Source organism: Acinetobacter sp. 809848, assembly GCF_000581275.1.
Taxonomy (GTDB): domain Bacteria; phylum Pseudomonadota; class Gammaproteobacteria; order Pseudomonadales; family Moraxellaceae; genus Acinetobacter; species Acinetobacter pittii.
In genome coordinates this window covers 1-41,352 of record NZ_JEXG01000035.1, presented here as the reverse complement: position 1 = coordinate 41,352, position 41,352 = coordinate 1, and the positions used below count along the sequence as shown (strand labels likewise).

39 protein-coding genes are annotated in these 41,352 nt (G+C 40.0%); 7 read left to right on the top strand and 32 right to left on the bottom strand.

Annotated elements, in window-relative coordinates; genetic code table 11:
* Positions 1-903, top strand: a 903-nt coding sequence (locus J536_RS20000; RefSeq protein WP_032063727.1) for an acetyl-CoA C-acyltransferase, incomplete at its 5' end; no start/stop codon positions are given.
* Between the two features lie 10 nt (positions 904-913).
* Positions 914-1,693: a 3-oxoadipate enol-lactonase gene (pcaD, locus tag J536_RS19995; RefSeq protein ID WP_002120942.1), complete on the top strand. Its 780-nt coding sequence runs from the start codon at positions 914-916 to the stop codon at positions 1,691-1,693.
* A gap of 57 nt (positions 1,694-1,750) precedes the next feature.
* Here the strand turns inward: pcaD (J536_RS19995) and J536_RS19990 are convergent, their stop codons facing one another.
* From J536_RS19990 to J536_RS19930, 13 genes are all read right to left on the bottom strand, one after another.
* Positions 1,751-3,238 carry an NAD-dependent phenylacetaldehyde dehydrogenase gene (locus tag J536_RS19990; protein ID WP_002121058.1) on the bottom strand — a complete coding sequence of 496 codons (1,488 nt, stop codon included), beginning with the start codon at positions 3,236-3,238 and terminating at the stop codon, positions 1,751-1,753.
* A gap of 33 nt (positions 3,239-3,271) precedes the next feature.
* A complete protein-coding gene (locus J536_RS19985) occupies positions 3,272-4,489 on the bottom strand; it encodes a hypothetical protein (protein ID WP_081318615.1) in 1,218 nt (405 codons plus the stop codon).
* Between the two features lie 144 nt (positions 4,490-4,633).
* The gene (gene tynA / locus J536_RS19980; RefSeq protein ID WP_081404174.1) at positions 4,634-6,949 is read right to left on the bottom strand and encodes a primary-amine oxidase; all 2,316 of its coding nucleotides are present in this window, start codon (positions 6,947-6,949) and stop codon (positions 4,634-4,636) included.
* Between the two features lie 208 nt (positions 6,950-7,157).
* Positions 7,158-8,072, bottom strand: coding sequence for a transcriptional regulator FeaR (gene feaR / locus J536_RS19975; RefSeq protein ID WP_032063724.1), 915 nt, complete (start codon positions 8,070-8,072; stop codon positions 7,158-7,160).
* Positions 8,073-8,270: 198 nt separating this feature from the next.
* Positions 8,271-9,227 (bottom strand): p-hydroxyphenylacetate 3-hydroxylase reductase component, encoded by a 957-nt coding sequence (locus J536_RS19970; RefSeq protein ID WP_080777148.1) that lies wholly within the window; start codon positions 9,225-9,227, stop codon positions 8,271-8,273.
* Positions 9,228-9,272: 45 nt separating this feature from the next.
* On the bottom strand, positions 9,273-10,226 hold the full coding sequence (locus J536_RS19965; protein ID WP_032056020.1) for a PDR/VanB family oxidoreductase: 954 nt from the start codon (positions 10,224-10,226) through the stop codon (positions 9,273-9,275).
* A 34-nt stretch (positions 10,227-10,260) separates the two neighbouring features.
* Positions 10,261-10,998: an SDR family NAD(P)-dependent oxidoreductase gene (locus tag J536_RS19960; protein WP_032056019.1), complete on the bottom strand. Its 738-nt coding sequence runs from the start codon at positions 10,996-10,998 to the stop codon at positions 10,261-10,263.
* Positions 10,999-11,008: 10 nt separating this feature from the next.
* Positions 11,009-11,494, bottom strand: coding sequence for an aromatic-ring-hydroxylating dioxygenase subunit beta (locus tag J536_RS19955; protein WP_004701406.1), 486 nt, complete (start codon positions 11,492-11,494; stop codon positions 11,009-11,011).
* Between the two features lie 10 nt (positions 11,495-11,504).
* Complete coding sequence (locus tag J536_RS19950) at positions 11,505-12,782, bottom strand: aromatic ring-hydroxylating oxygenase subunit alpha (protein WP_032056018.1); 1,278 nt, start codon at positions 12,780-12,782, stop codon at positions 11,505-11,507.
* A 29-nt stretch (positions 12,783-12,811) separates the two neighbouring features.
* Positions 12,812-13,345, bottom strand: a complete 534-nt coding sequence (locus tag J536_RS19945; RefSeq protein WP_080777145.1) for a nuclear transport factor 2 family protein — start codon at positions 13,343-13,345, stop codon at positions 12,812-12,814.
* Between the two features lie 4 nt (positions 13,346-13,349).
* Positions 13,350-13,709 carry a hypothetical protein gene (locus J536_RS19940; protein WP_000387554.1) on the bottom strand — a complete coding sequence of 120 codons (360 nt, stop codon included), beginning with the start codon at positions 13,707-13,709 and terminating at the stop codon, positions 13,350-13,352.
* A gap of 25 nt (positions 13,710-13,734) precedes the next feature.
* Entirely contained in the window at positions 13,735-14,883 is a 1,149-nt protein-coding gene (locus J536_RS19935) for an acyl-CoA dehydrogenase family protein (RefSeq protein WP_081038559.1), read from the bottom strand.
* Between the two features lie 36 nt (positions 14,884-14,919).
* Complete coding sequence (locus J536_RS19930) at positions 14,920-16,029, bottom strand: amidase (RefSeq protein ID WP_032063722.1); 1,110 nt, start codon at positions 16,027-16,029, stop codon at positions 14,920-14,922.
* Positions 16,030-16,178: 149 nt separating this feature from the next.
* Here J536_RS19930 and J536_RS19925 point away from each other — a divergent pair, with 149 nt between their 5' ends.
* The 3 genes from J536_RS19925 (at position 16,179) to J536_RS19915 (ending at position 19,762) form a co-directional block, all read left to right on the top strand.
* Positions 16,179-16,646: a MarR family winged helix-turn-helix transcriptional regulator gene (locus tag J536_RS19925; RefSeq protein ID WP_002121038.1), complete on the top strand. Its 468-nt coding sequence runs from the start codon at positions 16,179-16,181 to the stop codon at positions 16,644-16,646.
* Positions 16,647-17,046: 400 nt separating this feature from the next.
* A complete protein-coding gene (locus J536_RS19920; protein WP_017399597.1) occupies positions 17,047-18,396 on the top strand; it encodes a spinster family MFS transporter in 1,350 nt (449 codons plus the stop codon).
* A 109-nt stretch (positions 18,397-18,505) separates the two neighbouring features.
* A complete protein-coding gene (locus J536_RS19915) occupies positions 18,506-19,762 on the top strand; it encodes an OprD family outer membrane porin (RefSeq protein WP_032056015.1) in 1,257 nt (418 codons plus the stop codon).
* A 35-nt stretch (positions 19,763-19,797) separates the two neighbouring features.
* On the opposite strand, the gene J536_RS19910 is transcribed toward J536_RS19915, so the two are convergent.
* The 4 genes from J536_RS19910 to J536_RS19895 are packed head-to-tail and all read right to left on the bottom strand — an operon-like array spanning position 19,798 to position 23,633.
* Positions 19,798-20,541, bottom strand: a complete 744-nt coding sequence (locus J536_RS19910) for an SDR family oxidoreductase (protein WP_032046800.1) — start codon at positions 20,539-20,541, stop codon at positions 19,798-19,800.
* 16 nt (positions 20,542-20,557) lie between these two features.
* Complete coding sequence (locus J536_RS19905) at positions 20,558-21,256, bottom strand: histidine phosphatase family protein (protein ID WP_013197682.1); 699 nt, start codon at positions 21,254-21,256, stop codon at positions 20,558-20,560.
* Positions 21,253-22,374, bottom strand: coding sequence for a phosphotransferase family protein (locus tag J536_RS19900; RefSeq protein ID WP_032056014.1), 1,122 nt, complete (start codon positions 22,372-22,374; stop codon positions 21,253-21,255). Before J536_RS19900 ends, J536_RS19905 begins: the two co-directional genes overlap by 4 nt.
* Before the next feature lie 17 nt (positions 22,375-22,391).
* Complete coding sequence (locus tag J536_RS19895) at positions 22,392-23,633, bottom strand: acyl-CoA dehydrogenase family protein (protein ID WP_032056013.1); 1,242 nt, start codon at positions 23,631-23,633, stop codon at positions 22,392-22,394.
* Positions 23,634-23,722: 89 nt separating this feature from the next.
* Between J536_RS19895 and J536_RS19890 the strand changes: the two genes are divergently transcribed.
* Together J536_RS19890 and pcaU are read left to right on the top strand one after the other, a co-directional pair.
* Positions 23,723-24,643 carry a LysR family transcriptional regulator gene (locus J536_RS19890; RefSeq protein WP_032063721.1) on the top strand — a complete coding sequence of 307 codons (921 nt, stop codon included), beginning with the start codon at positions 23,723-23,725 and terminating at the stop codon, positions 24,641-24,643.
* Between the two features lie 42 nt (positions 24,644-24,685).
* The gene (pcaU, locus tag J536_RS19885; protein ID WP_002120879.1) at positions 24,686-25,498 is read left to right on the top strand and encodes an IclR family transcriptional regulator PcaU; all 813 of its coding nucleotides are present in this window, start codon (positions 24,686-24,688) and stop codon (positions 25,496-25,498) included.
* A 93-nt stretch (positions 25,499-25,591) separates the two neighbouring features.
* On the opposite strand, the gene J536_RS19880 is transcribed toward pcaU, so the two are convergent.
* The 15 genes from J536_RS19880 to pcaF form a co-directional block, all read right to left on the bottom strand.
* Entirely contained in the window at positions 25,592-26,458 is an 867-nt protein-coding gene (locus J536_RS19880; protein WP_032063719.1) for an MBL fold metallo-hydrolase, read from the bottom strand.
* Between the two features lie 4 nt (positions 26,459-26,462).
* A complete protein-coding gene (locus J536_RS19875; protein WP_017481010.1) occupies positions 26,463-26,876 on the bottom strand; it encodes a DUF6691 family protein in 414 nt (137 codons plus the stop codon).
* 4 nt (positions 26,877-26,880) lie between these two features.
* Positions 26,881-27,294, bottom strand: coding sequence for a YeeE/YedE family protein (locus tag J536_RS19870; RefSeq protein WP_032063717.1), 414 nt, complete (start codon positions 27,292-27,294; stop codon positions 26,881-26,883).
* Positions 27,295-27,429: 135 nt separating this feature from the next.
* Entirely contained in the window at positions 27,430-27,888 is a 459-nt protein-coding gene (locus J536_RS19865) for a DUF6438 domain-containing protein (protein ID WP_014206923.1), read from the bottom strand.
* Between the two features lie 646 nt (positions 27,889-28,534).
* On the bottom strand, positions 28,535-30,964 hold the full coding sequence (locus J536_RS19860) for a glucose/quinate/shikimate family membrane-bound PQQ-dependent dehydrogenase (protein WP_032063716.1): 2,430 nt from the start codon (positions 30,962-30,964) through the stop codon (positions 28,535-28,537).
* 82 nt (positions 30,965-31,046) lie between these two features.
* Positions 31,047-32,366, bottom strand: coding sequence for a carbohydrate porin (locus J536_RS19855; RefSeq protein ID WP_032063715.1), 1,320 nt, complete (start codon positions 32,364-32,366; stop codon positions 31,047-31,049).
* A 65-nt stretch (positions 32,367-32,431) separates the two neighbouring features.
* Entirely contained in the window at positions 32,432-33,883 is a 1,452-nt protein-coding gene (locus J536_RS19850; RefSeq protein ID WP_032063714.1) for a right-handed parallel beta-helix repeat-containing protein, read from the bottom strand.
* 19 nt (positions 33,884-33,902) lie between these two features.
* Positions 33,903-34,730 carry a type I 3-dehydroquinate dehydratase gene (gene aroD, locus J536_RS19845; protein WP_081318610.1) on the bottom strand — a complete coding sequence of 276 codons (828 nt, stop codon included), beginning with the start codon at positions 34,728-34,730 and terminating at the stop codon, positions 33,903-33,905.
* A 69-nt stretch (positions 34,731-34,799) separates the two neighbouring features.
* The gene (gene pcaG, locus J536_RS19840; RefSeq protein WP_001067208.1) at positions 34,800-35,429 is read right to left on the bottom strand and encodes a protocatechuate 3,4-dioxygenase subunit alpha; all 630 of its coding nucleotides are present in this window, start codon (positions 35,427-35,429) and stop codon (positions 34,800-34,802) included.
* A gap of 14 nt (positions 35,430-35,443) precedes the next feature.
* Positions 35,444-36,169: a protocatechuate 3,4-dioxygenase subunit beta gene (gene pcaH / locus J536_RS19835; RefSeq protein ID WP_000077913.1), complete on the bottom strand. Its 726-nt coding sequence runs from the start codon at positions 36,167-36,169 to the stop codon at positions 35,444-35,446.
* Positions 36,170-36,179: 10 nt separating this feature from the next.
* Complete coding sequence (gene pcaC / locus J536_RS19830; protein ID WP_000997505.1) at positions 36,180-36,593, bottom strand: 4-carboxymuconolactone decarboxylase; 414 nt, start codon at positions 36,591-36,593, stop codon at positions 36,180-36,182.
* Between the two features lie 15 nt (positions 36,594-36,608).
* On the bottom strand, positions 36,609-37,964 hold the full coding sequence (locus tag J536_RS19825; protein WP_032006318.1) for an MFS transporter: 1,356 nt from the start codon (positions 37,962-37,964) through the stop codon (positions 36,609-36,611).
* A 42-nt stretch (positions 37,965-38,006) separates the two neighbouring features.
* Positions 38,007-38,792, bottom strand: a complete 786-nt coding sequence (gene pcaD, locus J536_RS19820) for a 3-oxoadipate enol-lactonase (RefSeq protein ID WP_032056001.1) — start codon at positions 38,790-38,792, stop codon at positions 38,007-38,009.
* Positions 38,789-40,147: a 3-carboxy-cis,cis-muconate cycloisomerase gene (gene pcaB / locus J536_RS19815; protein ID WP_032056000.1), complete on the bottom strand. Its 1,359-nt coding sequence runs from the start codon at positions 40,145-40,147 to the stop codon at positions 38,789-38,791. Before pcaB ends, pcaD (J536_RS19820) begins: the two co-directional genes overlap by 4 nt.
* Positions 40,148-40,149: 2 nt before the next feature.
* Positions 40,150-41,352, bottom strand: a 1,203-nt coding sequence (gene pcaF / locus J536_RS19810; protein ID WP_068791394.1) for a 3-oxoadipyl-CoA thiolase, incomplete at its 5' end; no start/stop codon positions are given.

The window sequence follows — 41,352 nt, the reverse complement described above, 5'->3', positions numbered from 1 at the left end:
AAGGCTGGTGAAGCGAATTTGGTGATTGCAGGTGGTGTGGAAAGTATGAGCCGTGCACCCTATGTGATGGGTAAGTCAGACAGTGCCTTTGGCCGTAGCCAGAAGATTGAAGATACCACCATGGGCTGGCGTTTCATTAACCCTAAACTTAAAGAATTGTATGGTGTAGATACCATGCCCCAGACTGCCGAAAACGTCGCTGAACAGTTTAACGTTAATCGTGCAGATCAGGACCAGTTTGCCTTGGTGAGCCAACAACGCACCGCAAGCGCGCAAGCCAAAGGCTTTTTTTCTAAAGAAATCGTGGCAGTTGAAATCCCTCAGCGTAAGGGTGATGCTGTGGTGATTGATATCGATGAGCATCCACGTGCATCAACCACGCTTGAAGGTTTAAGCAAACTTAAACCTGTGGTTAAAGCAGATGGCACAGTAACAGCAGGAAATGCTTCAGGCATTAATGATGGTGCAGCAGCTCTACTGATTGCTTCTGATGAGGCAGTTCAAGCTTACAATCTAAAACCACGTGCCAAGATCATTGCTTCAACAGCAGTGGGTGTAGAACCCCGCATTATGGGTTTTGCTCCGGCACCAGCCATTAAAAAATTACTTAAACAAGCCAACCTGACTTTAGAGCAGATGGATGTAATTGAGCTCAATGAAGCCTTTGCTGCACAGGCTTTGGCCGTGACCCGTGATTTAGGTTTGCCAGATGATTCTGACAAGGTAAATCCAAACGGTGGTGCCATTGCTTTAGGTCATCCACTTGGTGCATCAGGTGCACGCTTAGTCACTACAGCCTTAAACCAGCTTGAACAAACAGGTGGCCGTTATGCCTTGTGTTCAATGTGTATTGGTGTGGGACAAGGCATTGCTTTGATTATTGAATGTGTTGAAGCACTTTAAGGAGAAACAAATGCCATCTTTTCAATCTGCCGATGCACAAATTAACTATCAAACTTTTGGCGAGCCATCTTTCCCTGCTCTGGTATTTTCCAATTCTTTGGGCACCAACTATGGCATGTGGCAAAAACAGTTTAATGAGTTAAAAGATCAATTTTTTGTGATCTGCTATGACACACGTGGTCACGGTTCATCATCTACGCCTGACGGTCCATATACTGTAGAGCAATTAGGTGAAGATGTTGTCCGTTTACTGGATCATCTAAATATTAGCAAAGCTGCTTTTTGTGGAATTTCTATGGGTGGTTTAACCGGTCAATGGCTGGCAATTCACTACCCTGACCGGTTTAGTCATGTGGTTGTGGCAAATACTGCCGCTAAAATTGGACAAGAACAAGCATGGCTTGACCGTGCAAAATTAGTACGTGAGCAAGGTTTACAACCGATCGCAGCTACAGCAGCCTCGCGATGGTTTACAGATCCCTTTATCCAAAGTCATGCTTCAATCGTCAACAACCTATGTAACGACTTAAGTGCTGGCAGCGCAATGGGTTATGCCAATTGTTGTGAGGCTTTGGCTAAAGCGGATGTCCGTGAGCAGTTAAAAGACATTAAAATTTCTGTATTGGTGATCGCTGGAACTCAAGACCCTGTAACGACTGTTGCAGATGGTGAGTTTATTCAGCAACGCATTCCACAATCAAAACTTGCAGAAATAGATGCCTCTCATATTTCCAATGTAGAGCAACCAGAAGCTTTTAATAAAATCCTAAAGGATTTTTTATTAGGTTAATTTAATGATTCAAAAAAAATGGCCTATAAAGGCCATTTTTTTATATCTCGTAGAAACTTAATACCGAATCATCACCGATTTTAATTCGGTGTAATCTTCAATAAATGCATCTGAAAACTCTCTGCCAATTCCTGAAGCTTTCACGCCGCCAAATGGAACTGAAGGATCTAAGAAAGTATGCATATTGACCCACAAGGTGCCTGCTTCAATTTTAGGAATTAATCGCAAAGCTTTAGACAAATCATTTGTCCAGATACTTGCGGTTAAACCAAAGCGTGACTGGTTCATCAGTTGAACGAGTTCTTCATCAGTTTCGAATGGCATTATCCCGACCACCGGACCAAAAGTTTCCTCTGAAAATAAAGGATCATCCGTATTTTTGAAGGAAATCAAAGTCGGCTGTACAAAATATCCTGATCGATCTAGAGTCTCACCACCGGCAATAATCTGGTTTTTGGCTTTAGCCATATCTAAATAATGTTTCACTTTATGAAAATGTGGCTGATTAGAAAGTGGACCAAACATACTTCCTTCATCCATAGCCGATCCAATTTTGAAACTAGAAAGTGCTTTCGAGAGTTTCTCGACCAGTTCATCATATTTTGCACGGTGTACAAAAAAACGCTCTGGGGATGCGCAAACTTGACCTTGATGTACAAAAGTTGCTTGCAACAAAGTCGGTAAAATCTCATCAATATTTGCATCGGCCAAAACAGCTATGGCATTTTTACCACCCAGCTCCAGACTTACACGGGTTAAATCACTGCTCATCGCAAGTTTACCAATCGCAATACCTGTTGGTACTGAACCTGTAAACGAGACTTTCTTAACGAGCGGCGACTCAATTAAATATTGTCCTGTCTCCCCCTTACCCGTAACCACATTAATTACACCCACTGGAATACCTGCCTCAATGGCAAGTTCAGCTAAGCGTAATAAAGATAAGCTGGCAAACTCACTTGGTTTAAGCACAATCGTACAACCAGTGGTTAAAGCTGAACCAATTTTCCAAACACCAATCATCAGTGAAAAATTCCAAGGCACAATCCCTGCAACCACGCCAATAGGCTGTCTTAAAGTAAAGGCTGTATATTTTTCACCTTGCATAGAAGGAATAGACGGTTGCATGGTTTGACCATTAATTTTAGTTGCCCAACCCGCAAAATATCTCAAGAAAATAACGGATTGTGCGACCTCAAGATGACGGGAAATATTGATAAGTTTTCCGGTAGACAAAGTTTCAAGCTGTGCAAGTTCTTCACCATATTGCTCAATTAAGTCTGCTAGCTTGTTCAGTTTAACGCCACGTTCATACGGCGTTGTTTCAGCCCAAGCATTTTGAAAAGCATGTTCAGCACTTTTTACCGCACTATCTACATCTTGTTGACTACCAATACTAATTTGAGCAACCACTTCTTCAGTCGATGGATTCACAATATCCACTTTATCTAAAAGCTCGGCAGCAACTAATTTTCCATCAATAAAATGTCCATGTTGACGCGCCATAAATTGCTGTACGCTTTCTAAAATCTGAACTTCACTCATTTTTATTTCTCTCAATTCATTTAAAAGGATTTATTAATAGATGTATTGCAAAATTAACTGCGCATACACATTGGTCTTATCATCGTAGTTTTGAGTACCACCACTATGGATATCGTGTTTCGGTTTATAGAGCCCAACTAAAGGAATAACATTGAATTTTTTATTGACCGACCAGACTGAAAAGACATCTAACTCATGTCCATCTACATTAGTTAAAGATTTATTTACTGTTTTGAACTTATAGGCCAAAGCACCCAACATAAAATTTTCTTTCAAATTCATCATGTAAGAAACTTGATGAATATCGGCATTTTTATTGAATGGACCAGCATAATTTCCGGCAACTTCGCCCTGAAACCATGTACCAAAGCCGACTGTATTTCCATAAAACATAGTGTCATATTGGTCTGAAAAATGGCTAAAACGGTAGCCTAATGAGGGTGTATATTTTGAAGATAAAAAGTTATAGTTCAGCGCTAAGTAGCCAGCATTTTCGTGGCTATCTTTTTTATCTTGAACTACAAACTCAGTCTTAACTTGCAGCTCTGGCAAAGGTTGATAATTTAAACGTAAAGCATAATTTTTAAGATCTTCGCGCCCTGAAACGTGTTCAGCATCTTCAAGATCCAATACATTTAAATAGGTAAACCCAACGCCCTTATTTTTAAGCTGATACATCAGATCAGTCACAAAGAGTTCTGGGGAAAATTGTGCTTTATTGTCCGATTTTAAATAAGCCAGCTTTAGCGTTGTATTCTCTTGCGGTTTGTATTGAAGCAAACTTGTAAAATCAAAGCTTCGACGAGCTGCCAGATAATATGCTCCGCCCCGATCTAGTGTGCCGTCCGCAGGCACTTTTCCTAGGTTTAACGCATCACCCGCAATAAAGAACCCATCACCAATCATGATATTTTGTCGACCAATACTTAAATCATAAGTCATCAACTCATCTTTATTGGTACCGTCTTTAAAACCAATGATCCATTCATTCACATCTGTTTTACGTTCTTTGCCATTACTATTTTGGCCTGCGTCACCATCACCAAATGTTGCCGAGCTAATACCGCTCAAGCTTGCATAGAGCTGATTGTTTTTAAAGGTGTAGTTTCCCTTCGCACCATATTTAAGATGACCTTCTTGCCAATTGACTATTTCATCATCTAGGTTTTCGCCGTTATAGCTTTTACCGCTACTAAAAGCCCCAAAAGTTGCTTCAAAAGTTGGCTTAATTTCAAGCTCACCAGCATGCACAGTTGAAAAAAATGAGACAAAGAGAGTCCCTCTCACAACCTGAGAAAATAAATTTTTCATTGAGAAATTCCTTTTTTGCGAACGGCCTAACCGTGCTCAAGTGTGGGTAATCGATTCGTTACCCACTCTAGATCATGCACCCGTTTAGTGATGGTCGTGCTGAGTGTTTTGCTCTTCTTCACCCAAGTTTAAAGTCGGGGTGCTGTCAAAGAAGTTCCAAGGTTTGATGAGTGTATTCACCCATTCTGTTGGCATGATTGGCCACTCTTCAGCACGTGCCACATGGGTTGTGCCTGTTGTCATCCACACCACAAGGTCTTTATTTTCAATATTCTCATTGTTGCCAATGAACTGTCCTAACCCTGTATCATGAGTTGAACGGTTTGAATATTTCCCTTCAGGATAGCGTTCGTCTGGATTGTACTGAGTCACCCAAATTTGCTTATCCATAAAGTTCAAACGTTTAAATAACCATTCATCTTTAGAGAAATTGGCTCCTTTTGCTACAGGGTGTGTTCCACCTGCAAAAGGAATGAGTTGATAAGAAACCGGATTACCTAGTTTATTTTCTTTGTTGAAATTCGTGAGTAAGCGAATAGTGGATGGATCAAATTTTTCAGCTGCATTTTGCTCATTCGTAATGACTTTACTGTCAATTTGCATTGAGCTTGTACGGACACCACTTTTGTCATTGGCTTTCACCACAGGGTCCATATGCATAAAGCTGTTGTTTTCCCCATCTACATCCATGTCTAAGCGGAAGTTATAGATGTGCTGATGCGTTGTACCCACAATATTATGGTCAATTAAAGTTCCATATTTAGTGTCTTCTTTTGCGGTACTGTCATGCATGGTGCGTGATTTAACACCTTTAACAGCTTCAATACCTGTTGCACCCGCATTAATCCCAATTACACCATTTTGGGCAAATACCCAGTCAAACATGTAATCGTAGTTCCCCACTGTACTAATCCAGCGCACAACAAGTTCACGGCGGGCTTCACTCGCATCTTGGTTGCCAAAAATTTCGTGATGTTTATATTCAGGCCCAGCATAACGTTCAAATACAGCAATCGCATTTGGAATTACTTGTGGTTGGCCTTTATAGTCTGCAATCACAGCATCAAGTAAAACAGCGTTGTCTGGTGCATCTGTTCCCGGAAGAATAGATGAGGTAAGTGTTCCCATACCATATTCGCCAGAATCTAAATAGGATTTGAAGTACCAACCGATATCCGGGTCGCCATATGGAACCACCATTCCACCCAAGTTCCCTTCATACATGACTTTACGCTTAACGCCTTTATCTTTATAGGTCACGGTTGAAAGCTGTAAGCCAACACGAGAGTCTAAGGCCACATGCAAACACCAGTTGCCCCAATGTATGGTTTGACCTGTAATGCTAAAGTTCTTACCCTCAGGTTCAGTAATATTGAGTGGTTTTAGCTTACTTGGTACTGGCTTATTCGACATATAAGGTCGATTTGCCATTGGTACAGGAATGATTGAACCTTCTTCAATCTTAATAATTTTTTCTTTATCTAAATCGACTACGGCAACTAAATTTTCAATCGGATGCGCCCAGTAGTTACCATCACCGACATCAAGGTAAGCAACAACTTTTAATATATTGAGTTGTTTGTCCAAACCATCTTTACCGCCAAAATATCCAACAGTTAGCGGTGTAGCAATCACTTTCTTCACATCGGTAATGCCGCGTTTCCGTAAAGCTTCCTGATATTCTTTACTTGTCTCAATTACACGCTGTACGGCTTCAAAATTATCGAGCAGCACCATTCCATGAGTGTCTTTAAGTGCATTCCATTTGGTGACTTGTTGAGTGTTAAGATTAACTTCACCTTCAATCGCTTGACTCCCCTTTAACAAAATAAAAGAGGCAATACGATCTTCTTTAAATTCTTTGTGATTAATAAAGTAATCCCAAACTTTTGCTTTTTCAGGCTCTTTAAGCTTTAACTCGGCAAAACGCATATTTTTATAGGCATATTTCGAGCGGTTAATCACATCAAATGTCTTTTTAATTTCTTCGGAATTTAAGCTATTGAGTGGATGAAACGTATTTTCAATTTTAAAAGTTTGATCTAACCCAGACTGGAATACTTCATTAAAAAAATCTTTTCCAATAACAGGTTTACCATCTTTAATTAATAAAGGCACGCTGAGCTTGAAAGGTTTGCCATTTATCAAAACCTGATCTGAATTAGGTTTAGCTCGAACTACCATAGAGCCTTTGGTAATCATATAAGTATTAGTAAAATCGTCTTTGACAACTTTAGCACCTTGCTCACTCATGTTTTGATAAAGTGAGACCATTTCGGCCTTGCCACCATGCGCAAACGCTTGAGTATTGAGTCCCCAAAAGCTTGCAGCGATTGATAAGTTAAGTGCCAGTATTTTTTGTATGTCATTCAATAATCGTTGTTTACGCATTGGTTTCATCCTTTTCATCTATCCCTGAACTATCTGAATCAGACAGTTAAAATGCACTTCCTGTGAGTGAAATTCATTAGACTAACTTAATAGTTTTATGGTTATTAAGCTTATCTAACCTGCTCTAATGAATTTAATTTCAACACAGTTACATAGGGCTAGCTTGTTCAAGAATGACGTCGAATTTGTCTAAAAATGACATTGAGAGATGAAAGATTTAAACCGGCATACCCTCTCTAAATTCTTTAGGAGAGATACCATAGGTCTTTTTAAAGATCTTTGAAAAATGAGCGCCGTCCCAGAAACCCCACTTCAAGGCAATTTGGGTAATCGAGCTTTGTTTATTTCTTTTATCAAGCAAATCTGCTTTGACTTTTTCGAGGCGTTTGAGCTGTATATATTTGTTAATAGATAAATTTTCTTGAAGAAATAAACGGTAGAGATGACGTAGCGACACCCCAATGTGCTCTGCAATTAATTTAGGTGTTAAATCGGGTTTTGCTAAGTTTTCTATAATATAGCGCTCGGCTTTTTCCATCAGATTATTGGAGCTATTAATATTCTTATAATTGATTGTAGGTTTAATTAGGGCAATTAACGCATCTTCAAAAGCATTACCATCTTCCGTTGCATACCAAAGCTTAATGTTTTCAGCAGACATATTTTTCAAAATATTTTTAAGTAAAAAGCCGCTCATATTTTGTGTAATCAGTTTCCCAAAATATTCGGTACTAATATTTTCTTTAAGTAATTTTTCACGCGACAGGTGCACTGAAATCTGACTTACCAAACCTTGCGGATACATCGAAATCGTTTCGACTGGGTCGACCAACACAATATCGCCTTCATTTAGGCTTAAAGTTTCATTTTTATATTCGAGCAGCATTCTTCCCGAATACTGCAAAATCAAAAAACAAAAACGATTATTCACTCGATCAATTTCATCGGCTTTTCGGACAATTTTATTGGCATTGTTTTTAATAAAAGCAATTTCAGTATCGCCCAATAAAAAGCACTGAACTTCACCAATGAATAAATTACGGGTTCCGTCAAAATCGGTTTCAAAATTGCCGCACACACTTTTAATGTGGTGCGTCCATGTGAGTAATGCATCGCTTACATATTGGTTCATCCCTTACCTCTCTATACATGTACCACCGCTCAAAATTTTGCGTTTGTGGTGGTGCACTGTCTTGGCTTATTTGCAATCTTGTTTTATTGATAAACAAATTGTGTGCCAAAAATTCCTTATCCTTGGAATTGTTTTGCTGATAGTCAGCTAGATGTAAAGAAGCTGATAAATCAATTTAATTTATCAGCTTAATGGGACTTATGCTACTCCTGCAAAATCTCGCAGCATGGTAATAAAAATATCCTTTTGCTCCTCAGAATACTTTTTAAACACCTCATTTTGGTGGCTGTCGGCAATATCAAATAAATACTGCGCTGTTTGTTTACCCTTTTCCGTCAGTGCGTATAAATTATCATGATCAACCAATAAGCCTTCAAATTTTAGAATTTCAGCCGATCTTTCAACTTCTTGCATTGGCATAGCAATATCACGCGGTAAATCTTCCTTACTTGAAGCAGTACCACTTGCCAAAACGAGCAAAAGACGTGATTCACTGGTACGGAAACCCGAAGCCATTTGCTTTGGAATATAGTCGGTTTGATAAGCTTTAAAAGCACGGCTCATCAAGTAGCAGACATTATTATATAAGTGCCCATAATGTGTTTGGTCTACGCCGTTCTCTTCAGTTTGCTTAACTTGAAGGCTTGGATGCGGCATGACACAAGAATATGCGCCTTGGTGGTAGACCAATGGGCTTCGACCTTGGTCATGGAAACGAACCACTTTACCAACAATAATCCAGTGGTCACCACCTTCAATCACTTGATAGCGTTCGCACTCAAATACCGCAGAACAATTTTCTAAAATAGGTGCACGTCCTGCACCAAGTTGAAAATTGGTCTCTGCAAATTTATCAATATTTCGTCTCGAAAACTTATTAGATAGCTCAATTTGCGTGCCTGATAAAATATTGACTGCAAAATGTGTTGCTTCTTCAAATACTGAAAAACTTGAAGACTTTTTATCAATGCTCCACAAAATAAGCGGTGGGTCTAGTGACACCGAGTTAAAACTATTTGCAGTTACACCGACTTTCTCACCTTGTGCATTTTGTGCAGTAACAATGGTAACGCCTGTTGCAAAATTTCCTAATGCTCGTCGGAACTGTAGTGGATCGACCGTAAACTCATCTATTTGTTGTAATACATTCATCATCTTTCTCCTAAACCTTCTCTTACATCCATATAAATCGCGAGAGCATTAGATATCTAAAACTAGTCTCGGTGTTTTAGAACGCGAACAGCACACTAATATTTGCTCATTGCTGGCTTTTTCTTCGTCAGTAAAATAAACATCTCGATGATCAGGTTCGCCTTCAATTACATCGCACATACAGGTTCCACATACGCCTTGCTCGCAAGACATTTCAATGTCGATGCCTTCTTTAGCCAAAGCCTGCAAAATGGTTTCACCAGCTTCAACCATAATGATTTTTCCGCTACGCTCAGCCACCACCTCGAATGAATCTCCAGAGATGTCTGTTTCAACTTGGAAATATTCTTTGTGGATTTGCTGCTCAGGAAAATCGTGAGTCGTGGCAAGGTTAATTACCCAGTCCATAAAACCGACTGGACCACAGGTATAAATATGACTTTCAGGATCAATATCTTTAATGGCAGATTCAAAAAATGCTCTGTGGCTTGCACCTTCGGATTTAAAATGGAAAGTTGTGTATTGTGCTAACTCACCATTTTTAATTTCATCAACAAAAGCACAGTTTTCTGGGCTAGCGCCGCAGTAGTGAAGCTCAAATGATTCGCCTTCATGTGCAAGTTGATATGCCATCGTGATTAACGGCGTAATCCCGATTCCACCGCCAATCAAGACACTGTGTTTGGCTTTTAAAAGTGGAAATAAATTTTTTGGCTCACTGACCTGAATTTGCATACCATCTTTAATTTCATCAAATGCAGAAATCGAGCCACCACGTGATTCAGGGTCACGTAAGATTCCAAGGCGAAACTTTCCTTCGTCATTTGGATTTTGGCAAAGCGAATACTGGCGCACCATACCATTCGGTAAGTGCACATCAATATGTGCACCGGGTTCAACCTTTGGTAATGCAGCAGAAGTTGCAGATTCAAACTCCATAACTGCAATATTTCCACCTTCCACATGGCGATTTTTAACGACAACATCATAAAGTGTAGTCATGATTTAACTCCCTTTTCATACCTAAGCTTGTGGCTTAGCGCATGAATAAACCACCGTTAATATCCCATGTTGCACCAGTCACAAAACTCGCATTTGGACTCGCAAGCAACCCACAAGTTTCAGCAATAAAATGCATACTTCCTAAGGCTTTAACCGGAATATTCTGGATGAACTGTTCCATTTTTTCGTCTGGCACCACACTATGAACGATCGGTGACTCCATCGGTCCCGGTGCAATCGCATTGACCGTAACACCTTTTGCCGCAAACTCTTTGGCAAAAATTTTGGTTAACGTCACAATGGCCCCTTTGGTTGCCGCGTAGTGTGCACCCGTTGCAGTACCGCCGTTTTGTCCCGCTAAAGACGCCATATTGATGATGCGTCCATAGCCTTTTTTAGCCATATATTGGCCAATAATTTGACAAGCCTGAAAGGTGCCGCGTTGGTTGACTTGGGTCACCCAATCAAAATCAGCTGCGGTAATTTCAAGTACTGGCGTTGCTTTAGTGACGGTAGCATTGTTAATCAACACATCAAGTTTAGAAAATTTCTCTTCAATCCATTGCACGGCAGCATGAAAATCTGCTTCGACAGAAATATCTAATTTCAAGGGAAACATATTTTGTGCATATTGACTTTGTGCCTTAGCGTTTTCAGCTTTTTCAAGCGTACTCGCTGACAAAATCACTTGATGACCGTGGCTCGCAAAATATTCAGCAATGACATTACCGAGTCCAGAAGCAGCACCTGTCACTAAAACAACTTGTTTCATGTTACCGCTCCTAAAGAATGTAGCTAATACCAGCTAAGGTATCGGTTGAGTTAACCAAATTAATGATTTTACGGTTAATCTTAAAACCTGTAGCCGCATCACGAGTTAGATGGTAGGTAATATCAGCTGTGTAATGCTTGAGGTTTTCTTTACGGAATTCACGTAAGTTTTGAGCACAACGTAAAACGATTTCATCATCTTGATCTTGAATCACTCGTACACGAGAAATGCTACGCACAGTATTTGCTTTAGGCGCTGTAGAAATCGCCTCACCATTTTCCAGACGCTCTACACGCAAAGTACGCATATGATTATCGTCATAGGCATAATTTAAGTTGTTTTCGTAGTCAGTGAGGTTCGGGTCAATTGGAATGATATAGACACCCTTTTCATTCCATAAATTAAGCCATTCACGGTACTCACTGTGGTCTAACATATCTGCTTCAGCCCAGATGAAAGCAGTGACTTCATTTAATAATTGCAGATTCATATTCATTGCTCTCTCCTTAAGCTTTCATCATCTTTTTCCACTGCTGATAGGCTGCACGCATACCTGTTTCAGCACTGACATCACTTTTTAAGCCATCTTCGGTTTTGACTTCGCCCGGTAAACCGCGGTTGAGCATGATCCATAAATCATTACCCGCATTTGCACCGTGTTGTACGCGCTCCCAAGCTTCCGAGTCATCTGGCGTACCAAAACCAAATGGACCTTGGAAATGTTCATGCAAACGTAAGCGATATTGGTTGGCAATTTGCGGACCACCGTCCATCGTAATCACCGAGTGATGAATTTCTGTTTCAGCCACTGAAATTGGCTGTAACACACGGAAGAACGCCATTGAACATGCAATATTTGGGAATAAATTTAAGTTAAAGCCAGAACCACCAACTGCTCGAACAATACGGCGTACTTCTAACTCTTCATGGCCTTCGTCGCGCAAAGCTTGAGCCAAGTCTTCAAAGCGCTCTTGAATTGGTCGCTCCATAAGCTCTTCGTCTAGATCAACCAGTTCAGGAATCATCACCATAACACTGTGACCATTACCTAATTCTTCAACAAAGCCCGGCTGATTTTCGAAGTTAAAGAGTTCTTCTGTTTTTTCATCTACAGAACTTAAGAATGACTTATGTACCAACGGGAAGTGATATGCATCAGTGGTATTTTCAAGCTGGATTTTCCAGTTACCCGGAAAACGGAAACGGTGTTCACCCAACACTTTAATTGGATAACCCGCGCCTTGTTTCATAAACAGGTCAATCCATTTTTTTGCAGGTCCAAGGAACTCTTCAAGAGGCTGAATATCTTCTTTAAATGAAGCGAAGATCATGCCGTTATATTCTTCTACACGTAGACTCACCAACGGTAATTCTGACTTATCTAAACAATCGCCGTAACTTTCTGGAGATGGCACACCACGTAAACTGCCATCAAGTGCATAACTCCAACCGTGGTACGGGCATACAAAACTATTGGTTTTTCCTTTTTTATGTTCGCATACGGTTGCTGCACGGTGACGGCAACGGTTTAAAAGTACATGGACTTTCTTTTTACGGTCACGCACCACAACCACAGGTTGTTTACCGATATTAATGGTTTTATAGCTTCCGCCTTCCGGAATTTCGCTGGCATGTGCAACCCACACCCAAGTGCTATAAAAGATTTTTTCCATTTCTTCATCAAAAATGCGTTCATCTTTATAAAGAGAAGTATGCGCACGGTCACTTTGAACCAAAGCATCGTAATCAATACCAATGTTATGCGTTGGGATAATACTGTTCATATTAATAGTCCTTTTAAATATGTCCTGGGTCATTCCTGGGAAGGTACCGGCAACTCGGCTTCACTGTGCCAATGCGATACGGGACGACTGAAAATATTCTGTGTTTGGAAATGTTTAATTTTCCATGTTCCATCTGCTTGCTTATGAAACTTCACGTTGAGCTTTGCTGCATTTGAGTGACTACGGCCATCTTTAAACGTTGAAGTCTGCAACATGAGCCAAGAAGCATTTGCATCATTTTGATTTACATAAATTTGTTCTGAATTTACAAAGTGTGCATTCATAACAAAGTGAGATTCTTTTTGGGTATAGCTTTTAAACATGTCGTAAATCGACTGCCAAGAATCATAACGGCCAAAGGATTTGGCATATTTCTCACCAATACCTTCCCAAATACAGTCTTGATCAAAAAGATTCATCAGCTCATCAAGATCTGTATTTGCATTGAGCTCATCGCAGATTTCCATATAACGGTTCAGACAATTACGAATGGCGTTATGCGCTTCTAACTCTTCTAGTCGCTCTAAGATTTCTACAATATTCACTTTGTCATTCATTGCCATCGCCTTAACGTTGGATAATTAATTCACGCCCAACACGCGCTTCAACTTTGCAATATTTCCAAAGTTTGTATGGCCCTTCACCCACTACGGTCGTTCTAAACAAGTTACAAGCGGCATGTACGGTTTCAATATCCGGAACATCAGCAAGCAAGTAGGTTGTCCAAGGCCAACCAGCACTTGGACCAACCATGCTTTGGTCATCATCAAGATTTCCAAAAACATGTACGCCCGGTAAGTCATGAATGCCATTCCACATTTCACCAAACGCGGCCCAAACTGCTTTTGCTTCAGCAGGTTCCGCGTCAAAAAAGTTTTGGTTAATACCCATGCAGAACAAAACGCGTAATGATTTTTTAGCTTCCATTTCAATATCCTTTTAAAAATTAAACTTATAAATAACCTGGAGTTGGTTTTAACCCGAAACTGATTGAGCCTGCATTTTGTAAAGTCGCATCGCCCATAAAGGCATGCTGAGTCACCACGTTGGTGTCATTCACAAAACGGCTAAATGGATTGTTGGTATAGATCGCCGTCATGCCCGCGAGCATTTGCATTTTTCGGGTGACTTTGGCGCAAACTCGCGCTGCATGTGTACATGCCAAACGCATATCGCTAATTTGTTCAGCAGTTGCTTCACGACCAGCAATAATTTCATTCCAGACAATATCCATGGTTTGATAAAACCAAGATTTTGCAGCCTGAAATTCTGCATCTGCCTGAGCAAACTCATATTGAGTCACTGGGCGGTTGGCAATTTCTGAACCGCCTGTAATGGATGCTTTACCCGGCGCCAGTTTTTCAAATTCTTCTAATGCGGCAGCTGCAACCCCAATACCCACCACGGTTAATACTTGAGTCGCTAAAGAAAGCGACGGATATTTAAAAAATGGTTCGCTTAGTTTTGAAGGTTCACCACGTACAAAGGTCCATTTCTTTTCGACCAATACATCTTCAACGACTAAATCATGACTTCCCGTACCTTTTAGGCCAACTGTGTCCCAAGTCATTTCAATTTTGGCTTTTTTCGCAGGCATCACTGCCATGCGAGGTAAGCCTTGCATTTCATTATTTTTAAGCGGTGAAATCCCCACGCCAACAATGTCAGCTCCCATACAACCGCTGGAAAATTTCCATCTTCCACGCACCACCACACCTTCATCGGTAATTTCGGCAGGTTGGGGTGGAAAAATACCTCCGGCAAACACCACATCTGGCCCGTTTTGGTATAACTCTTTAAGCGTTTCTTCTGGCAAACTTCCTAAATACGCAGGGCTCATACCGAAACTTGCCACCCAACCCACTGAACCATCAGCTTTAGATAAAGTCTCGATCAACTCACAAAATTGCCGAGGAGACCATTCTTCACCGCCAAAACGTTTAGGCACCAAGGCACGATAAACACCAATCTGTTTAAGTTTTTCGATAATGTCTTGGCTCACGTAGGCCTGATTATCAAACTCACCTGCACAGGCACGCTCACGAATTTCTTGGCACAAAGCATCTAAGTCAACTGCTTTGTCTTGAGAAGCAAACTCCATTTTAGACAACTTATTCATCATCTAACTCCTTGTAATTTATTGCATTGCATCAACACAAAATTTAGCTATAGCGCATAATTGCTCATCTTTTTGATGCTTCGATACGATCTGTAAACCCACTGGTAAACCTTCACTGGTTTCAAGTGGCACTGAAATGGCTGGATGACCTGATAAATTAAATGGTCGAACTAAAGCTGTAAGATTCAAAAAAGCAACCGTGTTTTCAGCTTCAGAAACTTTCGGTGGAATTTGCGGAAGTGTCGGTAGAACCAATGCATCATATTTTTCTAATAAAGCATCGAGTTCTTGGGTCAACTGTGCTCTCACAACTTCTGCTTGTTTCACTTGCTCTAAAGTTGTTGCGGCAGCTTTTAATAAACGACCATTTACATCAGAACCAATTAAGCCCGTTTGAGTTAATTCACCAAAAGCTTGCCAATTTTCATAATTAATAATCTGCATGCCTGCGTCATAAGCCGCTTCAAAGTATTCAACTTTTTTTAAAACGGTCTCTAAATTCGCTTTTTGAAATGCTTGATAAATACAATTCCAAACAACGTCATCTGCGCTTACATCCAAAACAGCAAGTTTTGGTGCGCTAGTACATGCAGAAGGCTTGAAAGTTGGATCAATAATTTGCATGGCCTTTTCAATCATCTCGACTGAATTTGCAAAAGGACCAACGCAATCCAGAGAACTTGACGGCGGATATACGCCTTTTCTGCTAACACGGCCAAAAGTCGGTTTTAAACCAAAAACTCCGCAGCATGCGGCAGGCATACGAATAGAGCCACCCGTGTCTGTGCCTAGAGTAAAGTCAGCTTGTTTAGCAGCAACTGCCGCAGCCGAACCACTTGAAGATCCGCCTGGGATAAGTTCAGGATATTTAGGATTGATGGGTGTACCAAAAGCGTGATTAATGCCTGTAATACCAAAAGCCAATTCGTGCAAATTTGTTTTCGCAATAATTTCACAATCTGCTTTTAGAATGTTTTTAACTACTTCAGCATCATCTTGAGCAGGTTCAACATTTAATAAAGCTCGACTGCCAGCAATGGTTTTTAGACCTTGAATATCAATTGTGTCTTTCACCATGACCTTGAGCTTGCCACTTCCTTTGTGCACGCTTTGGCTAACAATATTCATTCACTTTTCCATGTATTTTTATTCATTAATTAAAATATCGGAAAATTTAATGGAATTGTCAAGTATTTTTTATAATTTGTTCTCAAGGAAATATGCAAAATTTTGTTTATAATAGGATTACCCTTTTTTCACTAAGTTATTGCTTAGCTATGCTTGATCATTTAGAACAATTTCTTCCTAATAAAGAACCGTCGAGTATTCAAAATTTTCCTTTTTTTTGGGTTTCCCAAGTGAATGGAAAGTATTCACAACTGATTGAAAAATCAATAAAAAAGCTAGGTATTGATAATACACGCCGTAAAATTATTTTAAGTACTAATGCCCTTGGGGAAGCCAGTATTACCGACATTGCCAATCTTTCTACTTTAAAGTTAACGACGGCCACAAAAGCTGTATATCGCTTGGTAGAAGATGGAATTGTCGAGGTCTACTCTTCTACTTCTGATGAACGGATCTCGATGGTGAAATTAACGGCCAAAGGTATTGAGCTGGTTGAACAGATTAATCAAATTAGTGTGGTCACCTTGGCAGGCATCCTGAATGCTTTTTCAGAAGACGAGCTACATAATTTAAATACCCAGTTAAAGAAATTATTTGACCTGATGCCATCCAGCTAAATATTTCTCATTATGATAAATTAGCTCTCTTAGAGCAGTTAAAAATTTCTTTTTCTTTAGCTGCTCTTTCGTTAAAACAATAAAAATTAATAAAATCAAATTCTTATATCATAAATTTATCTGTATATAATTACTTAACATACTTTTTAGGTATTCTAACATACTCAATAAGTAATGGAATTTTACATATAAAAAGAAAATAATAATTCCATGATCTTAAAAATCCCATTAACTCCTAATTGGGTTTAGACGCACTCTTCCGGTCTGTACGAGACCAAATTACTCATTTCTAGCCTATTTATTATTCTTATCTAAAAGGGGGAAATATCGAAAACTTTAGAGGAATAATAAAAGTTAGATATCAATTTCTTTAAGCGTTTTATACATAAGGATTAAGTGTATGAACCAAAGTAATATCGCTGTTGAAAGGACACAGAAGAAAAGCAATGCATATGCATGGTATGTGGTCATACTTTGTATGTTGGCATATATATTTTCATTTATTGACCGCCAAATTCTGGCGCTGATGATTGAACCCATCAAAGCAGATCTCCAGCTTTCAGATACACAATTTAGCTTGTTACATGGCCTCGCCTTCTCACTGTTTTATGCGGTTATGGGTTTACCACTCGCCTACATTGCCGATCGTTTTTCACGACCAAAACTAATTTCAATCGGGATTATTGTTTGGAGTCTGGCAACAGCAACTTGCGGTTTAAGTAAAAACTTTATTCAACTGTTCTTAAGCCGTATGGCGGTAGGTGTCGGTGAAGCGGCTTTATCTCCAGCGGCTTATTCAATGTTTAGCGACATGTTTAGTAAAGACAAACTAGGGCGTGCTGTCGGGATCTATTCAATTGGCGCTTTTTTAGGTGGAGGTATTGCCTTCTTAGTTGGCGGTTATGTCATTAACCTGCTTAAAGGTGTGACACTCATTGAGGTTCCTTTATTGGGTGCGCTTAAAGCATGGCAAATTGCCTTTTTAGTGGTGGGTTTACCCGGCATCATTATTGGTTTGCTATTTATTCTGACCGTTAAAGACCCTGCACGTAAAGGCCAACAACTCAACCAAAATGGACAAGTTGACCAAGTTAAATTCACACAATGTCTTCAGTTTATTAAAAAACATTCGAAAACATTTGCTTGTCATTATTTAGGTTTTACCTTTTATGCAATGGCACTCTATAGCCTAACTAGCTGGACACCTGCATTTTATATTCGTAAGTTTCAACTCGCGCCGACTGAAACAGGCTATATGCTTGGTACCATTCTGTTAGTCGCAAATACATTAGGCGTATTTTGTGCAGGCTGGCTAAATGACTGGTTTATCAAAAAAGGCCGTCAAGATGCGCCGATGTTCACGGGTGTAATTGGTATTGTTGGCCTGATTATTCCAATTGCATTTTTTACCCAAACAGATCAGCTTTGGCTTTCAGTTAGCTTACTGATTCCTGCAATGTTCTTTGCATCTTTCCCTCTAGTGATTTCAGCAACTGCTTTGCAAATGTTAGCCCCAAACCAGTTTAGAGCACGCCTTTCTGCCCTCTTCCTTTTAGTCAGTAACTTAATTGGACTCGGTATTGGCACAACACTGGTAGCCATTATTACAGATAAAGTTTTTGGTAGCCCATTAATGGTGGGTTCTTCTTTATCTATTGTGGGTGGTTTGTCTTGTGTACTGGCTTTAATTCTACTTTTTAAAGGCTGCAAATTCTTTAGTGAAAGCATGAAGCTTGAAAAATTAAATTAATAGGTCTCACCAATTGCAAAAATGTACTCTCTAACTAAACGCTTAGAGAGTACCAAAATATTCAAAATTACGTAGTGCCGAGGATTGGCATACATCTGGGAAATGGATTATGGAATTATTTCAGCGTTTTAAACCACGCACTTTAGCTGTTGCTACTTTATTACTGATGTGCAGCAACTCATGGGCTGCAAATCCAAATCAGCAAACTGAAGATGAATGGAAATTCACTTTAAAAAATGCCTATATCAACCGTGATTTTGATAATGATGCACTCAAAGATACTGGCAGTTGGTCTCAGGCAGCGTCATTATTTTATAAATCGAAAATGCATGACACTCCGCTGCAAATTGCAAACAAACCGATTACGATTGGGGCTGATGCTTCTGTCCAATACGCCGTGCGCTTGAGTTCAGACAAACATGTTGCGGATACAGTTTTGCCTTTTAATAAAGAAACGCAATCTCAGGCTTCAGACTATCTAAAATACGGCGCGACTTTAAAGCTGGGTTATGACAAAACTCTTTTACGTGTCGGTGAACTCTGGCTAGATTTACCTGTAACTGCCGTAGATGCTAGTCGTCAGTTACTCACTTCGTATTGGGGAACCAACCTAAAGTCACAACTTTCAGACCAACTCTACGCAGAAATTGGTCGGGTTGAAAAAGTCTCTCCACGAAATGAAGAAGACTTTAAAAAGTTTTCTTTCACATCAAATGGGATTACTAAAGAATCTGATGGGTTAAATTATATTGACCTACGTTATCAATTCACGCCGTCTTTGAAGGGCGAATACTATTTTGGTAATTTAGAAGATCTGTATAACAAACACTATATAGGACTTGAACATACGTGGAAACAGCCAAGTTTTGCTCTGACCTCTAAGTTTAAATACTTCAATGCAAAAGATGATGGCAATACCTTTGATATTGATGCGCAGAACATTGGATTACTTGAAACGGTTAAAGTAAAAAACCATACCTTTGGTTTAGGTTACCAACAGATTATTGGTGAATCGGCTTACCCATTACCAGATGGTTTTTTACCAGAGACGTATTTCATTAACTGGAACGCTACAGGCTTTTTTAAAGAGGATGAAAAGTCTTACCACGTCATGTATGGCTACGATTTTAAAGATTATGTACCGGGCCTAAATGCGATGGTGAAATATGTTTACGGACATGACTTTAAAGCAGCCAATGGTGAAAAAAACCACGAAACCGAGTCAAATGTGATTTTAAACTACGCATTTCAGCAACCGTTCCTAAAAGGCGTGGCCCTGCAATATATTCGTATTGATTACAATGTAAAACATGGCAATGACTTTGGTGAAGATCGCTTGTTTGTCAATTACACTAAAAAATTCTAAATAAAAAATACCCCCTAAACTTTAGGGGGTATTTTTTATCCTAATTTATTGACCAACTTTAATGGTAAAACCTTCATAGCAATACTCATTGGTAACCACGGCCACTGTGGCACATAAGCTTTTACAGGTTGTTTTTCGATAGCTTTTACTAAAGCTTTACATCCTGTTTTGGCGTCAACTTCAAAAGGTAAATGTTTAGCACCTTCATTCATTTCAGTTCGGATGTAACCCGGGAAAATGGTGGAGACTTTAATTGGGGTATCCAGTAATTCAGCACGGATACCCTCGGCCAAGTGAGCAACTGCAGCTTTACTTGCCGCATAAGTCGATAAATGTTTTGGTAATCCGCGCATCGCACTCATGGATGACATCACCACCAAATGACCAGCGTTTTGCTCTCTAAAAATTTCAGTCGCCGCCTCACACTGTGCTAAGGCAGAGATAAAGTTTGTTTCAGCTGTGGCTCTGTTAATTTCAAAATTACCTTTACCAATACGACGACCATTTCCGACTCCCGCATTTACAATAATTCGGTCTAAATAGCCAAATTCTTGTTTAAAGGCACGAAATACTTCAAAAACCTGATCGTAATTAGTTACGTCCAGACTTTTTGCAATGACTTTAATACCGTACTGATTTTCAAGTTCAGTTTTTAAAGTCTCTAATCGGTCTAAACGGCGTGCACAAATCGCTAAGTTATAGCCTTTGGCTGCAAATTCATGCGCCATACCCGCGCCCAATCCAGAACTTGCACCTGTAATTAAAATTGTCTTTGCCATGCTTTTATCCTTATTTTTAAATCCATGTCAGTAAATCTGGACGTTCAGCTTTTATAAAATGATGTTCATTTAAACTTAACACCTGAGCTTCATTTCCAACCAAACGCAAAGTCGTGAGGCTTGTATTCGCGATTGCCCAATTCAACGCAAAAGTTCGATTAGGGCTAAGTTCAAGCAATTTTCCGATTGCTACAGAAATCACACCACCAGAGGTAAAAACCACTGCATAGCGAGGTTTAGTTTTTGCTAACTCATCACAAAGTTGCTGCAATGCTGTTTCGACTCTTTCTTTAAAGTGTGGCCAAGACTCATCATACTCATGATGAAAATCGCCATCTGTCCATCGTCCAATGGCGCCTTCAAATATTTTGGCAAGATAAGCACGCGGGTTTTGTTCTTGTGCAACATCAGCTTTTAAAAGTTCAGGCTGTTCAAAACGCGGTTCATAGCGGGCAAAAACCTGCTGATGATTAAACTCATTCCATAAATTATTATGATGAATTACCGCATCTGGGAAGCATTCATTGAGTGCGAGCTTTGCAGTTTGCTCGTGGCGCTGCATGGTTCCTGCAACCACATACGGTTGTTCTTTCAATATTTGCTTAAAATATTGGCCTAATAAAGTCGCTTGAGCTTCACCATTTTCAGACAACTCATCATAATTACTTTTACCAAATGATGCCTGACCATGTCTTACCAGATAAATTGTGGTCATTTTCTTAAAATACCCTGTATTTTCTGTAGAGATTGCTGAGCAAATTCGGATTCTTGCAGTTTTTGCTGCGCGATAAGTTTTAAAGCTCGAATATGTAGCGCATGAATGACAACCCAGAAATCTTTAAAAGCGGGGTTTCGGGTTTGTTTATGGTAATAACGATAATAGATTTGCTGGGCAATCACGGCTAAACGGAATACACCGAAGACTTCATAAAAAGCCCAGTTTTGAGGCTCCAGACCTGTTTTTTGCAAATAATAGTCAACGACTTCTTTTCGAGAGAACATTCCCTTTAAGTGAGTAGGCTGACGGCGTGTTGATCTAAAAATCATATTATCCGTAGGCTCGACCCAATAGGCCAAAGCGCTACCCAAATCCATTAATGGATCACCCAAAGTCGCCATTTCCCAATCCAATACACCAATCACTTCTGTTGGATGCTCTGGATCTAAAATCACATTATCAAAACGCCAATCATTGTGAATAATACAAGTCGTAGAGTCTTGAGGGATATTATCATTTAGCCATTTTCGGACATATTTAAATGAAGGAACATTGATTGTGCGGACTTTCTCATAGCGCTTATCCCAACCTTCAACTTGTCTACGGCAATATCCTGTTCCTTTACCTAGTTCAGCTAAAGGGGTGTTCTGATAAGGAACTTGATGCAGTTCAATCAACTTATCAATAACGTTTACACAAAGTTGATGAACATCTTCCTCATTAAAACCAAGTTCAGGCGGTAATTTTGCACGAGGAATAATGCCTTCAATTCGTTCCATGACATAAAAATCACAGCCAATGACCGACTCATCCTGACAAAGTGCCACCATTTTAGGAAGTACTGGATAATAAGGTGCAAGGTTTTTCTGCACCATATATTCACGGGCCATATCGTGGGCCGACTTCGCTTTTGTTCCTTTAGGAGGACGTCGTAAAATTAAATCGGTATTTTCATATTTTAAACGATAAGTCCAATTCGACGCCCCGCCCGTATATTGAGTAACAACTGCTGGGCCAACCAACTCAACACCTTGGTTCTTTAACCAGTTTTCAACTGCCCCAATATCAAGCTCTTCACCTTCACGTACTTCACCGCCTACATCAATTACCGACATATTCACTTCCTTTAAGCTTATACTTTCTTATGACGACCATAACCACGTTTGGCCAACTCTAATTTGGCAATCATGCCTTTATGCACTTCATCCGGACCATCAGCTAAACGTAAACTGCGTGCTTGGGCAAAGAAACCTGTTAATGGTGTATCTCTTGAAACGCCCGCACCGCCATGTAGCTGAATCGCCATATCGACTACTTTTTCTAAAACACTCGGAGCGACCACTTTAATTGCAGATATTTCTGTTAAAGCAGCCATATTTCCTAAAGTATCCATTTTATAAGCAGCATACAAGGTTAAAAGTCTGGCTTGATCTATAGCTACTCGAGCATCAGCCACGCGTTCGAGGTTTCCACCGAGTTTTAAAATTTCTTTGCCAAACGCCGTTCTAGACATGCCTCTATCGACCATGAGTTCTAGTGCTTTTTCAGCAGCTCCAATACAGCGCATGCAATGGTGAATACGCCCTGGACCTAAACGGCCTTGTGCAATTTCAAAACCTTGCCCCGCTCCACCAATAAAGTTTTCAATAGGTACTCGAACATTATTAAAGTGAACCTCACCGTGTCCATGCGGTGCATCGTAGTCACCAAACACAGGTAACATACGTTGAATTTCAATCCCTGCCGTATCAATCGGTACTAAAACCATAGAGTGTTGATGATGACGGTCTTTGGTTTCATCAGGGGTATGTGCCATAAAAATAATGACTTTAGCATTTGGGTCACCTAAACCAGACGACCACCATTTTTTGCCATTTAAAACAATTTCATTACCGTCGATGAGTGCAGTCGCTTGCATGTTGGTTGCATCGCTTGACGCAACATCAGGTTCAGTCATGCAAAAAACCGAACGAATTTTTCCGTCCAATAAAGGGTGTAACCATTGCTGTTTTTGCTGCTCACTGCCATAGCGCCATAACAATTCCATATTTCCTGTATCTGGTGCATTACAGTTAAAAACGGTTGGTGCCAATAAACTGCGGCCAGTCAATTCAGCAATATGCGCATACTCTTGAACTGATAACCCAGCACCCAGCTTTTCATCGGGTAAAAACATATTCCAAAGACCGGCTTGTTTAGCTTTAGATTTCAAAGTTTCTAAAAGGTCTGGCCATTGCCATTTTTTCCAGTTTCCATCTGGATTTAGCTCATGAACCTCTTCCCAAAATTTTGCTTCGATAGGTTCTATTTCTTCTAAAATAAATTTTCTTGTTCGCTCAGCAAAATCTTGAGCTTTCTTTGAAAGTTCAAACATTCTTTTTTCCTTCACATCATTATCCGGTCTTTACATCAACATAACTTGAAACTTAATATGAATGAAATGATTTTATTAAATAACACCTCATGAATAATATTCATAACTTGCATGGCCTCGACTTAAGTTTTTTTCACCGAATTGATATCAATTTATATCCGCTTTTTATCGCAATTTATGAGCAAAAAAGTATTTCGAATGCTGCAAGTAGTCTCAATATTACGCAGTCAGCAGCAAGTCATGCTTTGCAACGTTTACGCCAGCAACTTGAAGATGATGTATTCATACGAGTAGGCAATAAAATGTCTGCCACTCCTTTTGCCGAGCAGATTTACCCAACTGTTAAGCAAGCACTTTTAACGATTCAAAATATTAGCCAACAGAAACATGTCTTTGATCCAACCAGTTTAAAAAGCTTAAAAATCGCCGTTCATGATGAGATTGAACCGATTATTCTTCCAAGGCTTTCTCAACATTTTCAAAATCTTAATTTAGATTTGCAGTTTGTGAGTATGAAGCTAGATCGAAAACATATTATGACTGACTTGGCGACACAACAGCTCGATTTCGTGATTGACCTAGAACAATATTTATCACCCAAAATTACCTTTGATCATTTGGTAACAGACGAGTTCGTCATTTGCAGTCAACTTAAAGAAGTCGATTTATCTACATACATCAGTGGTAGGCATATTGGTGTTTCATCACGCCGTACGGGCGCTTTACTTGAAGATATTTATTTAAACCAGCATCAAAAAATTTCAAGAAATGTATTTATGCGCTGTCAAAACTACTCAACGGCATTACAAGTTTTGGCAGCTCAAGCCAACGCAATCCTGACCATGCCTCGTATGATTTTGCAGCATTTGTCTTATAGTCCTGAAATTTGCTTACATTCTCTGCCTTTTGAGATGACCAATATTAAAATGGGTATGTTTTGGCACGAAGATTTAAGGGATAATTTAAGACATCAATTTTTGCGACATGAAATTATTAAACTTTTTCATTAAAGCAAATTGATCTACTAAGCTTCTATCGTACAAGGACCAGTAATGAGTAAAGATGAACGGATAATCCAGAATCAGGACAACAAAAAAACGATTCGTCATGAAGATTACATTGCTGGCATTGGTAAAGGCATGGCGATTTTAGATAGCTTTAGTAGTAATCAACATCGTTTAAACATTTCTATGGCTGCTGAAAAAACTGGGCTTACCCGAGCGGCAGCAAGACGCCATTTATTAACTTTAGAATATTTAGGGTATCTTGAGTCAGATGGTCACTATTATTATTTAACCCCTAAAGTACTCAAATTTTCAGGAGCTTATTTAGGTGCAGCTCAGCTTCCAAAAGTGTCCCAGCCGTTATTAAACCTTCTAACTAACCAGACTTCCCTTATTTATTCAGTGATGGTACTTGATGGTTATGAAGCCATTACCATTGCCCGTAGTGCTGCCCACCAACAAACTGACCGAGTAAATCCATATGGTTTGCACTTGGGTAACCGTCTGCCTGCTCATGCGACATCTGCGGGTAAAATTTTACTGGCACATTTAAGCCAAGAAGAACAATTGGACTGGCTCCAAAAATATCCTCTTCAGCGTTTAACTAAATATACGCATGTCGAAAATGATAAATTTTTAGAGTTACTACAAGAGATTCGAGAACAAGATTGGTGTTATTCGCGTGAAGAACACGAATTAGGAGTTCATGCGCTCGCCGTACCAATTTATGGACAAGACTTTAAAGTGGTTGCAGCTTTAAATATTGTTTCTCCAACTATGAAAACAACTGAAGAATATTTAATTCAACATATTCTGCCTTTATTGCAAGAGACTTCGCGGGATTTGAGACAAGTTCTTTAAATCTTGCTTAGGCTATTTTATAGGGTTAATTTTATTGTTTGCTTAGGCTATTTGGATAGAATGAATGATCCCAAATAAATGCTTAGGCTATTTCTAGAAGTAGTTGAAAGGAATTTTCAAATAACGAATGCCGTTTGATTCTGGTTCCGGAAAGTTTCCACCGTTCATATTAATTTGAATTGAAGGCAGAATTAATTTTGGCATTGCCAAAGTAGCATCTCTTTCTTGACGCATTTTGATGAATGATTCTTTAGAAACTTGTCGATTTAAATGAATATTGCTTTGCTTTTGAGTTTTTATATCTGTTTGACAGATATATTCATCACGGCCTTCGGGCTTATAGTCATGGCATAAGAACATACGCATGTCGTCGGGAAGTGTATAAAGTTTTTGTACCGAATCATAAAGCTCAGCAGCACTTCCTTTAGGGAAGTCGCATCTCGCTGAGCCATAATCAGGCATAAATAAAGTATCACCTACAAAAATAGCATCGGCAATCACATAGCTTAAGCAAGCTGGCGTATGCCCTGATGTAGGAATGTTATAGGCTTCTATCTCCCCTATTTTAAAATATTCATAATCTTCAAACAAATAATCAAAGGGCTGATTTTCATTAAATTTCTTAAAATCAAAATTATAGATAGCCGAAAATGTTTCTTGTACTATCGAGATTTTTTGACTAATCGCAATTGTACCGCCCAATTTAGATTTTAAATATTGAGCCGCAGTCATATGGTCGGCATGTACATGGGTTTCTAAAATCCATTGTACTTTAAAGTTTTGCGCCAAGACATAATCGACGATCAGATCAGCATTGGATGTTTTTGTAGTGGCCGAAGCTGCATCATAGTCAAGCACGCTATCAATAATAGCGCATTGAAGAGTCGCTAAATCCGCAACAACATAGCTAAAAGTATTGGTGTTTTCATCAAAAAAATCTTTTACTAGAGGTTGTTGCATAGGCTTAATTTCCTTTATTTAAAATTCGGTAAATAAACATTCCTAATAACATTGCGACAATAAAATAAAGCGCTTCAAAATGCCCTAATCCAATCAGAGTTAAAGCGGGCGCTGGACATATACCTGCTATTCCCCAGCCTATACCGAAAATAAAAGCACCCACAATTAACCTTTGGTCAATCTGTGTATTCGTTGGTAATTGAATTTGTTCATTAAAGAGTGTTTTAGGAGTTTTTATAGCCTTTTGAAATGGAATAAATGCCACAGCAATAGCACCTAACATTACAAACATTAAGCTAATATCCCACTGCCCAAAAATATCTAAAAAACCTAATACCTTTTCTGGATTAGACATGCCAGAGATCATTAAACCTAATGAAAATAAGCTACCAAATAAAAAAGCAAAAATGTTTTTCATAGGATTACCCCATCACATGACGAATGATATAAACCGTTAACATGCTAGCAAACATAAAAACTGCTGTCGCTATCATCGAACGTTTTGATAACCTGCTCATACCACAAATACCATGGCCACTTGTACAACCCGACCCTAACCGTGTTCCAAAACCAACAAGCACCCCCGCCAGAATGAGCGCAAATGTATTGGCTTTAATTTCAATTTCGGGCTGAAAAAAATAACCATATATGAAAGGTGTAATCACAAGTCCTGCAATGAACCAGAATGCAGAACTTTTAAAAGTATCTTTAGTAGGATTAATGATTTGAGCAAGCAATCCACTAATTCCGGCTATACGACCATTTATATATAAATATCCAACTGTTGCGATGCCGAGTAATAAACCACCCAAAAAGGCATAGACAATATTTGACATATAACCACTCTTAACAATATATGTTTTTATAATTTGTATTATACGCTGATTCTTTTAGAAATACTTAAAATAAAACTCTTAAATGTATAATTCCTCTTAACAAGAAAAAGCCCCAAGATTTTGGGGCTTTTATCATTAAATTAGATCTTTAATGCCTAATTGTTCAGGTAACTTTTCCATAACCTTATTCAATCTATTATTTGCTGGAGAGATACAACCTGTGTAATGGCTTAATTTAGTTTCTGTGCCATTAGGTTGAATCCAAGTAATGTAATAGCTAGACATGTCGGTCGCTGTTTGCTGGCAACCCGCAGTTTTTGATTGTGTACCTGTTTCAGGGCGATAAGTTTTTAGATCATCTGCAAGTTTTTTATAATCTTTTACGCTACCTTGAATTTCTTTAACGCCTATAGCCTTAGTGTATTGTTTACCTTCAAAGCGAATTAAACCTGTAGGTGTTACTTCTACAGAATAAATCGGACATGCGCCAAAACATGGGCTAGAAGCATAGCGAATTGTCTCTTGTGTATTCGGTGCCTGCTGAACAGAAGCACAACCCATCAAAGCTAAACCAGATAAAGTTGCAAGAACCAAAAATCTCATTACATCACCTATTATTATCAAGTGGCTTTAATTTATCAAATCATACACTTCTTGTCATTAAAGACTAATTTTTGTGATTTTATTCATTATTTAACTTTTAATTTTACTTAGGCTATTGAGCAAGATAAAAGAATTTTCTTTCATCCATAAAAAAAGGCCCATCTTTCGATGAGCCTTAAGCCATAAAAGCTTAAATTCCTGAAATACAAATTATTACTGGATAGTAATAATCTGCGTCGACCATTCTAGCGCAACCCAATAAATTATATAAATATAATATAAGTATATATTTAAGCTCGTTTTTCCAACAAAAAACACCGTATTTTTAAAGTTTAAAACTTAATAATGTTTATTTTTAATTAAAATTCACAATGTTAAGTTAAACAAAACTTAATAAAAGTTAAGGTTTTATTTATAGGTAAAACATCCTAAGAAACTGGTCAATAGTTAAGCTATATCTAGCGTTCAGGTTGAATTGACCATAAGGCTATTTTAAGTTTAGCAACAACATCAAGCACTTTTTTACTATTTGGTAAAGCTATCTAGTTAAAAATATAGAATTTACTTTCACTCTTTTATATAAAAAATATATTAAAGAGTAAGGCAAAAGAGAAATACTCTCTTTTGCCTTTCTTAATTATTGTTCTAAGCTATAAGCGATCACATAATCACCATGATCAGGTGATTGACGTGCTCCACCTGCGGTAACAACCACATACTGTTTACCTGTTTTAGGTGAAACATAGCTTATTGGTGTTCCTTGGCTACCTACTGGCATGCGTGATTTCCACAGTTCCTTACCTGTAGATGAATCAAATGCACGTAAGTAGTAATCTTGTGTTGCAGCAAAGAAAACCAAGCCACCTTGAGTTGCCATCGGCCCGCCAATTGTTGGCATACCAATCGGTGCCTTTAAGCCCATCTTAATACCCATCGGCCCAGTATCTTCCACTGTACCTAATGGTACTTGCCATGCAACTTGACGAGTTTTCATGTCAATTGCAGTCATGGTGCCAAATGGTGGTTTTTGACAAGGAATACTTAGAGCCGACATAAAGCGGTTTTTATTCACTTTATATGGTGTACCTTTCATTGGTACAGCTCCCATACCTGTGTTTACTTTCTCTCCACCATTGGCCTGAATCTTAATATCTTCAGGAGTTTGCTCCATCAATTGAATCCACAAACCAAGGCGCATATCGTTCACGAACATATAACGATGAGTCGGGTCAAAAGCGATGCTACCCCAGTTCATACCACCCAACGAACCTGGGAAGCTTAATGAAACATCAGTACCTGGTGCAGTAAATAAGCCTTCGTAACGCATTGACTTGAAGTTAATACGACACATCAGTTGATCAAACGGCGTTGCGCCCCACATATCTGATTCAGTTAAAGTCTGATTACCAATTTGAGGCATTTCAACTGAACGAGGTTGAGTTAAGCTGTATTGTTCACCCGGAATATTGGCAGGTTTAACTGGTTGTTCAATCACTTTAGTCAGTGGTTTACCCGTTACACGGTCAAGAACAAAGAATTGGCCTGATTTGGTTCCAATGACAACAGCTGGTTTAGTCGTACCATCTTTTAATGGGAAGTCGACTAGACTCGGTTGCATTGGTAAGTCAAAGTCCCATAAATCGTTATGAACAGTTTGATATACCCACTTCTCTTTACCTGTTGTCGCATCAAGTGCTAACACAGAAGTATTGTATTTGTGATCTAATGGATTACGGTTACCCCCCCAAATGTCGACAGATGAACTACCCATAGGTAAGAACACCGTATTCATTTGCGGGTCATATGACATTGCAGCCCATGAGTTTGCCGAACTACGTTTATAGGTTTCACCCGGTTTAAGAACATAGTTAGGATTTGGATTACGCGGGTCAAATGCCCAGCGAAGTTTACCCGTAATCACGTCATAACCACGAATAACACCACCTGGCATATCTGCGGCTACGTTGTCGGCAATACGGCTACCCACCACAATGGTTGTACCCGCAATAGTCGGTGCAGAAGTTACTTCAAAACGTGGCGCTTTTGTTCCAGCCCCAAGACCTTCTAGCAAATCAACCGTTCCATTTACACCAAAATCAGCACAGCGCTGACCGTTATCTGCATTCACTGCAATTAAACGACCATCAGGTGTATTGGTATATACACGGCGTGGACATGCCGTATTGGTTGCAACCGCAGTTACTGCATTTGCACCAGCTAAAGTTGGTTGTACAAGCGGTTTTGTTGAATCAAAGTATGCAACACCGCGGCAACGTTCCCAAGCATCGGCTGTAGAGTTCACCTCAGCTTTCCAGAGTTGTTTGCCCGAGTCGGCATCTATCGCAAAAATGTTGTTATGTGGTGTACATAAAAACACTTTATTTCCAACTTGTAGCGGAGTCATTTGGTCTTCGGCACCATTACCGCTACCCGTTGTAAAGTCGCCCGTTCTAAAGCGCCAAGCTTCTTTTAATTTATGAACGTTATCTCGGTTAATTTGATCGAGAGCAACAAAGCGGCTACCACCTGCATCATTACCATAATTTTCCCAATTTACCTGTTTTTTTGCAGGATCAACTGGTACTAGAGGTAGTTTTTCACCTGAACTTGCTACTGTTGGATGTGGTTGGAACATTTGATAGAGCGCAATCAACATTCCCACAACAACTAATCCACCTACCGCATAGGATGAAGATGCCAAACTCGTTTGAAATTGGTAACGTCGGATTGAAGGCAAAGTAAATAGCAAGGCAGCAAAAAGACCAGCAGGAAACATTAAGCGCGAAAATAACGGCCAAAATTCCCATCCAGCATCAACAAATGACCAAATTACGGTACCAACAAAAACAGCCGCAAAAATCCAGACACCTAGCGCTTTTTTTCGGAAAATACTAATTGCAGAAATGGTAATAAATAATCCTGCTATAAGAAAATACCAAGAACCACCAAGAGATACTAGCTTTCCACCACCTACGATGTAAAAAACACCAGTAGCCAATAAAACTAGACCTAATATAAAACACCATATTTTGAATAAGATATGAAACTTAGAATCTGACTCAGACATAGATCCTACTCCACATATACTGAACCCGAATAGTTCAAGCATTTGGGCCAGTTAAACTATGTCTAACCAGCCATCAATATTGTTAAAAATTGACTTTCACACTAAGACCAGCCACCCAAGCATCATCAACTTCTTTTACACCAGCAGGTTGATGAATATATTGAATGTTTGGACGTAACATGACGGCCGGAGACCATTGATAGGTATAGTTCAACTCGACATTTAACTCGTCGTCTTGAATTGGAATATAATCAGATGCAATCGAATCATAGCTATAGTATCCACGACTTTCATTTGTTGCGATCTGCTTATCTTTAGCGCGATCATTGACTACATAATTGGCAATACCAAAACCAATCGAATCATTTGGGCGGCTATCAAACGGTCCCTTATACCAAAGAGCAAGCTGTTGCGTACTTTGAACAAAAGTCGTTGCTTTATCATTTACAACGCCGTTAAAACTGATATATAAACCGCGTTTCGGATCTTGGCCATTATTCGTAAGTTGTTGCTGTGCATTAAGCCAGAAACTTTGTTTTCCATCATGAACCTTACCCGCAGTTTTAATATCATTGGCTTCTGCAGTTGAATACAGTGCACCTACTTTATATTCACCCGGCAAGCCATTAAAGGCAGCAAGTTTTGGTTTCCATGCAAGTTCAACTGGTATGGTTGCACCCTTGACGTTGTTCATATCCAGATTAAAACCATCACTGTTTGATTCGGTTTTAATGTTGTCTGGATTTACTTCATAAACACCGACACCCAAAGTCCACTCAGGCGCAAATTGATATTTAACGTTTGCAGCCCAAACACCAACTGGTGAGTTGTACCAAATTGAACCAATTGATTTTCCTAGCTGCCCACCGCAAAGCAATAAGTTCTGAAATTCACATTGAGAACTGTTAAAGTCCTCTGACATTCCCATACGGCCAAATTTGACCTGTACAGTATTATCAACAAAGCCCTTCTTCACCCATGCTTGGGATAAACGCCAGATTTTACCGCGACCATAAATTTCTTGAGCATTGCCCAATTGGCTAGAACGTGGGTCTTTAATACGCTCGAGAGTTAATGCATTACCATCACGTTTGGTCACGACTAAATTGACTGTTGTATCTTTCCACCCAGCAATTTTTTCTAAATCGAGGTTTGCACCTAAAGAAAGTTGTGCAGCATTTTCAAAAGTATTGCTGTCGTTGTAACCACCATCTAAATTTGTGGCACTTTGGCTCATAATAGAAGCTGTAAATTTATAGCCCTGCTGCTCTAATTGCTGGCGTTTTCCATTCCAGTCACCTAGCAACCATTGACGGTCTTGTGACCAAGGCTCATTCGCGAGCGCAAATTGGCTACCTAATACAGCGAGCGTTAAAACACTCAGTTTCATTAAATTTGACATTTCAAGTCCCTTTTATCATTTCTATATTTCTATGCTGCGCCTCATATGAGGCGCTTTCCTTATTGTTATTTAACACTTGTAAAACCAAGCTCAGATGTTGCGCCAAAACGATCAGTAATATTCGCTGTAATTGAGGCAACTTTTACAGTCGGCTTCCAATTCGCTTTTGCGATCCCTTGTGCATCTGTAGCAACAGTTATTGCTCCTAAATATTGCTCAGCTTCTTTTGATGACGCATTTTGATTACCAAAAAATTCAACTTGATAGCGTTGATTTGGCAAGCCATTGACTTCTACAACAACTGAACCTTTATTTGCAGTTAATTTAGGAGCTTTAATACCCTGATTAGGTTGAGCATTACAGCCTTGTTCATTTGGCTGAGTACATGTTTTTTGTTGTTTAGATGGGTCAACAACCACACCGCCACCACGAGAACCTACAAATCCTGCATGTTCAAGTGCAGGCACAGCAAATACAATTGCACCCAAACGCTGATCTGGTACACATGAACCACCCGCTTCACAGCGTTTAATATCTTTACCATTGTCCCAAATCAGGTTTTTAGTCAATGTAATTTTTGCATTTGCATCTTTTTCAGAGCGGATGGCTACACCAATACGGTTACCGTGTACTTTATTGCTATCAAGAATGTTGCCATCACCCGTCATATTGAAACCAATCGAGTTATTGGTCATTTCGTTATAGGCGATATAGTTACGCTTACCCCAGTTAATCTGTAAGCCATCCGAGTAGTTTTCGAATTTATTACCAACTACCGCATTATCATTACCCCACAAAATTTCAATACCTTGTGATGGTTCTGGGTTTGCTTTGGTTGAAACAAAATGGTTATTCGCAATTAAGTTAAACGCAGCACCACGTGTCAGCTCTAGACCATCACCATTGTCTTGGAAAATATTGTCTAAAACTTTGTTGTTATTGGTGGTGGTTGCGGTTGGGTTACCTTGACCATCATCACCAGTGAGCATGACACCAGCACCGCCGTAGTTATTACTAATACGGTTGTGTTGGATGAGGTTATTGCTTGAACGGTTAATCAATACCCCAATACAGAAGCGATGGATGTCTAAACCTTTTAAAGTGACATTGTTGACGTCACGCAATACCAATCCCGGTAAAGTCATCGTACGTACATTAGTGCCGTACTGCTCAGGGTTTGCCCCAGGACAAGCTTTTGCACCTTCGCCTTTAATATAATTTGAACCATCAATTGCGATGTATTCGCCAGTTTTATCCCACTGTGTACCAATGATTTTGACAGGTGCTTTAATTTCAGGAAGTGCACTATTTAATTTAATCGCATAAGGTGCTTTGCCTACTGCTCGAATCAAAATGTCGCTAGCTTCGCTTGGGTTTGCATTGGCTTGTTCAATTGCCCAGCGTAAAGAGCCTTTATTGCTATCGTCTTGATAACGATCAACAACATAAGTTTGAGCCGCAGCTATGCCTGAAACCATCAAACCTAATGCAAGAGTAGTTAAACGTAATGTATTCATTTCATCATATCCTTATGATTTATGGGTTTGTTGGTTGAACGGTTTGTAAAATCTGTTTGAGCTTAGTCACATCAATTTGACCCGGTGCAGAAGCCTGACCAATCATGCCAAAGCTATAACTTCCGCCCATGTTGGCAGTCGCAACACGAGAAATCGTACCTAGTTGCCCCATTGACATCGTCAATAAAGGTTTAGTGGTTTGGTGACTTACTTTTAAAGTTGCGTTCATTAAAGTGAAAACATCTTGTTTAGATTTTGGCATTACGGCAATTTTGAGAATATCTGCCCCCATTTGATCTTGTTTTAACAAGCGTTTTTCAATTTCATCTTGGCTTGGTGTTTTTTGGAAGTCATGATTAGACATAACAATCAGCACTTTCTTTTGATGTGCTTTTTGAACAATTTCTGAAACTACTTTTTGATCACGGAACATTTCAACATCTAACCAGTCCATGAACGGATTCTTTAAATAAGCCTGATAAGTCTTACCATAATCCACATCACTAATTTCAAGCTGGCCACCTTCGTTTTTGGTACGAATTGTGGCGATCATTGGCTTATTGCCTAAAATCTTTTTTAACTCATGCCCCAAAGCAATCACTTGTTTTGTATCACTCGCAAAACTGAGTAAATCGATACGAAACTCTGCCAAATCAGCATCTGCCGTATTTGCAATGACTTGAGCTTGTGCCAAAGCTTGTTCTTTGGTTTTTGCGGTAATCGGAACAATCGTTTTAACAGCTGTAGCGGCAGGTTGTGTTTGAGCGGCTAAAGCAACAGGTTCAGCATTCACCTGTGCTGTAAAAAATGGGAGTGCAAGCAAACTGAGGCTTAATAATGTTTTCATGTTCATATCGTTCATCCTTAAAAAGGCTACACGCATCCTTGAATAATCAGGTGTAGCCTTAGGTGTTTCTTAAATATCAAAAAATACAGTTTCGTCATCACCTTGAATACGAATATCAAAGCGGTAAACAACTTCACCATTTTCTTCAAAACGTTTTGCAATAAGTGTTTGGCGACGTGGCGCCCATTCAATGCTATTTAGAATTGGGTCGTTAGCATTTGCTTCAGCTTCATCTTCAAAATAAACACGTGTATGAAGACCTAAGTTAATACCGCGAGCGAAGATGACTAATGCAATATGAGGTGCTTGAGTTGAACCTTTACGGCCTGCTGTCGCGCCCGGCTTAATTGTATTAAAGCTCCAAACACCCGTTTCAAAGTCTGCACCTGTACGGCCCCAACCTTGAAATGCAGGATCAGCTTTTTGCTCACGCGTATCTGCCTGACTTGGGTAAATACCATTCGCATCGGCTTGCCAAATTTCGATCAGCACATCGCGTAGCGGTAAACCTAATCCGTCAAACACTTGGCCTTCAAGACGAATACGCTCACCTTTGGTCTGATCTTGTACTAACTGGTTATTAAAGTTGTTTTCAAACACTTCAATATTTGCTTGTTGTGGCAATAGCCCAATGTGAACGTAAGGTCCACCTGTTTGAGACGGAGTTTCTTTTAGTTCCTGAAAATTCCAGTTATTCATGCTCGTGCTTCCGATTAAGTCAATTCGTTTTCGAAGTAAGTCGCTCGACGGCCACGTAAAGTGATGTCAAAACGGTAACAACGGCTATCAGCTTCGATAAAGTTGTTTTTATCTTCTAGTGCAATCAAGGCACGACGTTGATCTTCAGAAGGAATTGTTTTTAAGATTGGGCAAGTGTCAATGAGCGTATCGCCTTCAAAATAAAACTGCGAAATTAGGCGCTGAGCCCAACCATCAGCAATTAAAGAGAAATGAATATGTGCAGGACGCCATTCATTAATACGGTTACGCCATGGGTACGGACCCGGTTTAATGGTACGGAAAATATAAAAACCGTTTTCATCAGTTAAGGTACGACCACAACCACCAAAGTTAGGATCCATTGCACCAATAAACTTGTCGTTTGGATGACGGTAACGACCAGAAGCATTGGCTTGCCATACTTCTAGAAGTGCATTTTTTACAGGACGACCAAATTGGTCACGAACATAGCCATGAACAATGACACGCTCACCAATTGGCAAACCATCTTTGGCATAGTTCAAAATCAAATCGTTATCTTTTGGGCCAAACAGATTTGAAGAAAAATGCGGTGCAGTAACTTCAGTTAAAGTCTCATTAATTGAGATCAATGCATTTTTTGGCGAACGTAATACACTTGTTTTATAACCTGGCGTATACGCTGGTGGATGGTCATCTGTATTACGTTGGGCATAAGCACCCCAGCTATGTTGTGACATCTTTATCTCCTTAATCCTGTTCTTTCGCTGCAATTGGGTTTACTTCTATCCCCAACTCTTTAAAGACTTCTTCAGCCATATGCATTGCAGCGTTTGCAGCAGGTAAACCTGCATAGAGTGAACTGTGTAAGATCAGCTCTTTTAAATCTTCTTTAGTTACGCCATTGTTGAAGCAAGCACGTAAATGCATGCGTAGTTCATCTTCACGGCCCAGCGCCAATAAAATTGCGATAGTGACTAAACTACGTGTATGACGTGGAAGGCCTGGACGAGACCACACCTCACCCCATGCGTAACGGCTAATAAAATTTTGAAAATCTTGGTTAAAGTCATTTAAGTTCTGCAAAGACCGACCAACATGCTTTTCACCCAAAACTTCAGTCCGCACCTCAATGCCTTGTTTATAGCGTTGTTCATCATTCATTGTGATAGACCTCTATTAAGTTGCATCGGTATGCGCAACAATTGATTTAACAAATACAGCAACAGCCGCAGCAGTCGCTGGAATTAGTAATAAACTAAGAATGGCGGTAAACGACCAATCATTGCCGAGTAATACAGCACCAATCCAAGCACCAAATACCGCACCAAAACGTCCAATCCCCGTCATCCAAGACACGCCAGTTGCACGGCACTGCGTTGGATAGAAACGAGCGCTTAACGCAGGCATTGAAGATTGCGCACCGTTAATTGCGATACCCGCACAAAGCACCAATACTGCAAGTAATGTTGAGTTTCCTAAGCTTTGACCAACAGCAATCGCAAATAGACCTGCAGCAAAGTAGAAAATAGCAATCACTCGGTTAGGGTTGAATTTGTCCATCGCCCAACCAATAAATAAGGCACTTACCACACCACCGAACTGGAACAATCCACCAATAAATGCAGCCCGCTCCATTGACGCACCCGTTTCACGCATAAGTGTTGGCAACCAGCTTGTAAGCAAGTAAACAACCACCAAGCCCATGAAATAGGTCAACCAAAGCAAAAGCGTTCCTTTCGCATATGGTTTAGAAAACATAATTCCAAAGACATTTTTCTTTTGAGCTGTCTCGGTTTTCTCTTCAGGTACGTGAAACGCAGTCGCATTTTGGATCTGAGCTGGCGCAATATGATTTAAGATTTTGCGTACTTTTTCAGGATTCTTACCTTTCACAATTAAAAAGCGGTAAGACTCAGGTAAAACTAAAATCACTAAAATCATTAAGATCAAAGGTGACCAGCCACCAAGTAAAAATAGACTGTGCCAACCATAAGTCGGGATCAGCCAACTACTGATAAAACCACCGGTTGCCATACCTAAGTTATAACCACAGAACATACAGGTCACGAGTAATGAGCGAATGCGTGTTGGGCAGTATTCAGAAAATAATGTAGTGGCATTTGGCATAGCTGCACCCAAACCAATACCTGTCAAAAAGCGTAAAACGACAAGACTATCTAAGTTGGTTGCATACGCAGATGCTAAAGTAAAACCACCGAACACAAGCATCGAAAAAGCCAGTACGATTTTGCGACCAAAACGGTCAGCTGTTGGGCCAGAAACCAAAGCTCCAATAATCATTCCACCAAGTGCAGCACTCATCACTGGGCCTAACTGAGAGCGATCAACACCCCAGTCTTGAGCCAAAGCTGGAGCGATAAAACCCATTGCAGCAGTATCGATACCATCAGTAAAAATAATTAAGAAACAGATGATTGCGATCATCCATTGATACTTACTGAGTGGAGCATCATTAATTAATGCTTGAGCATCGATACTTTTATTTGGTGCAGCGTAATCCTGAGACGCCATATTTGCCTCCTTAAGGCCAATTCCTTTTAAACTACTAAGCTATTAGATTTGCTGAATAAACCTAGTCAATTCCTGAGTAAATCTTTGCGGTTGCTCAATATTAGAAAGATGAGATGCTTCTAATTTAGCAATTTGACTGTTCTTAATAGCATTCTGCATAAACTCAGCATCTGCTACTGTGGTCACTGGATCTGCCGTTCCTGCAATGAGCAATACTGGAACTTGGATTTGTGTAATTTCATCTCTTAAATCAGCATCTGCTAAAGTACGACAAGCATTGGCATAACCTTGTGCTGGTGTGTTTGCCAGACTTTGAATCGTCGTTTGTGCAACCACATTATGTTGATAGTCGAATTTTTCGCTAAACCAACGTGTGTGCGTGGTTTTAACCAACTCAGCTAAACCATTCTGTTCCACAGACTCAGCACGACTCAACCAAGCCTCCGCCTGACCAATTTTGGCTGCCGAGTTCGCAACCGTAATACTTAAAAAGCGCTCTGGGTAATGGATAGCTAACCAAAGCCCTGTAATTCCGCCCATTGAAATGCCACAAAAATGAGCTTTTTCAATATCTAAGGCATTTAAAATATCAGCAACATCTTCACCTAAATTTTGTAAAGATGTTTCAGCGACCACATCACTTTCGCCATGACCACGTGTATCGTATGTAATGACATTAAAATGACTTTTAAGTTCATCTACTTGTGGCTGCCACATTCCATGATCTGTTCCTAAGGAGTTAGATAACACAAGTGCTGGAGCATCTTTTAAGCCGTCGGTATATATAGCGAGCTGTTTACCTTGTCGATTGGTTATAAACTGTTTCACTTTATGTCTCCTCCTTGTGCTTCTTGCAGAACAGCATCAATCTGTTGCTGAATATTGCCTAAATAGTTTTCTGCTTTAAATATTTCCAAAATTTCTGTTTGACTAAAATGTTCTTTTACTTCATCTAACTGACTAACAACCTCAGATAAATGCTGCTTTTGAGCCACGGCTGTTTTACAAGCTGCTTCAACAACATGATGAGCATTTAAACGTCCAATTTTTGGAGCAAGTGCCATCATCACAGCTTCTGCCATAATTAACCCGTTGGTACACTCAAGGTTCTGTTGCATATGTTCAGCATTCACTTCAAAACCTTGTAAAACTTCACCAGTACGAGTTAATGCTCCAGCACAAAGCTGAAAGATTTCTGGAACTGCTAACCATTCTGCATGCCACGCGCCTAAGCTACGCTCATGTTCCTGTACCATGCTTTGATAAATGCTAGACATAAGTGCTGGTACACGATTCGCCGCGGCTAATACGGATGCTGCCGCAACTGGATTACGCTTATGCGGCATGGTTGATGAACCACCACGACCTTTCGCAGTTGGTTCAAACAACTCTGCAATTTCAGTTTGCATCATGAGCGACCAATCACGTGCCATCTTGCCCGTATTCCCGACAATCATGCCAAGTACACTTGCAATTTCTACAATACGGTCACGCTCACCATGCCATGTACTTGTCGGTACAGTCAGATTCAGTTTTTGGGCAAATGCATTTACCACAAGTGAACCTTGATCTTGCAAAGAAGCTAAAGAACCTACAGCCCCACCTAACTGAGCAGTGAGTACACGTGACTTCATGGCTTGAATACGATCTAAATCACGTTTAAATGTAGAAGCCCAACGAGCAAGCTTGTGTCCCAAAGTAATGGGCAAAGCTTGCTGTAACCATGTACGTCCAATCATGACTTGATGGCGATATTGCTTAGCTTGCTGTAATGCAGTCGCATAGCATTGTTGAAGTTGATCTTCCACAAGGTTCAACGCATCACGGCATTGCAAAATACAAGCTGTGTCTAAAATATCCTGACTTGTTGCACCCCAATGCACATAACGTGAAGCATCTTCATCAACATCTTTAACGATTGCCGTAAGCTGTTTTACAAATGGAATTGCGATATTTCCAGCTAAGCCTGTTGCTACAGCCAAAGCGGAAAAATCAAACTTGTCTAATGCCTGCTCAGCTACTTGTGCAATGGTATTAGCCGCATTTTGAGGAATCACACCAACTTGTGCCTGTGCTTGCGCTAACGCAACTTCAACCTCAATCATGTATTTGATTAAAGATGAGTCACTAAAGATGTCAGTGACGTCTTTTTGGTAAAACAAGCTGGCATATAACTGGCTCATGATTAGACTCTCTCAATAATCAATGCGATGCCTTGCCCCACACCAATACACATTGAACACAAGGCATAACGACCATCCGTTTGTTCAAGCTGGTTTAAGGCTGTAGTTACGAGGCGTGCACCTGAAGCACCAAGTGGATGACCCAATGCAATTGCACCACCGTTTGGATTTACCTTGTTGCTATCATCTGGCAAGCCTAAATCACGGGTCACGGCCAAAGCCTGAGCAGCAAAAGCTTCATTTAGCTCAATTACATCCATTTGCTCTAAAGTCAGGTTGGCTTGTTTAAGTAATTTTTTAATGGCTGGTGCCGGAGCAAAACCCATAATACGTGGTTCTACACCGACCGCTGTTGAAGCAATGATCTTGGCACGTGGTTTGAGGTTGTAAGCTTGAACTGCCTCATCAGAAGCAATAAGTAATGCGGCTGCACCATCATTAATGCCTGAAGCATTACCTGCAGTCACTGAACCATCTGCTTTGACAACAGGTTTAAGTTTGCTTAAGCCTTCAAGTGTGGTTGATGCACGAGGATGCTCATCGGTATCAATCACAACAGCATCACCCTTACGCTGAGGGATTTCAACTGGCACGATTTCTTTAGAAAAAAAGCCTTTGGCTTGCGCGCTTGCGGTGCGTTGTTGGCTCACCAAGGCAAACTGGTCCTGATCTGCACGATTCACGTTAAACTGTTCAGCGACGTTTTCGGCAGTCTGGGGCATGGTATCTACACCATACAATTCTTTAAGTTTAGGGTTAATGAAACGCCAGCCCATGGTGGTATCTTCAATCTTCTGGCTACGGCCAAAGGCACTGTCTGACTTACCCATCACATAGGGTGCACGGCTCATACTTTCCACACCACCAGCAATCACCAAATTCGCTTCACCAGCCTTAATGGCACGAGCAGCAATGGCAATCGCATCGAGTGAAGAACCACATAGACGATTAATGGTGGTTGCGGGCACCTGATACGGTAAACCTGCAAGTAGTGCTGACATACGACCGACATTACGGTTATCTTCACCGGCTTGGTTGGCACAGCCATAAATCACATCATCGACCTGTTCCCAATCTACATTTGGGTTACGCTGCATGAGCGCTTTAATCGGCACAGCACCAAGGTCATCGGCACGGACAGGTGCAAGGCCACTGGCATAACGGCCGAATGGAGTACGGATGGCATCGATGATATAAGCGTTTTT

Coding starts and splice junctions, on each gene's coding strand:
- pcaD (WP_002120942.1), top strand. CDS start 914: ATGCCATCTTTTCAATCTGCCGATGCACAAATTAACTATCAAACTTTT.
- J536_RS19990 (WP_002121058.1), bottom strand. CDS start 3,238: ATGAGTGAAGTTCAGATTTTAGAAAGCGTACAGCAATTTATGGCGCGT.
- tynA (WP_081404174.1), bottom strand. CDS start 6,949: ATGAAACCAATGCGTAAACAACGATTATTGAATGACATACAAAAAATA.
- feaR (WP_032063724.1), bottom strand. CDS start 8,072: ATGAACCAATATGTAAGCGATGCATTACTCACATGGACGCACCACATT.
- J536_RS19970 (WP_080777148.1), bottom strand. CDS start 9,227: ATGATGAATGTATTACAACAAATAGATGAGTTTACGGTCGATCCACTA.
- J536_RS19965 (WP_032056020.1), bottom strand. CDS start 10,226: ATGACTACACTTTATGATGTTGTCGTTAAAAATCGCCATGTGGAAGGT.
- J536_RS19960 (WP_032056019.1), bottom strand. CDS start 10,998: ATGAAACAAGTTGTTTTAGTGACAGGTGCTGCTTCTGGACTCGGTAAT.
- J536_RS19955 (WP_004701406.1), bottom strand. CDS start 11,494: ATGAATATGAATCTGCAATTATTAAATGAAGTCACTGCTTTCATCTGG.
- J536_RS19950 (WP_032056018.1), bottom strand. CDS start 12,782: ATGAACAGTATTATCCCAACGCATAACATTGGTATTGATTACGATGCT.
- J536_RS19945 (WP_080777145.1), bottom strand. CDS start 13,345: ATGGCAATGAATGACAAAGTGAATATTGTAGAAATCTTAGAGCGACTA.
- J536_RS19940 (WP_000387554.1), bottom strand. CDS start 13,709: ATGGAAGCTAAAAAATCATTACGCGTTTTGTTCTGCATGGGTATTAAC.
- J536_RS19935 (WP_081038559.1), bottom strand. CDS start 14,883: ATGGAGTTTGCTTCTCAAGACAAAGCAGTTGACTTAGATGCTTTGTGC.
- J536_RS19930 (WP_032063722.1), bottom strand. CDS start 16,029: ATGAATATTGTTAGCCAAAGCGTGCACAAAGGAAGTGGCAAGCTCAAG.
- J536_RS19925 (WP_002121038.1), top strand. CDS start 16,179: ATGCTTGATCATTTAGAACAATTTCTTCCTAATAAAGAACCGTCGAGT.
- J536_RS19920 (WP_017399597.1), top strand. CDS start 17,047: ATGAACCAAAGTAATATCGCTGTTGAAAGGACACAGAAGAAAAGCAAT.
- J536_RS19915 (WP_032056015.1), top strand. CDS start 18,506: ATGGAATTATTTCAGCGTTTTAAACCACGCACTTTAGCTGTTGCTACT.
- J536_RS19910 (WP_032046800.1), bottom strand. CDS start 20,541: ATGGCAAAGACAATTTTAATTACAGGTGCAAGTTCTGGATTGGGCGCG.
- J536_RS19905 (WP_013197682.1), bottom strand. CDS start 21,256: ATGACCACAATTTATCTGGTAAGACATGGTCAGGCATCATTTGGTAAA.
- J536_RS19900 (WP_032056014.1), bottom strand. CDS start 22,374: ATGTCGGTAATTGATGTAGGCGGTGAAGTACGTGAAGGTGAAGAGCTT.
- J536_RS19895 (WP_032056013.1), bottom strand. CDS start 23,633: ATGTTTGAACTTTCAAAGAAAGCTCAAGATTTTGCTGAGCGAACAAGA.
- J536_RS19890 (WP_032063721.1), top strand. CDS start 23,723: ATGAATAATATTCATAACTTGCATGGCCTCGACTTAAGTTTTTTTCAC.
- pcaU (WP_002120879.1), top strand. CDS start 24,686: ATGAGTAAAGATGAACGGATAATCCAGAATCAGGACAACAAAAAAACG.
- J536_RS19880 (WP_032063719.1), bottom strand. CDS start 26,458: ATGCAACAACCTCTAGTAAAAGATTTTTTTGATGAAAACACCAATACT.
- J536_RS19875 (WP_017481010.1), bottom strand. CDS start 26,876: ATGAAAAACATTTTTGCTTTTTTATTTGGTAGCTTATTTTCATTAGGT.
- J536_RS19870 (WP_032063717.1), bottom strand. CDS start 27,294: ATGTCAAATATTGTCTATGCCTTTTTGGGTGGTTTATTACTCGGCATC.
- J536_RS19860 (WP_032063716.1), bottom strand. CDS start 30,964: ATGTCTGAGTCAGATTCTAAGTTTCATATCTTATTCAAAATATGGTGT.
- J536_RS19855 (WP_032063715.1), bottom strand. CDS start 32,366: ATGTCAAATTTAATGAAACTGAGTGTTTTAACGCTCGCTGTATTAGGT.
- J536_RS19850 (WP_032063714.1), bottom strand. CDS start 33,883: ATGAATACATTACGTTTAACTACTCTTGCATTAGGTTTGATGGTTTCA.
- aroD (WP_081318610.1), bottom strand. CDS start 34,730: ATGAAAACATTATTAAGCCTCAGTTTGCTTGCACTCCCATTTTTTACA.
- pcaG (WP_001067208.1), bottom strand. CDS start 35,429: ATGAATAACTGGAATTTTCAGGAACTAAAAGAAACTCCGTCTCAAACA.
- pcaH (WP_000077913.1), bottom strand. CDS start 36,169: ATGTCACAACATAGCTGGGGTGCTTATGCCCAACGTAATACAGATGAC.
- pcaC (WP_000997505.1), bottom strand. CDS start 36,593: ATGAATGATGAACAACGCTATAAACAAGGCATTGAGGTGCGGACTGAA.
- J536_RS19825 (WP_032006318.1), bottom strand. CDS start 37,964: ATGGCGTCTCAGGATTACGCTGCACCAAATAAAAGTATCGATGCTCAA.
- pcaB (WP_032056000.1), bottom strand. CDS start 40,147: ATGAGCCAGTTATATGCCAGCTTGTTTTACCAAAAAGACGTCACTGAC.